We start from the raw sequence: 57,671 nt of genomic DNA on the forward strand, positions 1-57,671 counted from the left end.
TCTTTCGCACAAGTTCGCCCACTTCGGGACGCCGAGCCCCGAAAGGTGCACTCGCTAGCAGATGTCCCCACCTCCGGGCTCCCCCTCCCCACTTGCTCGATGCTAGTTGTATGATGCGCATCAAAAAAAGCTGTCTTCCCCAGCCAGTTTACCCTGGCGGGAAAGGCAGCTTTTTGCGCGTGACGTTTTTGCGTGACATTTGCGCATAACGACCAGAAGCGCCTTCCTATTCACCATTACCACGCAATAACCTTCTTATGCCTCACCTTGACGCCGTGGCGGCGGGCCCAATCGACGAGCCGATGCATATCGTCCAGCTCGCCCGGCCCGAAACGGGCGCAATAGGCCATCGGCGCCAGCTTGCGCCCGAGGGGGACGATGCCGAGCGCTGGCGCCTTGCCAGTGCGGACCAGCAGCATCGCCAGCTCCTGCGGATCGTAGCGCTGGCCATTCACCTCGAGCCAGCTCTCGCCGAGACAGATGCGCGGCGCGCCCTTGATCAGATAGTAGACATGGTAGAGGAAGCCAGCCATCAGCACGATCAGCCCGAGCGTGACGACGACCGACCAGCCAGATGGCAGATAAGGATTGACATAGATGAGCGCCAGCGAAGGCATGACCGCGAGTGGAGAGATCAGATGGACGATATGCACCGCCGGTCGGGTCCGCAATGGACGAGCCTCTCTGCTCTCGGCAGGCGCAGTGTTCTGCAACGGACGAGCCCCACTGCTCTTGGCTGAAGCAGAGGTCTGTATAGGGTCCATGTCCGACCTCCTTTCTGAGGTTATCGCTAACTAGGACGTGTCTACATACTCGTTCAGGGGGATATTACGCTGCCTTTCCGCCCCCTGCTCGATCCACTCCTACCCACCCAAGTCCGCTACTACGGCTCACGCCCCTCGCTCACCAGCACCTCCGAGGTGAGCCAGCGGCGCAGCAGCACGAGCAGCAGGAGCGGCGGCAGACTGAGCAGCGCAGCGGTGCACAGGACGGCCGGATCGTAGAACGTGAGCTCGCTGGCCGCACTGCCCTGCAGCAGCTGGTAGAACCGTAGTGTCGGCGCGAACCGATCAACCTCGGTCGTATACATGAGCGGCGCGGCATAGCTGTTCCACAAGCCGATCCAGTGGAGCGCGCCCAACGCCAGCAGCGGCTTCCACACCTTCGGGATGAACAAGGTGAAAAACGCATGCGCCTCGCCGCGGCCCTGCGCCTCCAGCTCGGCCTTGCGCGCGCCATGCTTGCTGTTGAAGATGCTCTTGAGCACGAAGACCGCCATCAGACCGAAGAACCCCTGGATCGCGATCGGAAACACCGTATTGAGCATCTGCTTCTGACGATACATGAGGAACTCCGGCATCGCCATCGTACCTGCCACGAGCAGCACGAGCAGGAAGATCTTGTAGACCCAGCGGCCCGGCAAGCGCCGAACCGTCAGCGGATAAGCCAGCGTCACCGTCATCAGCAGGAATACGACCGTCGACCCGAGATACAGCAAGCCGTAACTCAGCATGGACCCTGACGGCATCAGTTGGCCCACCGTCAGGCCAGAGTCCGAGGACAACGTGAACGGATAGACGAACAGGACATACAACAAAAACACAACCGGCAGCACTGCCAGCATGCCGAACAGCACGCCAAGCATCGCCCCCGGACTGCCGGGACGGTCCGGGCGTTCGGCAGGGACCTCGCTCGCGAACAACGTCGGTACGAAAAAGCGTCGCAGCAGCAGGTACGCGCCGATCGAGCAGACCAGTTGGACGATAAACTGGAGAAGCCATGCCGCGCCGGCCAGACCCAGCTCCAGATTTTGCATGCCTGTACGGAAGCTGTAGGTGCTGAGCGTATCCGCCGTCTCATATACCAGAGGATTGGCCATCACATGGAACAGCTCGAAATGAGTAGCCAGCACCGACGATAGCTGCAGCAGCGCAAACGCTCCCATCGCCTGCAATGCAGGGATGATGCTCAGCCCCGTATAACCAAGCCGCTCCTGCTCTGCCGCGCCCTCTCGCTCCGCCCGTGCCCTGCGGGCTGTAATCGCCGCCATCGCAAGGATGACCGGAATGCCGAGGCCGCGCATGATCTCCACGCCGGTCATCACTAGCCTATGCAAGCCAGGCTCGCCCAGCCATAGCCGTTCCTGCATCAGCCAAGGGGAGCTCGTGGAGAAGAGCAGGAAGATGATGTAGGCCAGGACGAGCGCTGGAAGCACATACGGCACCAGCAGCAGCGTCGTCAGTCCGTTCCGCCAGCGCCGGGACGGGATCGCATGCAACCCAAGCGCCAGCAGCAGCGCCGCAAGGCAAGTAAAGACGAGCGGAACGACCGAATAGTAGACACTGTTGCCCAGCACATCGCGAAAATTCGTCTGGGAGAGCAGCATCTGCACATTCGCGAGACCGACCCACGGACTATTCGCCAGTCCCTGGAACATATCGTAGTCCCTCAGCGCCAGCTCGACCCCACGCAGCAGCGGTGCTACTTTGTAGCGGATCAAGAGCAACAATGCCGGGATAACGAGAACATAGTGAAATTTGTACTTCCAGATTCGTTGTAGCACGGGGAACGCCTCCTACCTACACGTTACTCGGTTTTACTTTTTTCTGTTTTACTTCATGGATATTAGGCCATACCCCATCTCCACCTGATGGCGGGCCGCCCAAGCCTTGAGCGCCTGTAGCGCCATATCCTGATCCTCCGCGGCAAATCGGAACCACAGCCTGCGTCTCAGCCACTCGCGACGACCAGAGGACTTGATCCACAGGTACGGCTTCGCATAGCCGCGCAGGATGATGCGCCCGATATCCTGCGGCGCATACATCACGTGGTTCACGATGACATATTCGTCATGGACCACCAGCTCATGTCGGCGGGGCCGCAGCAGGTAGCGCACGCTATTGATCAGCAGTGCTACGAGCAGCACCGACAGCAGGAGCGGCAGGATCGACACCCAGCCAAGCTTCCCCCCGAGCGCCCATCTGCCAGTCATGATCGTCATCGCGAGCAGATACAGCGTCTCCGGCCATCCCGACATCAGCTTCGTCTCATACACGGCAACACCGTTATTCATCGCGCTTCCTCTCCTCTCAAGGCCTAGATCCAGGTGACAATTCGCTTGCCATCGGCGATCGGCACCTGATTGCGTTCGGCCCATGCTCGCAGCGCCTGCATGCCCTGCAGATCTTCTCTGGCGAAGCTGAAGCAGCGGTCATACGCGACCATCCGGCGTCCCTTGGAGAGCAAGGCAAACACCTGTAAGAAATAACCCCGCGTCCGGACTTCGGCTAACTCATCAGCTTCGATCCGTGACCCGTTCAGCAGAATAGCATCCTCCAGAAGCTCCAGACTCGGTCGCTTTTCGATTAGCCGCACCAGATAATAGACGCTCAGCCCCAGAGCGAGCACTGCGAATACCCACCAAGCGGTAATCATCAGCGGAGGCCAGTACGGCAGCTGCGTATTGACCAGCATCATGGCTGCAAGCACAAGATGGGCAGTAAAATTGAGGACCCGCTTGGGCCGCTTCACATGCAGGAGCACACCGCTTTCCATCCGTCTCCCCCCTTGTCTGTCTTGGTGAAGAGCAATGCATCGTCTCTTCGCTCTCCAAACTTCTATCTATATTACCATAATACAGCAGCATGGACGTAAGCGTTTCAAATTTAGCGCCCCAGCAACCCGCCCTACCATAATCAAGGTGATGCGGCTTCTTCGTCCTAAGCGCATGCTTGCGAAGCTAGTACTGTTCACCCAAACGCCAGCTCCGTTGCCAGTCCCGTTGATTCATCGCCGCAGCCAGCGCCCGTTGATCCCGTCGATCCATCACAGACGCTCGCCCTGGCGCTTATTTCCGTATTTTTATGCTATCGGAAATTTTTACGCTCGCCACGGCGCTTATTTTTGAGAAGTGGCCCCTTTGCGGCACCGTTTGCCCCCAATAAGCTCCCTGGCGAGCGTTAGCCTGCGAAAGGGCCGCTTTTTGACTCAATAAGGCCGAGGGCGAGCGTTGCAATCGCGAACGGACCTGCAAGCGGAGCCGAGCGCCCATATTCTTGGCTGAGAGCCTTTAGTCTTGGCTGAACACCTACATTCAGCTGCACACCCGTATTCTTGGCTAAGCACCCGCATTCTAGCTGCGTACCCGTATTCTTGGCTGCGCACAAGTATTCTTGACCCAGCGCCCCTAATATCGCCCTATAAATGTGTCTCTTGACCTGACAGATCGCCCTTATTCGAATGATATATTTTTGGTATACCAGTTATAGTCCAATAAAATCCCTGTTGTATATTCTCTGTTTATTTGCTACAATTCCTCCTGAAAGCGTTTTATCCACTGGGTGCCTCAAGAAGGCCCGGTCCCGATTAACGCTCCAACCATGACAAAGGGGGCGCTACAATGCGCAACAAATGGGTCCAACTCGGCATCACCGCCATGGCCGTCAGTATGCTGGCAGGCTGTATCTCCAACGAAACACCGCCGACCTCCGGCGGCAGCACCCAAGAAGGCGGTGGCGGCGAAGCCCAGGCCATCACCTATACGTTTGGCCGCAACATCGACTCCAATGCCGATCATTTCGTCAAGCTGCAAAGCCAGTTCAACGAGACGCTGGAGGATAACCGCTGGACGCGGCTGTTCCATGATGAACTGAACGTTAATATCACCTACAACATGATCTCCGACAGCACGGCCTATAATCAAAAGCTCAAGCTGGCGATGGCCTCGGGCGGCCTGCCCGACGTCTTCCAGGTCCAGAACAAATCGGATATGCGTCAGCTGATGGAGGCCGGCGCGCTGGAAGATCTGCGTCCCGTCTACGACGAATACGCCTCTCCTCTGCTCAAGCAGATGATCGAGATGGAGAGCGAGCGGGTATTCGAGCCTGTCAGCTACAAGGGCGGTCTGTATGCGATCCCGATGAAGATGCCGTCGACCAACTTCTTTAATCATCTGTGGATTCGGGAAGACTGGCTAACCAATCTGGGGCTTGAGCGTCCGCAATCCATCGAGGACGTCTACGCGATCGCCAAGGCCTTTACGTTTGACGACCCGGATCAGAATGGTCAGAATGACACGCTCGGCATGCAGCTGGACAACGGCTTCCTCAGCAATACCAAAGGGTTCTTCTGGGCCTTCGGCGCTTACCCGGATGGCTGGGTGGCCAAGGACGGCCGTGCGGTTAGCGGGGTGGTCCAACCGGAGATGAAAAAGCCGCTGCAATTGCTGCAGCAAATGTTCAAAGAGGGCTTGCTGGACAAGGAATTCGGCTCCAAGGACAACGGCAAGTCGATGGAATCGGTAGCTGCCGGCAAGACTGGCATGTTCTACGGCCCCCACTGGTCCGCCTTCACGGCCGAGAAAGCGATCCAGAACAATCCCGACGCCCGCTGGATCGTCGTGCCGCTGCCCGGCGAGGGCGGAAAAACCGTCGTCCCGAATCTGCAGATTGCTAACGATGGCTTCATCGCGGTCAAGAAGGGCACGCCGCAGCCCGAAAATATTATCCGGATGTTCAATCTGTACGTAGAGAAGCTGTTCGGCGAAAACGCCGAGTTCGACAAGTACTATTCGGATAGCGGCGTCGATTACATCTGGCAGATCGGCCCTGTCTACACGCTCGATTCGATGCTGGACCTGCGAGCGCATCAAGAGATCAAGCAAGCGATAGCGGACGGCACCACCGATCAGTTGACTGGCGTCTCCGCCGGCTTCTACGCCAATATGGAGGCTGGCAGCTGGCCGATGTCCATGATGTTCGGACCGAAAGACACGCCTTTTGCCTATGTCGATCAGGCCTACCCGGACGGCGTCGTGTGGGATGCCTATATGGGCGCCCCGACCCCTACATCCGTGGCGCGCGGCAGCTCGATGGACGAATTGATCCTCACGACGCTGACCGACATCGTCCTCGGACGCGCTGACGTAGACAGCGGCTTCGACAAGATGGTGCAGGAATGGAATACGCTGGGCGGCGAGCAGATGACCAAAGAGGTCAACGACGTCTTAGCTGAATAACCTCTTCCCCGCAAGCGTCGCTCCTGCGGCGCTTGCGGGGACAATTCATTGCCGATGCGAAAGAAGGTGAACCTGTGCGAAGAAAAATCAGCTATGCAAAAAAACGGGAGCTGCCGCTCCATCTTATGCTCCTGCCCGGCGTCGCTTTTGTGCTGCTCTTTGCCTATGTGCCGATGGGCGGCGTGTCGATCGCCTTCCAGAACTTCTTGCCTTTGCGCGGACTGTTCAACCAAGACTGGAACGGGCTGGAGAACTTCCGTTACATCTTCTCCATGCCGAACATCTGGCAGGTTGTGTGGAACACGCTTTTCATTGCCGTCATGAAAATAATTGCGGGCCTTGTCGTGCCGATTACGTTTGCCTTGCTGCTCAACGAAGTGAAAAATGTGGTCTTCAAGCGGACCACGCAGACGATCATTTACTTCCCTTATTTCCTGTCGTGGATCATCCTCGGCGGGATTCTGATCGATATCCTGTCGCCGTCCTCAGGCATTGTCAACCAGTTCCTGGGGCTGTTCGGCATCTCGCCGATCTATTTCCTTGGGGAGAACACGTGGTTTCCGTTTACGATGGTGGCGTCCGATGTATGGAAAACGTTTGGCTTCAGCACGATTATCTACCTGGCAGCGATCACCAGCATCGATCCATCCCTCTATGAGGCTGCAGCTGTAGACGGCGCGGGCCGCTGGAAGCAGACCTGGCATATTACGCTGCCGGGCATGCAGATGATCATCGTCCTGTTGATGGTGCTCAGTCTGGGCAACGTGCTCGATGCCGGCTTCGACCAGATCTTCAACCTGTACAGTCCGCAGGTATACGCTTCCGGGGATATCATCGATACGATGGTCTACCGGATGGGGCTGCAGCAGGCGCAGTTCGGGCCTTCTACGGCGGTCGGTCTGCTCAAGTCGCTCGTTTCCTTTATTCTGATTTCCACATCGTATCTTATTGCCTACCGGGTCTTTAATTACCGGCTATTCTAGGAGGGGATTTCATGTATACCACAGAGACCCGAGGTTCCCGGATATTCAAAGTCTTCAATATGATTTTTCTCGCTTGCGTCAGCGCCGCCTGCCTCATTCCGTTCATTCACATCCTCGCCCTGTCGCTGAGCGACAACGCAGCGGTAATGGCAGGGCAGGTCAAGCTGTGGCCTGTCCGCTGGACGGTCGAGCCTTATCTGTATGTGCTGGAAAAGCAGCCGTTCTGGCGCGCCTTCGGGATTACGATCCAGCGGGTCGTGCTGGGCACGCTGATCAATATGTTTTTGGTGATCCTGCTCGCCTACCCGCTCTCCAAGGGCAAGCACAAGTTCAGCAAGCGGATGCTGTACGTCTGGTTTTTCTTCATGACGATGCTGTTCAATGGCGGCCTGATCCCAAGCTATATCTTAATGAAGGAACTGGGCCTGATGGACACGATCTGGGTGCTGGTTTTGCCCGGAGCGGTCAATATTTTCAACCTGCTGCTCATGCTTAACTTCTTCCGTCAGATCCCTGACGAGATGGAGGATGCCGCCAATATCGACGGCGCTGGCCACTGGCGAACGCTGTGGCAGATCTATGTGCCGATGTCGACGCCGGCCATCGCCACCATCACCTTGTTCTTTATTGTCGGGCATTGGAATGCCTGGTTCGACGGCTTGATCTACATGAACCGCGCGAGCAACTATCCGTTGCAGAGCTATTTGCAGACCGTCGTCCTGCAGTTCAATTTCCAGACGATGTCGCCTACTGAGGCGGAGCGGCTGGCCCGACTCAACGACCGTTCGATCAAGGGCGCGCAGATGATTGTCGCAGCGATCCCGATCCTTGTTGTCTATCCGTTTTTGCAAAAGTACTTTGTTAACGGAATCCGGCTGGGTTCTGTGAAGGGGTAACGCCCAATCGCGAGAGGAGACGTATAATGACCACAACTACGATGCAACGACTTGCCGTCAGCGACAACCGGCGCCATCTGACTTATGCCGACGGCTCGCCTTTTTTTTGGCTGGCCGATACGGCCTGGGAGCTGTTCCACCGCCTGAACCGCGAGGAAGCGGCCCTCTACCTGCGCAACAGAGCCGAGAACGGCTTTAATGTCATCCAGGCCGTCGCTCTGGCTGAGCTGGAGGGACTGAGCGAGGGCAATGCCTATGGCCATGTGCCGCTGCTGAAGAACGAACAACAAGTCTATGATCCCGAGCTCCCCGACCTGGCGCCGGAAGGCGGATACGGGTACTGGGAGCATGTCGATTATATGGTGGATCTGGCTGCGGAGCTGGGGCTGTATATCGGACTGCTGCCTACGTGGGGCGACAAGTTTAATGTGGCCTGGGGAACGGGGCCGGACATCTTCAATCCGGACAATGCGCGGGCATATGGCAGATGGATCGGCGAACGCTACGGCGAGCGCCCGAACATCGTGTGGATTATGGGCGGCGACCGGCCGCTGACGGAGCATCGTCATTTCGAGATCGTGCGCGCGATGGCCGAGGGGGTACGCGAAGGATCGGGAGGCCGTCAGCTCATGACCTTCCATCCGCATGGCGGCGCCTCCTCGTCTCTGCATGTCCATCATGAGGCGTGGCTGGACTTCAATATGATGCAATCGAGTCATGGCTCGCGCTACAAAGCCAACTATGAGATGATAGCGGCCGATTATGCCCGAACGCCTATCAAGCCTACGCTCGACGGCGAGCCTTGCTATGAGGATATTGCGGTCGGCTTCAAGCCGGAGGATGGATTTTTCGATGCGGCGGATGTCCGCAAGGCCGCCTATTGGGCTGTCTTTGCCGGGGCCTGCGGCCATACGTACGGGCATCACTCGATCTGGTCGATGGTCGTCGAGCCGGAGGGCTGGTTCACGATGCCGTGGACGAGAGCGCTCAACCGTCCGGGGATGAGCCAGATGAAGCATCTGCGCCGACTCATCGAGTCGCGGCCGATGCTGGACCGCGTACCGGATCAGGAGCTGGTGCCGGAGGCCGGCAAGGGTGCGGCGCATCTGCAGGCGACACGCGGCGAGGATTATGCCTTCATCTACTCCCCGTGCGGGCTCGCCTTCGAGGTTAACCTGGGACGGATCAGCGGCGATACGCTGCAGGCCGCCTGGTACGATCCGCGCACCGGCGAGACACAGACGATCGGCACGATGGCTAATACAGGTCAGGCCCGCTTCACGCCTCCGTCTACCGGCCAGAACGAGGATTGGGTGCTGATCCTCGACGACGCGGCCGCAGGCTATGGGCTTCCCTGACCGCTAGCCCTCCTGCGGCTCCAGCTTGAACCGTGGCTAGGCTTTCGTGAAGTTCGGATGCTGCCCACGCAGCGAGCAAGCCGCTGCTACGCCGCTACTCCAACAGGATCCGCTTGCCGAACTCGAGATGCTGGGTGAGCGTAGCTGCGGCTTCCTCGCCCTGCCCCTGCTCGATCTGCTCGACCAGCGTAGCGTGATCCTCATAGGAGATCTTGATGCGATTGGCATCCTTGCGCAGGACATTCAGCGCGATCCGGTACAGCTTGTCCTGCAGCCGGTCCATTGTGACGATGATCTCCTTGTTGTCAAAGGCGTAGACCAGTTGCCGGTGAAACTCCGAGTCCTCGTGGGCGAACTGCATCGTATCGTCAGCCTCGACGCAGGCCCATTGGCGTGCCAGGCTCTCCTTGAACCATTGCCGCAGCTCGTCGGTGAGCTTGCGAGAGGCCAGCTTGCGGACGATGCTCGATTCGATAATCATGCGGAAGTCGTAGACGTCGATCGCTTTGTCGATCGTCACCTCCGACACAAAAATGCCGCGATTGGGCGTGTACGTCACATGCCCCTCGGCTTCGAGCCGCTCGAGGGCCGCTCGGATCGGCGTCCGGCTCATTTCCATCCGCTCCACCAGGGAGCGCTCGGAGAGGAATTCGCCGCTGCGGAGCTCTCCCTGCATAATCAGTGCGCGAAGCATAGTATAGGCTTTTTCTTTTAACGTTTTCTCGGACACGTCGCCAACCCCTTTATCACGAACATGACATAGCTGCCGATGCTGTAGTTTTATCTAATGTAGCAATAGAAGTTAACGCTGTCAATTATCTTTGTATCAAACTGGTTTTATATTAATATTCCGATTGTATACCATTTGTATCTATGTTATTCTTGGACTGAACCTTCACCCGATGATCTGCTGAAAGGAGCGTGCTGCACGCGATGGCAACGGACCGCATTACCGTAACCTACTACATTGAGAGCCCTTACGAGCTCCGCCATGCAGCTGAAGTGCTGGCGGGCGAGCAATCGACCGGCACCTTCCTGGCCATCCCCGGAGAGACGGACGAGATCAAGGCGAGGCACCGAGCCACCATCGACGCGATCCGCGAGCTGGGCACAGCGGCCGAGCCCGCCCTTCCCGGCTCCGCTCCGCCCGCGGGCTTCGACGGCGCTTATCGCCGCGGCGAGATCGACATCACGTTTCCCTATGACAATATCGGCCCCTCGCTCCCCAACCTGATGGCCGTCATCGCCGGCAATCTCTTCGAGCTGCAGGAGCTGTCCGCGATCCGGCTCACCGGCCTGCAGCTGCCTGCTGGATTTCATGACAAATACCAGGGTCCCCGCTTCGGCATCCGCGGTACCCGCGACTTGCTCGGCGTCTATGATCGGCCGGTGATCGGCACGATCGTCAAGCCCAATATCGGCCTGACGGCCGACGGACTGCGGCCGATCGTCCGCGATCTGGCGCTGGCTGGCATCGACTTCATCAAGGATGACGAGGTCAACGGCAATCCGCCCTACTTCCCGCTCGCACAGCGTATCGAGGCCGTCATGGACGAGATCAACCGGGCGGCGGAGCGGACCGGCAAGAAGACGATGTACGCCTTCAATATCACCGGCGATATCGATGAGATGAAGCGAGGACATGACCAGGTGCTGGAGGCAGGCGGCACCTGCGTGATGGTCAGCATCAACAGTATCGGCTGGAGCGGTCTGGCTCATCTCCGCAGCTACTGCGAGCTGCCGATCCACGGTCACCGCAACCAGTGGGGGATGTGGACGCGGCACCCCGGACTGGGCATGTCGTTCTCGGTGTATCAGCAGCTATGCCGACTGGCTGGCGTCGACCATCTGCATACCAACGGCCTCAATAACAAGTTCTCCGAGACCAACGAATCGGTGATCCAGTCCGTGACGGAATGCCTGACGCCGATCTTCGGCGAGGATACGGTGTTCCCTGTCCTCTCCTCCAAGCAATGGGCAGGGCAGGCCGTCGAGTCGTATCGCACCTTCGGCACCATCGATCTGATGAATATCGCTGGTGGCGGCATCCATGCCCATCCGGGCGGCTACGCTGCCGGCTTCCGCAGCATGGTGCAGGGCTGGGAGGCAGCGCTAGCAGGTATCGACCTCGATACGTATGCCGCCGATCACCCCGAGCTCCGGGACGCCATCGCCGCATTCGCCGGGAGGCCGTCATGAGCGGCGGCTCGCCGTGGCTGCTGTCGTATTACGGCGATGACTTCACCGGCTCTACAGATGTCATGGAGGCGCTGGAGACGCGCGGCGTGCCGACGGCCCTCTTCCTGCGGGTGCCCTCGGAGGCGCTGCTGGCCGAGCGGTTCCCGCATATCCGAGCCTTCGGCGTGGCCGGCGTCAGCCGCTCGATGAGCGAGGCGGAGCTGGAGGCGGAGCTCGCTCCGATCCTGGAGCAGCTTGCCCTATTGGGCGCGCCGATCGTCCACTACAAGCTCTGCTCGACCTTTGATTCGTCGCCGGACTCCGGCAGCATCGGCAAGGTGATGGAGATCGCCCGGCGGCTCTTCCCCGGAGCGCCTGCGTTCCCTCTGCTGGCCGCCTGTCCGCCGCTCAAGCGGTATACGTTGTTCGGCCATCATTTTGCCGGAGCGGACGGGGCCACATACCGGCTGGACCGCCACCCGACCATGTCCCGGCACCCGGTCACCCCGATGGATGAAGCGGACTTGCGGGAGCATCTGAAGCGTCAGACGTCGCTCTCCGTCGGCCTGATGGATGTGCTGGCGCTGGATCGCGAGCCCGAGCTGCGGGATTCCCGGTACCGCGAGCTGGCTGCAAGTCACGATGCCGTCCTCCTCGATGCGCTCACCGATCAGCATCTGGATGCTGCGGGAGCGCTCATCGACCATGCGGCGGCCGAGGGCCAGACCTTTGTCCTCGGCTCCTCCGGTGTCCAATACGGTCTGGCTGCCCAGTGGCAGCGCCAAGGCCGAGTGACAGGTCCGGGAGCCGCGAAGACGGCCGCGCCCGTCGACCAGCTCCTGGTCCTCTCGGGCAGCTGTTCGCCAGCGACGGCAGCCCAGCTGCGTTACGCCTTCGACCATGGCTATGCCAGCCTTCAATTGTCGGCAGATCAGCTGCTCTGGGACCCCGAAGCCGCGTTAGACACGCTGTTCGAGCAGGCGCTGGCCATCCTCCGGCAGGGCCGCAGCCTGGTCATCTACTCGGCGATAGGCCCCGAAGACCCTGCCATCGCCGCAACTCGAGAGCTGCTAATCCAGATGCAGGCCCCCTCGCTCGATACCGGTCGGCTGCTCGGCAGCCGTCTCGGCCAGCTAGGCCGTCGGCTGCTGGAGGCGACCGGCTTGCGGCGGCTCGCCGTCGCTGGCGGGGATACGTCCGGCTACGTGACCGGAGAGCTCGGCATCTATGCGCTGGAGATGCTCGCCCCGCTGGTGCCTGGCTGTCCGCTATGCCGCTGCTCCTCCGACCGGCCCGACTTCGACGGGTTGGAGATCGTCCTCAAGGGCGGCCAGATCGGGGAGCCCGACTTCCTGGAGCGCATCCGTAAAGGATCTTGCCCCTCAAGCTAGCCTCAAAAGGCTGAAGAGGCACGGAATCGAATCTGGAGAAGCGGAGATTATGCTTCCGAAGTCGCTTTCTTGCAGAAAGCGTGTAGCTCGCCTTTGTCCACCGATTTCAACCGCCAAAGCGGTTAGACAATCAAGAAATCGGGGGACAACAGCGATCGGAAGAACGATTCGTGACCGTAGGCTTCCTTTTGAGGGTAGCCAACCTACAAACAAGGAGCGTAATGTAATGAGACAAGTAATCGCACTGATCGGAGCTGGAGGCAAGATGGGCTGCCGCTTGACCGACCGGTTCATGGACGCAGCCGCTTACGAGATGCGCTACGTCGAGATTAGCGAAGCCGGATTGACGCGTCTTGGCGAGCGGGGACTGACAGTCACGCCGCAGCATGAAGCCGTAAGCGAAGCTGACGTCGTCATCCTGGCCGTGCCCGATGTGCTGATCGGCAAGATCGCATCGGGCATCGTCCCCGATATGAAGCCGGGCTCGCTGCTAATGCTGCTCGACCCTGCGGCCGCTTATCTGGGCATGGTGCCGGAGCGAGACGAGATTGCCGTCTTCCTCGCGCACCCGTGCCACCCGCCGATCTTTAACGATGAGACCGATCCGCTGGCCCGTCAGGATTATTTTGGCGGCATCCATGCCAAGCAGTCGATCGTGTGCGCGCTCATGCGCGGCTCGGAGCAGCACTATGCGCTGGGCGAAGCGATCGCCCAGACGATGTATGCCCCGATCCTGCGGACGCACCGGATCACGATGGAGCAGATGGCGATGCTGGAGCCGAGCATGGCCGAAACGGTAGGCGCAACCTGTGCTACTATATTGAGAGAAGCGATGGACGAGGCCGTGCGTCGCGGCGTGCCTTACGAGGCAGCCCGGGACTTCATGCTCGGCCATATCCACATCGAGCTCGCCATCGTCTTCGGCGAAGCCGGCAATCCGTTCTCCGATGCCGCGCTGGTCGCCATCGAATACGGCAAGCAGCAGATGCTGCGGCCGGATTGGAAGCAAGTATTCGAGCCGGAGTCTCTGCGTCACAACATCGACCTGATGCTGAATCCAGGCAAGCTGGAACAGGCGGTCGAAAAATAAGCCAACAAGGAGCGTTAGCGATGATCATTGATGTGCATGCCCATCTGGGCGAGGACCGCGTATTCGATGAGCACTTCACGGAGCAGGAGCAATGGGACAAAATGCGCGATCACGGCGTAGATCTGACCATCCTTCAGCCTGCAAGCGTGCATACGCTGGAGGAGGCGCGGCAGCAGCATGACGCCATTGCGGAGCTGTGCCGTCAGCATCCGCGCCATTTTGTGGGGATGGCCAACCCCAACCCCCATCTGCCCGATGCGCAATATGAAGGCGAAATCCGGCGATGCATCGAGGAGCTGGGCTTCGTCGGCATCAAGATCCACACCTCCGCCCATGGCGTCAATCCCGCCAGCCGGGACGGACGACGGGTTTTCCGCCTGGCCGAGACGCTGGGCGTGCCGGTCATGGTTCATACCGGGGCGGGCATCCCTTTTGCCAATCCCTGCAATCTAATGCCTATCGCCGCGGAGCAACCTGGCCTTCCGATCGTCATCGCCCATTGCGGGATGATGGTGCTGGCGGGCGAGACGTACATGGCCATGAAGCAGCATGACAACCTATACGCCGACATTACCTGGACCGGCGGCTTCCTGATCCGCAATTGGGTACGCGAGCTGGGTGCCCACCGCTTCATGTTCGGCACCGATCATGCGGACAATTGCGGCACCGAGCTGGCCAAGGTGCGCACCTGCGGATTGACCGAGGAAGAGCAAGCGTGGGTGCTGGGCCGGGCCGCGCAGCAGATCTATAAGCTGCCGGGCGGTGCAGAGGCATGAAGACATGGAAGGTCGGGCTGATCGGGGCAGGGTACTGGTCCGAGCAACATCTGACCGCCTGGCAGCGGCTGCCGGAGGTCGAGATCGCGACATTATGCGATGTCGATCCCGCCGCTCTGCAGCGGCGGGCCAGCCAGTTCGGCGTACCCGCTTCCCGCTGCTACGGGACGCTAGCAGAGATGCTGGCTGACGCGGACATCGATATCGTCGATATCGTCACAGGGCCGGATACGCATCTGGAGCTTGTCTCGCAGGCTGCGGCGGCAGGCAAGCACATCATGTGTCAGAAGCCGTTTGCCCGGGCAACCGAGGAGGCTCGCGGCATGGTGGAGCAAGCGCAGGCTGCGGGCGTGCGCCTGATGGTGACCGAGAACTGGCGGTGGCTGCAGCCATTCCAGCTCATCAAGGCCGTGCTGGCCGAAGGGCGGATCGGCACGCCAAGGGTCGCCCGCTATATCCACACGGACTTCTACACGCCGAGAATGGCCGAGGGGGTCGAGCTGCCGCAGCCGGTCTTCCGCACGATGCCGCAGCTGCTGTTCTACGAGATGGGCGTGCACTGGTACGATACGTGGCGTTACCTCTTCGGGACCCCGCAGCGCGTCTACGCCGAGATGCTGCGCATCAGTCCGCATATTCAGGGCGAGGATACCGGCACGGTGATGATGGGGTACGAAGACGGCTTTTACGGGCTGCTCGATGCCAGTTGGGCCACACGCCAGCATCTAAGCGAGCCTCCTGGCCCGGAAGTACGGGCGAACCACGTCGAACGGCTGACGATCGACGGCGACGACGGCACCTTGAAGCTCTATGACAGCGGGCGAATCACGGTGGTGTCCCGCGACGGACGCTCAGAAGCGACCATGGCGGAGACCACCGAGCTGGACCATGGCGAGAGCCACTTCCGGCTACAGCGTCATTTTGTGGACTGCCTGATCACAGGCGCCCCCTTTCAGACGAGCGGCGAGGACAATCTGATCACGCTTCAGATGGTGGAGGCCGCTTATTCGAGCGCGCGGGAACACCGGCCGGTGTGGATCAAGTAGCCAGAATGGCCGGGCATAGGAGTAGCGAGGGCTTGGGAAGTGTCGTGTAGACGGGGCAGGACGCTACGCGGCCTCCCTGAGCGGTTCGTATGCGCGATAGAGGAAGGCCGCAGCTGGCCTCCCTTATCCCCGTTCAGGAGGAGACCAGCTCCCTCACCATTTGACCTCTTTCCAGCTTCAATGTCTTGTCCGCCAAGGGGAAGAAGCGGTCGTCATGCGTTACCACAATAATACACTTTCCTGCAGACTTTAACTGCATCAGCAATTGTTGATAGAAGAACTCGCGGAACTCAGGGTCCTGCTCGGCAGCCCACTCGTCGAACAGCGAGACCGGTTTGTCCTCCAACAAGCTCACCAGCATGGCCAAACGTTTTTTTTGTCCGGTTGACAGCTTGGTCGTCGAGAAGCGCCCCTCTGCTACCATCACCTTGTCATCGATCTGCAGCAGCTTCATATTTCGCGTGATCTTTTCTTCTGCAGCGGCGGTTTCCACGCCATACAGTGTATCGAATAAATAATAGTCGCTGAAAATGACCGAAAACGCCTCCCCTAATTTGTCTTTGGATAAGCGCTTTCCGTTGACAAGCACCTCGCCCTCCGCAGGAACATACAGACCCGTCAAAATTTTCACCAAGGTGGACTTCCCGCTCCCGTTGCCGCCAGTAATAAAGATCAGCTCGCCGGCACGAAACGTAAAATTAATCGGCCCCAACTCGAAGGTCTCTCCCCGTTCGTCCTGATACCTGTAAGTGACATGCTTTAACTCGATGCATATCGGTCCGGGAACCGCCGATTCGTCAGGGGCGACGGCCTTTTCTTCAGCAGCGATAGTCGTCCTCTCCTCATCATGCATCGAATCAAGCTTCCCCTCGAACAGATTCAACCTTTTCCATATGACCTGCAACTGCATAACGTTAGGGATAAAATTCAATATGCCATGCACCGGCCCGATCATATACAAAATCACCAGCACATAGTTCTGCAACAATTCATTCGTTACATCGGCCAGGAGCAGCGGTGCGCCAAACACAATAGCTCCAAGCACAAAAGTAAAAAGCAGTTCTCCGACAACAAAAACATTGACCATTTTCAACGAGCCTTGCACGTTCGTTTCCCGATTTTGCTCGCAGCTTTTCATCATATCCTGCCTGAACGCTTCACGTTTGGAGCGATGCAGATTCAGCTCCTTCAAGCCCTGGACCAGGTCATTGATGAATCCAAAGAATGCTTCCTGCGTATCGCGATTTTTATTCCAGAACACATGGGCTTGTTGTCCAATCGATCGGTACAGTGCGGCAGCAAGCACGATGACGCCGATCGCAAGAAGCAGCCCAAAGACATTTTTGGCTCCTAAATAGACAAAACAAAACACGACCGTAACCAGACTCGTGACGCCTTGCAGCAGCATTCGCGGCAGTTCGCTAATGGCCGTTGTGTCATTATTCAGCGCGGTATGAATTTGGCCCCGGTCCAATTGCTCCAGCCTTTCATAAGACGCATGAAGCACTTTGTCAATCAGTCGCCGCCTCTTGTCGAAGACGATGTTGCTTGTCAGCGCGATGAGGTGGGTCTGTACCAGCTTCGAGCCGATCACATACACCACTACCGCTGTAACAAAATACAAAAACCAATCCCATGAGGTGTTCTCATTGGACTGATTCAGCTTCTCGTTAATGATGAAAATAATCGAAGCGTTGCCGAGTCCCGTAACAATCCCGACTACCGTCAGCTGAAAGTATAACTTCTCCCCCTCGTCCGGGAAAAGACGCGTCAGCAAAATGTAAGCGCAAAACACCAGGCCGCCGCCAAATATAGAAAGAATGCCGGGAATAATCGTCGCCGGACCCCAAACCTTCACCGCGGACCAAGGCATTTGTTCAAAGAATACATGAGGCATCCGGTACAACACAGCCGCAAAACCAACCAGAAAAAGCAGCACATAAACGGCCAACCGAATACTTTTCCAGCCGTTATGCCGGAACTTTCTTTTCCCCTGATACAGCTGGTATATAACCTGACCTATGGCCCCTGCGCTGGTCGCCATCATGAGCATCAAAAAAAGGATCACTATACTAAGCAGTTGATCGAGATCCGCCATCCGGTCTGAACTGATTTTGGCAATCGGTTTATCATCCAGTATACTTTCGATGCCCAAGGCAATGCCTTTAGTAAAGGAGGAATTGATGTTCGCCATGACGCCTATCCCTAGCCCTGATTCCGGACGAAGGAGAATGTAGGAGGAATAGTTCGGGTTGCTGCCGCCATGATGCAGCTCGCCCCCTCCACTCTGAACAACCTCCCACCCTCCCGCGTAAGAAGCCCCTTCAGCATCGGGCGGTACTTGACGATTCGGCAAATGGCTCTGACGGATAGCCTCCACAAGCACACCGTCTGTGGAAGCCTGATCCCCGCCCAGCTGGATTTGCATCCATTTGCCCAGGTCATTCGCGCTCATAATGATATACCCTGCTGCGGTATTTCCACGGTACATAGGCGCATCGTAGGCTGTCGGTCGAAAAAAGCTCATTTTATAGCCTGTAGCCATGGTATTCAATTGAGGCTTTTCTACTCCAAAGTGAGTATCTTTCAGGCCTAACGGCGCCAATACCGTCTCCCTCATAAACTGCTCGTATGACTGTCCGGTAACGCGCTCCATAATAAGCGCCAACACATCATAATTGATGGTCGCATAATTGAATTGCTCTCCTGGATTAAATTCCAGCTCATGCTCCAGCAGCATCCTGACGGTTTGCTCCAACGCATCGTCTCGCACCGAAGCGGGGATATAACCTATCGTTCTTGGAGAGATGCCGCTGGTATGATGCAGCAATTGCTCAATGGTAATGTCTGCGTAGTTATCAGAGAACCACGGTATATATTGGCTAACGGGATCTGCGGTATTGAGCAGCCCTTGCTTCTCCAACCAATAGATGCCTGCGGCGGTGAAGGCTTTACTATTGGAGCCGATTTCGAATAACGTATCTGAGGTCACCTTGGCAGAGTGCTCCTGATCCGCCTCTCCGAAGCCCCGGTTAATTAAAACTTGATTATCCCTTACGACGATAAGCCCGAGCCCTGGTAGGTTCCCCTTGTTCATTTGTTTTGTAACATATTGCGTAATCGTCTCCACCTGGTTCTCGTAGCTGACAGGCGACGCTGTCGCGTTCCTCCCTCCAAATGAGAAGACAATAGGCATGATTAGTAACAAGACCATGATGACGACTATACGTTTCGCCTCTTTGGATCGAGTCGACGAACGATCCTTGTCGATGCTAATCGTCATGGAGCTGCACCCCGATGGCAAGGGATCGAGCTTTCGAAATCGGCCTCTTGCGAGTGCAGCCAGTCCACCCACTCGGGATTATAGATCGTATCCAGGTACGGCGTGCCGCCATCTGTACCCAAAAAAACGACCGTAGGCCTGATGCTCCGGTCGCTGACTGCAAAATATTGCTGGATCGCATAGTAAACGCTCCCGGTAGACCCTCCTACAAACAAGCCATGCCGTTCGAATATTTCGCGACATGTGATCGCCGCATCCGGCTCCGATACATGAATGACTTCGTCGATGCTGGCCTCGGCCAGCAGGCCCGGCTTGATGCTTGAGCCTATCCCCGGGATGTAGCGCTTCCGTGGCGGCTGATCGAAGATAACCGATCCCACCGTATCGATGCCGATGATTTTAATGGCGGGGTACCGTTCGCGCAACAGCTTGGAGAGTCCCGTTACGGTGCCGCCAGAGCCAACCCCTACAAATGCATAGTCCAGACTATCGAACCTATCGGCCAGCTCCGGTCCCAATCCAACATAATAGGCGCGGAAGCAATCAAAGTTCCCGTACTGATTAGTCCAGTAGCAGTCGCTTATCCTGCTTTGCAATTGTCTCACCCTCTCAAGCCGGTTTAACAGGTAGCCGCCCGTTTCATCACGTTGCGACACCTTCACCACCTCGTAAGCCATATGCTTCAGCAGTTTTTCTGTCATAGAGGAAATGTTGGGATCGATCACGGCAATAAATCGAATGGCGACCATTTTGCAAATGGTCGCCAGCGCAATGGCAAAATTGCCTGAAGAGGATTCCACCACAATCGTATGCTCTGTAATATCTCCTCGCTTGATGGCCTCGCTAAGCACGTATAAGGCCGGTCTGACTTTGATACTGCCAGTCAAATTCAAAAACTCCAGTTTGCAAAACAGGTTGATATGCGTATGATGGAGCTGAATCAATGGCGTCTGACCCACGCTGTCTGACAAAGCCTCCAGCTTATTTAAAGTCCATTCTTGCCATCGTAGGGATTGTCCAGTCAACATCCTCGTCGACCTCCATTGCTCATTCGTGTCCAGCCTTGCGTCTCATCTCAAGAGAAATTTCACGGATGAATTTCGCAAGGACCGGCTTCAGCGATTCCCGCGCTGCAGCTACATCACTAGGCTTCATCGGGCGTTTGCGATAAATACTAGCGACAAACTCATTGACAAGGCGGCTGGACCTAGCCAGGACCGCATCCCCTAATTGATGCAGCTCTGTCGCGTTCACAGACGCATAGCAATCAAGCACCGTCTGTATCCATAGCTCCATCCCTCCAAGATGGACATAAATTTCGTTCAGCGCTTGGTCCAATGACTCGGCTTCCAGATGGCTCTGTTCCGCCAAGGCGAGAATCGCATCGCATGCTCTCCCTGTCTGTTGTCTCTGCTCGAGCATCGACATCAGTTGAGCGAACTGCTGCTCATAGCTGTAACGGAAGGGCGATTCCTCATCCGGCAAGCGTTCCAATATTAAAAAACATCGCGCTTCCTCCATCAAAGAATGATAGATTTCTTCGATAGTCTGGTATGTCGTGGTGAACGGAGCATAGGATATTTTGTGTTGCGTATGACGAGTCAGATGATTATGATTCATAATCGTGTATAACTGTTTGTCGTCATCATATCCGGTCAAAATCGTCAAGTGATCCGTATGTTCCTTCCGATAGAACGGCGTATAGAACGTAAAATACTCATCAAAGGCAACCATCACCGGTAGATGTTGGTCCAAATAACCGGCCAGCTTGACATGCAGAAGGTTTGGATCCTCGACCTGCTCAAGGCGTACCCGGTAGCCGAATTGTTGGAGCAATTCGTTGTCCGACGGATATCCGATCACCTTTTGTTGATCATGGTAGCGAAATAAAAATCGGTCGTCCTGCAGCTCAAAGCCGCGTTTCATGCCAAGCATCAGCTTGAAATGCTGAATAAGCCCCACCTCTGCGTCTGACATCATCAATGCCAGACCCCGGTCATAACAATTGAATTGGCGCCAGGACAAGTTGTTGGCATAGTCATACCTGTCCTGCTTGGCCGGCCCCTGTCCTGCTGCGTGCGTCCGCTCTGCAAACTCTGACGGGGACGCAGCATGTATTTGAACCTCCGGCTCGACGGCACGGCGCTCACTCTGTTCTGTCGGCGCCTCCGCCGTTGTGTCCAGAAATCGAGCAAGCTCGGCGATCGTCAGGTAGTTAAAAATATCTGTGACATCGACCTCTCGTTGAAGATGATTGGCGATGTGGCTCGATAATCGGACCGCAATGATCGAGTCCCCGCCCAGTTCATAAAAGTTGTCATGGATATTCAATTCCTCGTGACCTAAAATATCCCCCCAAATATCGGCCAGCTGTTGTTCCATACCCGTATAGGCTTCATTTGATCGACCGAGCAGTCTTACGCGTCTCAGCTTCGCAGCCTGTGCAGGAGTCGAATGATCGGCCGTTTGGGCTTGCTTATCCACTTCGATGCGAATGGCAGAAGAGAGCCTTATCGGCAGTTGTCCATCGATCGCCTGCAGTCGTCCATAATTCAGCTCGCCGACGAGCAGTTGGCCTTGCGGAGCCATCAGTTGTTGTCTGAGTACATCCAGCGCCAGCGCGGTCGGCAGCGGCTTGAAGATCGCGTCCTCGGAGACAGCTCCAAAATCGACGGCCATCCCGGTCTCCCTCCAGGCGCTCCAAGCGATGGCCACCGTCGGCTTGCCTTGCGAAGCCCTCGCTTGCGCGAAGGCATCCAGGTACGCATTGGCCGCCGCATAATCGCCCTGGCCAACCCCGCCGAGCCAGCCGGTAATCGAAGAGAACACGACAAAAAAATCAAGCTTGTCCTCCTCGGTGCAACGATCCAGTATCGCTGCTCCGCGCACCTTGGGCGACAGCACATCCTTGAATACAGACTCGGGCTTCTGAAATAAAAACCCGCCTCCTGCCACACCGGCTGCATGAATCACGCCGTTAATGCTCCCGAAGCGTTGGCGCAGTCCGATGCATAACGATGCGACAGCATCGTCATCTGCGATGTCTGCCTTGCAGTAGACGATCCGCGCTCCTGCGGCCTCCAGATCACGGAGCCTCTCCATCCGGGTGGCCCGCGCAGCATCTGGCGAAGCTACCCGCCTGTCGCTCCAGTCCTCCCCGGGCGGCAGTGCCGTCCTGCCCACCAGGGCGATCGTCACCTTCGGATTCATCTCTGCCAGCATGGAGGCGACTTCAACTCCGATGCCTCCCAGCCCACCTGTAATCATATATACGCCTTGCTCCTTAATGGCTGCATGTCCGGCAGGAGGAGGCGCGGTCGCGTGATGCAACGTCAGACTATAGCGGAGACCCCCGCGATAGACAATCGGAGACCGCCCATCTTTACCCGTATCCCGCACAATCTGCTCCACCACATCGACGCTGCCATCGCTATCGATTCCTATACAACGAATCGTCTGATGTTCTTGATTGATGACGTTGGCCAATGCCAGCAAGGCACGATTCCGGGGAACTACGGCGGCATCGTCAGCAGCGACCTGATATGCGCGTTGCGTCACAATCGCCAATGTAAGCCGTTCATGCAGCTTCGCGCGCAACAAGGCCCGGAGCAGTCGATACAGGTCGGTGATCAGCTCTTCATCGGAATGATGCCAGAGCGCCGGAGCCATGAAGATGACCGTTTGGAAGCGCTCGTCCCGCAATCTGTCCATCATGTCGTCAAAGGAGGCCTGGGTCTGATGACTGCTCATGACAAGCTCAACGGCAGGACGGGCAATCTGACTCTCGCTAGAGAGGCACGGGTAATCCTTGTCGTAGCTCAATATCGCTATAGCTCCTGACGACGGCTCGGACGCGTGCACCGTCTGCTCCTCTTGCTCCCAGTTCATCTCCCATAAGAGATGGGCTGCGACAGTCGGTCGCTCCAGCAGTCGCTGCGCAGATTGATCGCTTACTCGTTTGACGGCATACTCATCGATAGACGCGAGGAGCTTGCCGTCGAGATCTGTGATGTTCAACTGGAATTTCACAATTTCTCCTTGCGCGTGGTTGCCCTCGAGGAACCGGCATACGCAATACAGCTCGCTCGGCAGTGGATGATGCAGGATCACATTTTTGTACGAAAACGGGAGATACAGCTCATTCCCCAGCAGCCCGCAGTACACCATGCTCCCTACCGCGCTATCCAATAGTCCCGGATGAAGGGCGTAATGATGCAACGCTTCCGTCTCGGCTAGCTCCAGCTGACTCAATACAACGTCGCCATGAAGCCAGGCCCGCTTTACATTTTTGAAGCGCGGCCCATAGCTCTGGTCAAGATTTCCATTGTAGATGTCCGTCGATGTCAAGATGCTGTGGGCATCCTGCTGCAAGCCAGCCACATGGACAGGAGCGGCGGCTGGCAGGTCATGCACAAACCCCAGCTTCCCTTGCGCATGGTCACGCCACTGGCGATCCCCCGCCCTCTTGCTCATGACCTTGAAGTGAATCGTCTCGCCTTCTCTGCGGATGACACTCTGCAGTTGACACGCCTCGCGCTCTGCCAGGATGACAGGCTCCAGGAAGACGAAGTCATACAATCGGGTAACCGGGAGACTCCGGTAGGCTCGCCCAGCCTGGATCGCCATCTCAAGGTAGGCGGTGCCTGGCAGGACATACTGTCCAAACAGCTTGTGCTCGGCTACGATCCAGTTGTCCGTATCGATCGTAGAGACGAATAAGGACAGATCGACGGAATCCCACACCTTGGCGTGCAGGAGCGGATGCGCCAAGGGCTCGGCATAGCCGTGAGTACGAGCATCCAAGGCGCGATGCCGGCCCTTGTCAAGCCCGCTCGTATCGGGCCAGCATCGCTTCCGTTCGAAGGGGTATACCGGCAGATGCACGCGTTTTTTCGCGGTGAATCGGTAGAGGTTTTTCCATGACACCTCCACGCCTTGCACATAAACACCCGCCAGCTCGCGAAGGCCCTCTACAGCCAGCTCCCTCACCATCTCTTGCACCAGTCGCTCCGCCTGTCGATCCGCTGCGACGCTTTCCGCTGTAGCCATCGAGGCTCGCTTATGCCAGCCGTAGCGAATATCGGGATGAGCCAGCGATTCGAGGTCGCTTGCACAGGCCGTATTTAATTTGACCCTCAGATCCTCCAGCCCTTCGCAGACGATCGCCAAACGATAGCTGTGATGCGCTCTCCCCACATTCGCCGTATAACAGATAGCATGAATCGAATGCTGCATCTCTTCGTTAGCGAGCCAGGACTGATAACGCTTGAGCAAGCTTCGCAGGCTAGCGGGCGTCATCGCCGACAAGGTCAGGACTCCGATTGCCGCTGCAGGCTGCCGGTCCTCCCTTGGAGCAGGCGCCTCCTCCAACACGAGATGCACGTTTGTCCCGCTCAAGCCAAATGAGCTGATGCCTGCCCGGCGGGCTGAAGTTCCTGTATCCCAGCGCGCCAAGGTATCGTTGACGTATACCGGCGAGGTTTCGAAGCGGATGTTCTGGTTGGGCCGGATGAAGTGAAGGTGCGGCGGCAGTTGTTTTTGCTTCATCGACAACAGCACCTTCATCATCCCGGCAATGCCTGCGACATGGTCGGTATGCCCGATATTGGATTTTACCGAGCCGATGGCGCAGAACTGCGGACGCTCCGTAAACTGGCGGAAGGCTCGCTCCAGTCCGTCTATCTCCACCGGATCGCCCAGCTTCGTGCCCGTCCCATGAGCCTCCATATAGCTAATCGTTGCAGGATCGATTTGCGCGGCTTTCCAGGCTTGCGTGATGCACTCCTGCTGCGCGATTGAGTTCGGAGCCGTCAGACCCGCCGAGGCGCCATCCTGATTAACTGCGCCTCCCTTGATCACGCCATGGATCGAGTCGCCGTCCGCCAATGCCCGCTCGAGCGGTTTTAAGAGGACGGCGCCTACGCCTTCGCCCATGCCGGTTCCATCGGAGCGGTTGTCGAACGCTTTCGTCCTGCCATCGGAGGAGAAGATCCCCAGCTCATTGCTGCCATCGTCGAGCGTCATCAGGATGAGCTTCACCCCGCCGGCAAGCGCCATGTCGCACTCCTGCCTGCGGATCGCCTGACATGCCAGATGGACGGCCATCAGGGAGGAGGAGCACGCAGTGTCGACTAACAGACTGGGGCCTCTCAAGTTCAACAAATAAGCGATCCGCGAGGCGATGACCGATTTGATATTGCCGACTGTAGCCGAGGACATCAGCTCTGGATCGATTTCCTTGATCATCCGCTTGTACTCTTCGCCAAAATCGCTGCTAAAGCCAACGAAGACACCCGTTCGACTGCCCAAGATGCTGTCCCCGCCATAGCCCGCATCCTCTATAGCCTCCCAGCTGCATTCCAGGAACAAGCGCTGATTTGGATCCATCAGCCCGGCCTCTTTGGGCGACAGCCGAAAAAAAGCAGGATCGAATTTGTCGATCTCATCCAGGTACGCTGCTTTCCGAAACCGCATCTTTGCTTCGCTCAGACCGTTTTTATGCAACAGCGGCAGCAGATCCCGCTTCCTGTCGGCAGGCAAGTCGCGGATGCTGTCCTCGCCGTTTTGCAGTCGATGCCAAAACTCCGTCGGATTGCTCGCTCCGCCAAACCGACAAGCCATCCCGATGACAGCGATGCTGCCGCTTGTCGAGATGTCCCGGTCTCCTGCATGAGAAGCTGCCTCGCCGCCCTCCAGCCTAAAACGATCCAGCCTCAGATTCTTGCTCACATCTTGTCCTCCTCATGTTCGATCGATTAGGCATGCTGCGTCTCGCGCATCGACACCGGATTCCGGTGTCCCGTCTCCAGGAACAGCTGCTCATACCGCATCTCCTGCTCCTCGCTCGGAACATGCTTGGCCTGCATCATGCGGATCAGCAAGGAATAGGCGTGGCGCACTTGGAGGGCCGTGACCGGTATGCCCCCCTCTTCCAGACTGCTGCGCAATGCGGTCAGCTCGGCATAAGGCTCCAATACGCCTCGCTTGTATTCCTCCGCCGACGGATTGCGATTTTTGGTGCAGATCATAATGGCAAGCGCTCGATCCACCAGATGGATCACCGAGCCCAGATACCGCTCCCGCTCCGCTGCGATGCCTGTAGCCAAAGGCTCCAGATCCTCAGGCTTGTCCAGACCGTAGACGGCAAACGACATGTCGCGGGCCATATTCTTCAACACATTGCGCGGCCCCATCTCGATCGCCGTCGTGCGACATGCGGCCATGTAAGCCATGACCGTATGCCAGAGGACCGGCAAGACAAGCTGCTCGGCCAATGCATCCGCAATGGCTTCTGCCCCTGTATACAGCCGCCCCGTCACGCTCGACAATACTGGCCACTTGGGCTCATGGAAGCGATATTGCGATAGCACTTGACGCATGCCATTAACAGCTGGCTCCATGAGCGGGGAGTGGAAGGGCGCGCTGACGCGAAGCGGAACGACCGACTCTGCGCCGAGCTGCAGACTCGCTTCGCCGACCTTCCGCACCTGCTCCGCATGACCCGAGATGACGAGCTGATGCGCCGTATTATAATTGGCGATGACGACGACCCGTCCATCAACCGAGCATTCGGAGCACAACGATTCGATGACGCCGGCCTCCAGGCCGATAATCGCAGACATCGCGCCTGCTCCGGCGGCAACAGCCTGCTGCATGAGCTGCCCCCTGCTGCGGACGATCTGCAGCGCATCCGCATAACGGATCGCTCCGGAGCTGGCAAGCGCCGTAATCTCTCCCAAGCTATGACCTGCAGCGAGGGCTGGCTCAAGCTCAAACTGTTGTTGGAATACTCGGAATGCGGCCATGCCGACCGCCAAAATTGCCGGCTGGGCATACTCCGTCCTCGCGAGCTCGGCCGCTTTGCCGTTGAAGATCAGCTCTTTGAAAGCATAGCCCAGCGTATCCTCCGCTTCATCCAGGGTGTGCCGGGCCACCGCGAAGCGATCGTAAAGAGCGCGTCCCATCCCGATATATTGGGAGCCCTGTCCGGGAAACCATAGGGTCAGGTTAGCCATCGATGTCAACCTCCTTCTGCGATATCGCGTACTCCTCCAGCAACATCGTCAAGAGTCGCTGATAGTCGTCCAGCCATTCCTGTATGCTAAGGTCAGTCAAAAGCGTGCTGTTGTATAGGGTTCGAAACACCATGCCCTCGTCCGTCGCTTCCATGAGATGAACCAGATCATGCCTTGACGCCTCACCAGCTCCGTCTTTGGAAAGCCAGTCGAACAGCGGGATCACTTCATCGGCTTGGAGACGCTCCCAGCGCTGCTGCTGCCAAAAACGATCCTGCCATCGGCTCGCCCTGGCATAATGCCGCTTGCGATGAACGAGCTGGAACAGCTCCGAAAAATCAGCACAAGTAAAAATGTCCAGGCGAAGCGGCAAAATCTTCGATCCCTGCGTCCCGTCCGTCGCTTGCTCCAGATAAATATCCTGGCTTCCCGTCAGCTGCGACCACAAATGGACATAGAGGGCAAGTAAAATATCGGCCTCGTCCACCGCCTCCTGCTCAGCGGCGCGCTGCAGACGGGCGTATGGCTCGCCTTCGATCCGTATGTGCCGCTCGCTCCACACCGGAGACGCTCCGCTATCCTGCCTCATATAGGACGGCGGCAGTCGCAGCAGCTCTCCCTCCATCTCCCGCAGCCAATACTCTTCTTCATCCGACGGATCGGCTGTCGTCGAAGTGGGGAGACGCTCTTCGATCAGCCGAGCCAGCGTCGCAATCGTCGGGTGAGCAAACAGATCGGCGATGCGAGTCGCGCCGGGATACGTGACTTCCAGCCTCTCATGCAGCTGTACGATCGTCAGCGAATTGCCGCCGATCTCAAAGAAGTTATAGTCCACGCCGTGCTCCTCGAACTGCAGCAACTCTTGCCAGATCGTCCACAGCTGCTGTTCGATCGGAGAATCCGGGCTTGAACGTTGCGTTGCGGACACTGTCAATCGTATCCTCGCTTCCGGCAACCCTAGGCGGTCCAGCTTGCCGTTTGGGGTCAAGGGCCAGCGCTCCAGATAGGTGTACGAGAGCGGCACCATATACGCAGGCAGCGTCTGACGCATCAGTCCTTGCAGCTGTGCCGCATCCAGCTCGGCAGCGCCGATGTAATAGGCGGCCAGGCATGGCGTGTCGCCCGCCGTCTCCGCCAAGGTTACGACGGCCTCCTCGATGCCGGGATGCTTGCAGAGCGTTTGTTCGATCTCGCCCAGCTCGATGCGATGCCCGTGCAGCTTCACTTGGTAGTCGCTGCGTCCGACATACTCCATACTGCCGTCCGGCAGCCACCTCGCCCTGTCGCCAGTTCGGTACATACGATAACCGGGGCCATACGGGCAGGGGACGAACCGCTCGACTGTGAGGTCGTCTCGGCCATGATACCCCCGCGCTACAGGCTCCCCGGCAATATAAAGATCGCCTACCATATGGATGCCGACAGGCAACAGATGGCGATCAAGGATGTAAGCCTGCGTGTTCGGGATCGGCCGACCAATCGTGACCTGATCTGCGCGGGTCAGCTCCTGCACGGTAGACCAGATCGTCGTCTCTGTTGGTCCATACATGTTGTAGATCCGCGCATCGGTCTGCGCTTGCAATCGCTGCAGTAGCTTGAGCGGCAGCGACTCCCCGCCGACGCAGATCATTCCCAATCGCCTGAGAGCCTCCGGCTGACTGCTGTCCTCGAGCAGTAGCTGTAGACGGGACGGCGTCAGCTGGATCATGTCCACTTGGTAATCGAGGATCAAGCGCTTGATGGCTTGCGGATTCGCCTGCACTTCCTCTGAGGCGATCACTACCGACGAGCCGCTCGCCAGCGGGATCAAGGTCTCGAGGATAAAGATATCAAAGCTGATGGTCGTCAGCGCGAGCCAGGTTCCGCCCTGGATGAAGCCGACTGCAGCTGTTACCCCTGCCTTGAATGCAGCAAGATTGCGATGCTCGACCATGACTCCCTTGGGTCTGCCCGTGGAGCCTGAAGTGTAGATCATATACGCAAGATGCTCCGGATCCGCCGCCGGGAACGGGGCAGAAGATCTGTCCGTATCCCCCTCAGCATCGTCCACATGAACAATGGCTGTCCTCCCGTTCATCTTATGGCTCAAGGCACGGTCCGTCACTGTCCACTGGGCCTGACTATCCTCCAGGACGTAACTCACCCGCTCCTCAGGATAATCGGGATCGATCGGTACAAAGGCGGCCCCTGACTTCAAAATTCCGAGCATGCCGATGACGATATCGACAGATCTGCTGACGAACAACGCGACACAACGATCCGGACCCGCGCCGTGCTTGACCAGCGTATCCGCCAGGCGGTCAGCCCTGCGATTCAGCTCTTCGAAGGTGAGGGTACGCCGCCCGTCCTGTACGGCCAGATGACGAGGCTGGAGTCTGACCTGCTCCTCCACCCATTGGACTACTGTCTTATCGCGGGCATAGGATAGACTGTTATCGCTCCATTCGCCCATCACTTGCGTATATTCCACAGCAGATAGCGTGGTCACCTCGCTGATCGACGCCTGTGGACGGTCGACGAGCGCCCGCAATACAGTCTGGAACTGGCCGGCCATCACCTCGATCGTCGATCTCCGGAACAGTTCATCGGAGTATTCCACGTCCACAATAAGCCGATTGTTGCGCTCGATAATGTCAAAGGTCAGGTCAAACTGCGAAGAGCGCTGCTGGAAGGGATACGGAGTTATGCGAAGATCGCCGCCCTGCTTGTTCAGCCCTTCCTTGGCGTCGCCGGTATTTTGCAGGATGAACATGACATCGAACAAGGGATTGCGAGACGTATCCCGCTCGAGCTTCAGCCGTTCCACCAGTAGCTCGAAAGGGTATTCGGCATGCGATAACGCCGCCAGCGTCGTCTGCTTGAGCTCCTCCACGAAATCATCGACGCTTCTGTCGCTTCTCGGGAAGTTCCGCATCGCCAGCGTATTGAGGAAAAGGCCGGCTACCATTTCCAGCTCGACAACGTGCCTTCCTGCGACCGGCGAACCGATGACGATGTCCTCGTCGCCGCTATACTTGGACAGCAAAATGTTGAGGGCTGCGAGCAAGGTCATGTACAAGGTCGCCCCTCGCTGACGGCCAAAGCGGATCAGACGTTCCGTCAACTCGGCGTCAATCTCAAAGGTTAATGCCTCCCCCGTATAGCGCTTCCGGGCTGGACGAGGGAAGTCGATCGGCAAGCCTGACGTCGGCAATGCGCCGGCCATGGCCGCGAGCCAATAATCCTCTTGCGCCTTGAAGCGACCTTGCTCCAGTCGCTCCGTCTGCCATACGCTGTAATCCTTGTACTGCAGCGGCAATTCCGGCAGCGTCTCTCCGCGATAGAGCTGAAGAAACTCCGCGATGAGCAAGTTGATCGTCACGCCGTCAGCGACAATATGGTGCATATCCAGCACCAGGACATGCTTGCTCGGCCCCAGACGCAGCAGTTTGCCCTGCAGCAGCGGCGCTTGCGCGAGATCAAACGGCCGAATGCACCGGTTAATCTCCTCCGGCACAAGCTCCTCCGACAGCTCGCTATATTCAAGGTCAAATGCAACGCTCTCTGCAATGCGCTGGATAAGCTGGCCTTCCTCGATAACGAATGCCGTACGGAACGAAGCATGCCGGTCGATCAGCGAACGAAACGCTGCTTCAAACTGTCCGCGATTGACTTCGCCCTCCAGTTGCAACACGGTCGGCATGTTATAAGCGACCGCGCCATCCTGCATCTGCTCTAGCACATAGATCCTTTGCTGCGAGGAGGAAGCGGGATAGGACGCTGCCGGCGGCGCAATGGGGATCGTCCTCGACCGTTCCTCTTGCGCGGTCGGCGCCATCGCGGCTGCGAGCTGACGGATCGTCGGATTGGCGAACAGCTCTTGGATCGTAACTGGTCTGCCGGCCTGCTGCGTCAGCCGGTTCACGATCCCGATCGCCAGCAGCGAGTCTCCGCCCAGGTTGAAGTAATTATCATCCAGGCTCAGCCTCTCGTAGCCGAGCACCTCGGCCCAGATCTGTCCGACCAGATATTGATCGGTTGTCGGCGTGTCGTCGTCCCGACCGCCCAACACGAAGGAAGGGGCTGGCGCTCCTGTCGATCCGGACGGAGCGGCCGCGCCTGGCTTCCCTTCGTCCGTGAAGATCGACTCCGCGAGTCTGATCCTCATAGATGGCCTCCACGCCTGCAACGTCTCCAGATCAAACTGTCCGATGATCATCTGTCCGACATCCTTGGACAACAGCGCGTCGAAGGCCTGCATCGCGCCAGCGATCGGCATATAGCCCATAAAGCCCGGCCCCGTCACCTCCTCAAACGCATACCAGTTCAAGGCCAACGCAGGGCGCCCGCGATAACGGCGGTATGCGCTGTATGCGTCCAGGTAGCTGTTCGCTGCGACATAATCGCTGCCCGTCGCCCCGCCCCATATCGAGGCCAGCGACGAGAACAGGACAAAAAAGTCCAACTGGTCCAATCCAGCCAATGCATCCAGGACGACAGTCCCCTCCAGCTTCGCCCGCAGCCCCTCGCAGAAGCTGTCAAACGATTGGGTGCGGATCGGCTCATACGAGGGTTGCATGACAGCCTGGACAACGCCATGGACAGGGCCGTAACGGTCGGTCACTTCTTGCGCAATCTCGTCCATCTGCACGGCATCGGCTATATTGGCTGCGTAATAGAGCACGGTCGAGCCCATTCGTTCGATGTCCAGCATCGCTCCCAGCTTTTGCGCTTCGTCAGGGTCGCAATCCGGACGGGCCAGCCAGTCGCTCCACTCGGACTTGGGCGGCAGCAGCGTACGGTTGACGAGGGCAATCGTCACCTTTGCTTTGCTTGCCAGATGCTGTGCGAGCCGAAGTCCGAGCTTGCCTGCGCCGCCTGCGATGAGGTAGACGCCGCCCTCGCGAATGCCGATAGGCGTCGAATGATCGGCCAGCGCATCAATCTTGCTTTTGCCCATCTCCGGTACGAATCTACCCTTGCGATAAGCAACCAAAGCTTCCGTCTGATTGCCCAGCGCTTCGTCAATCACATGCTGCGCCTGCTCCTCGGCGCTCGATTGTCCGAGCGTCAGATCCATGACGAAGCATTGAAGCCTTGGATGCTCTTGCGTCACCACTTTGGCGAGTCCGACGATCGGCGCCTGCTCCGGATGGATCGGCTCATCGTCGTACACGGCTTGCGAGCGGTGCGTGGCGACGCGAAGCTCTATCGAGGACTCCCCATCCAGAGCGATAATCGCCTTGGTCAGATGAAACAAGCTATACGCCCCAATCTGCTGCGCCTGCCGCAGATGGTCTATCGCTGACAGCGCCGCTTGTCGAGGCTCGATGTCGAGCGACCATAGATGGACGATCCTGCCGAGCTGGAAGCCCTCTTCTTGCAGCGTCTGCAACAATCGCAAGTAATGCTCGGCTTCACTGACGTCTATGGTGAAGTGACGGCTCTGCTGCCGCGCGAACGCCTCCCCCGGACTGACCGTGCAGACGCTATGCCCCTGAGAGAGCAACGTCCGAGCCAATGCTGCTCCGACGCCTGTATCGTCCACAAAAACCAGCCATGACCCGGCTGAAGAGATCACAGTGTGACTCGGATTAAGCGGCGCCTCTCTCCACGCGAGGTCGTAGAGCCAATCTTGATAGGGCTGAGGACGGTAAGCGGTTTTCCCTGTCACAAACCTTGCCTTTATGTCTGCTTGCTGTTGCTTTGCGGCCGGATAGACGTCAATTCCCTTGTAATTGGTATCCTTGAGCGCCTTCTCCCAATACCGGCTATCCATCGACGCCTCCTCATCGGCTGTCTCCAGCAAGCATAGGACCCCGTCCTGCGCAAGCAGCAGTTGGAGACGATGCAATACTACCCGAACATCCGACGCTGCATGCCAAGCATCGGTCGCAACAAGGATATCAAAGCTATGAAGCGCAAAGCCTTGCTCGCTCCACCGCTTCCCCAGATCCAGCTGCAGGTAGCGCACGCCCGGAAATTCAGGCTCGAGCTGCTGCTGGAGAAGGCCGAGACTGGAGCTCTCCCAAGACGCTACGGTGTAGGCGAGCCGAGCGTCTGTCACTTTCGTCAGGAGCGACCGGGCCAAGCTGCCCTCGCCGCCGGCGATCTCAAGTATGCGGACGGTACCAGGAAGCGTACGAATATATCGGGCGATCGACTCGGTCGCCATTGATCCGCAGAGCTCGCCGAACCTCTCCGACGAGGACGCGAACCCGGCCTGAGACAGCAAGTCTTCGCCAAAAGCAAAAGTGGCTCTAGCGATCTCGCGGAGGTCCGCCTGTTCACGAACAGCAACGCCGGCCGACACAACAGTCGTCTCAGGCTCAGCAGGCTCGGCAGCCCTCCCGGCGTCGGATACCCAATGTCGGGTCCCCGCAAAAGGATACGTCGGCAGCGGGACGCGTCGCCAGCCCGCTTCTTCATAAAAAGCCGTCCAATCCACCTCGGCGCCTCCGGCAAAAGCTCTAGCGGCGTTTTCCCCCGCTGTCCGCTTGCGCGCAGCCTCTGATGCGTCTTGACCTCCGCTGTGGCCGAGAAAAACGCCCTGCCCCGCAGCCGTTGGCCATTCGTCTGCCAAAGACCACTGCTCGGCCAGCTGAGCCAGCCTGTCTCTTAGCTCATCTATATTCGCTGCGACAATCGCCGCACGGTACGGATAAGCATCTCTCCCACAGCCCGAGGTTGCGCAGATGTCCACCAGCCGATGGTCAGTACCTGCCATATAGTCCGCGAATCGGCGCACATACGCAGACAGGGAGGGGAGCGTTTTGGCAGACAGCGCGAGCACTCCCTCTACCGACCCATGCGGCAACGGCTGCTCCCCGGGCTGCGCCTCCTCCACGACGATATGCACATTTGTGCCGCTGAGACCAAAAGAGCTTATCCCTGCGCGCCGAACCGGCTGGGCAGAGCTGGTCTCCCAGGGCAGCAAGCTTTCATTGATGTACACGGGCGATTCGATAAACGGAATTAGCGTATTCGGCTTGCTCACATGGAGCGTCGGCGGGAGCTTGCGATGCTGCAGCATCAAGGCCACCTTGATCACTCCCGCTATGCCCGACGCCGCAATTGTGTGGCCGATGTTGCTCTTCACCGAACCGATCGCGCAAAACTGCTTTTTGTCCGTATACGACCGAAACGCGTGCTGCAGCCCTTCGATCTCGATCGGATCGCCCAGACGCGTGCCTGTCCCATGCGCCTCGATGTAGGATACCGTCTCCGGGTCGATCCGCGCACGCTGCCACGCGCGTCGGATGACCTCGCTTTGCGCGATCGCGTTGGGCGCCGTGATGCCGCCGGATCTTCCGTCGGCGTTGATGGCCGATCCCTTGATGACCGCATGGATGTAGTCCCCATCCCGAACCGCCTGATCATACGACTTGATAAAAATGACGCCCAGCCCTTCGCCCGTCACCGTACCGTCCGCAGCGTCATCGAACGCCCGGGTCCGACGGTCCGGCGATAAAATGCCAAAATCGGTATGCCGCTCAATCGGAAACAACGACAGATTGACGCCCCCGACCAGCGCCTGATCGCAGTCGCGAGCGAGGATGGCATGGCAGGCCTGATGCAACGCGGTGAGAGATGAAGAACAGGACGTATTGATCAGTTGACTCGAGCCGCGCAAGTCCAGCTGATAAGCGATGCGCGAGGCTATAATCGCCGCCACATTACCCGCCATGGACGAGGCGTCGACCTCTCCGAGATAACGCTGGTATTGCGACTCGTTATCGCAGTACCCGACGAAGACCGAGGTATCGCTGCCCCGCATCCGGGCCGAGCTGTAGCCTGCGTGCTCGATCGCTTCCCAGACGAGCTCCAGGAACAGCCGCTGATACGGGTCCATCGTTCGGGCCTCGGCCGGGGCGAGCTGAAAGAAGGCATGGTCGAAAAGATCGACTTGGCGAAGGAAGCCCATTTGTGCGAAGCTGTATGCCTCCGGTCCGAGCACTCGGTCGGCCAGCCTCGCGATGTCCGGGATGCGTCCTTCCGGCGGCAAGCCGATCGACTCCTTGCCGGCGCACAGATTGTCCCAAAATTGCTGCAAGCTGTCGGCATCCGGGAGCCGGCACGCCATTCCGATAATCGCGATATCGGCGCTGCGTGCCCCCGCGAGCTCCACGCGCTTAGTCCCCTCATCGGACGCCGCAGGCCGGGCTGCTCCCGTTTGCTGCTCCAGATATTGAGCGAACGCCGCAATGGTATGCAAGCTGAAGAGCTGTGCGACCGTGACCGCGCTGTTTATTCGTTCGACGATTAGCGCATGCAGCTTCAACATGAGCAGCGAGGTCCCGCCAATCTGCAAGAAGCTATCATGTATGCCCACCCGCTTCACGCCAAGCACCTCTTCCCAGATGTGCGCGAGCTGCCGCTCCAGCTCTGTGCGAGGAGCCGAGTCGTCTGTTGCCGGAGGCGCTTTGTCCGCCAGGACGTTAAGCCCCTTGCGATCGATTTTTCCGCTCTTCATAAGAGGCATGCGGTCGATCCGCACCAGCAACGAAGGGATCATGTGACGCGGCAGACGCTCCTGCAGATAGGCATTAAGCTCCCATGCGGTCAGCTCGATACGCGGTACATAACAACCGATCAGAATATGCCTTCGCGGTTCGAACACAACCGCCGCTTCCTTTATTTGCGGATGAGCGAGCAGCACGGCTTCGATTTCGCCTGTTTCGACACGGTGGCCGCTAATTTTGATCTGATGGTCGACCCGCCCCTCGAACATGATCTGCCCCTGCGCATCGTAGCGCCCCAGGTCGCCTGTTCGGTACAGCTTGGCATACCCCACTTCGGGGTAGGGATTATCCACGAAATGGGCGGCTGTTTTGTCCGGATCATGCAAATAACCTAAACCCAGGCAATGGCCGGTCACGTAAATTTCGCCTTGTTGTCCGAAAGGCACCAGGTTGCGATACTCATCGAGCAATAAAATCTTGACGTTGTGGATGGGCCGGCCAATAGGAAAAGCGCCATCATGATGTGGCCTGACCTCATGATGAATGACGCCAATCGACGTCTCCGTCGGCCCGTACAAATTCGTCAATCGTATGGCGGGAAAGCGCTCTTGAAAGATATTGACGGTGCGAGACGTCATCTCCTCGCCGCCGATGATAAGATGCCGCAAACTGCTCATCCGCTCATCCAGATTTTCCTTGGCAGCCATTTGATCGACGAGCAAATTAAAGATGGATGGCACAAAATCCGTGATCGTAATCCGCTTGCTGGCGACAATATGGAGCACGTCGGCAAGCGTCATCTCAAACTCTGGCGTCGGCAGGATGCTGCGCGCGCCGTGCATCAGCGGCCAAAACAGCTGCCAGACCGCGCTGTCGTAAATATGCGGCGTCGTCTGCAATATCGCATCCTGAGGGCTGCAGCCAAAGTAGTCGTCCATCCAACGAAAGCGGTTGGCAATCCCGATATGCGGAATAATCGCGCCCTTCGGTCGCCCTGTCGAGCCCGATGTATAGATGACATAGATCGGATCGTGAGGCGAGGCCGTATGTGCGATAGACTCCTGGATGGGCGCGAGCCGCTCATAATCCACGACAATCGCCTCAAGGGGAAGCACCGCGCTCATGGTCTGCTCGGCGCTTGTCAGCGCGATCCCCGTCCCCAGCTCCTCGCAGATCGCCCGGAGACGCTCAGCCGGAGCCGTCGCATCGAGCGGGACGAAGGCGGCTCCGCACAGCATGACCGCCAGCATCGCGAGCGGCTGATTGAAGCCATGATTAATCATCACCGGTACGTAAGAGCCGCGGCCGATCCCCCGCTTATGCAGCAGCCATGCCAGCGCATTGGCCTTCTCGAGCAACGCCGCATAGGACAGGACCTGATCGCCATATTCGAAGGCCGTATGACGCGGCGTTAATCGCACTTGCCGTTCTATCTGTCGATAGATCGGTTCGGATAGCTCATAGTGACGATCCGTTGCGTTAAGGGTGAGCAGCAATTGTTCCCGCTCCCGTATCGTCAGCAGCTCCATCTCCCGGATGGGCTGGCTCACATCTGTCGCGCTTTGCTCCAGCAAGCGCAAGTAATGGCCGATCGCCCGATCGATGAATGCCGGAGTATACGCTCCCGAGTCGAATCGCACGCGACCGGTAATTGCGCTTTCGGATGCCTTCAATATAAATGACAATGAGGACAGCAGCAGCGGCAACACGGCTTCATCCTGCATGCCCTCCATCATAAAAGCGGTATCCAGCACGGAGGCGAGCTGGTCCCGCTCCACCTCCAAAAACTCGCCTATCCGGGCGAGCGGATAATTGTGATGGTCTGTCGCTTCCTTTACCAGCCCCCCTATCTGCCGCATCAGAGCCTTCAGGTCGATTTCTTCGTCGAGCTGTACAGCCAGCGGCAAGGCGCAATTCCGGGCATTGGGCGGCATAGGGACCTGAAAAACCGGCGTGAGCACCACCAGATGCTCCACTCGTTTATACCGTCGGATCAGCACGACAAAGTTGGACAGCAAAAACAAAAAAAGCTTGGTAGGGTCAGGAAAGCGATCCGCGATGGCTTGCGCTGTCTGCTCCGGAACTTGAAACGTCACATCCTCAAACGAGAAGCGCCCCTTCTGCACGAAAGGAGCGCGATCATCCCGAATCGGAGATAAGGTCCAGTCGATCCCGCTCAGCTTATCCCGCCAAAAACGTTCCTCGGCCTGAAACGCTATCCGCAGGTCGCGTAGCGGCAGGTGCGGATCTGCTAACAATCGCGTCATGCAAAATGCATAATCCTCGACAAGCTGCATGGCTGTCTCCGAGCGATAACGCTCGCTGTTATAATCCATTCGCAGCGTCAACTGCTCGGGAGACAGATATGCCTCCACATGCCAGTCTACCTTGGTCGTGCGAGCTTGCAGGGGATAGCTGGTCAACTGCAGCCCTCCCAGCTCGATGACGGATGCATGGGCAACCCCTTGATGGAGCACGAACATCGCGTTAAATAAAGCGGCCGCTGCTTGAGGCGGACCGTAAGGCAACAGCTCCAGCGGATAATCCGACCTCTCCAGGGCCGCACCGATGCGGACCCCCACCTCAGTCACTAAGGTTTCGAACGATAATTCGTCGGTCACATGGGCGCGTATCGGCAACGTATTAATAAATAGTCCCATCGTCTGCTGGAGCTCGCGGAATCGGCGTACCGATACAGGGGTGCCTACAACGATGTCGGTTTGCCCGCTGTATTTGTGCAGCAGCACATAGTATATAGATAATAATACGGCAAACGGCGTCGTCTGACACTCCGCTGCAAATCGCTCCAGCCGCATGGATTGCTCGGGGGAGAATGCGTAATCGATCGTCGCCGCATCGTACGCTGCTTTTTCCAGGCATGCCTCATCGCCAGGGATGACGAGCGCCGGCGCGGGCGTACGCAGCTGCTCCTCCCAGTAGATTCGATGCTGGTCCAAGGCATGCGCATCCAGTTGTCCCGCTTGCCAGACGGCATAGTCTTTGGCTTGCGCCTGCACAGGGGGCAACGCGTCGCCCATGTACAGTCGGTCCAGCTCCTCGATCAATATCTCGATTGAGGTCCCGTCTGCAATAATATGGTGCATGTCGATCAGCAAGCCATGTCGCCCCTGTGACAGCTCGATCAGTCCTACGCGTATCAGAGGACTCTGCGTCAGGTCGAATGGACGGATAAACGCTTGAATCGCAGCGTCCAACTGCTCCTGCGATGCCTCCAGCCGTTCGATTGTGAATCCAGTGGTCGAGGCTAGCCTCTGCACGACTTGGCCCTCCTGGAAGGCAAAGCAGGTATGAAAAGCCTCATGTCGCGCAGCCAACTGCTGAAAAGCCCGCTCGAGCCTGCTGCCATCCAATGCGCCATCGATCATGCGCGCGCCGCTGATATGGAAGCTGGTATCGTCGGGGTAGAGCTGCTGGCGTATGAACATCTTCTCCTGTACCGGCAGCACGGGATAGTATGGCTGGCTCGGCGCTTTGTCCAATACCGCCGCGCGGGCTCGCTCGGCTCTCTCGATTAACCCGACCGTCGCTTCGATCGTCGGATGACGGAACAGCTCGCCCACTGTGAGCTCTACGCCGAATCGCCGGGCGATCAGCATCTGCAGTTGGTTCAGCTTCAAGGAATGCCCGCCGAGACCAAAAAAATGATCGGTCGCCTGCATAGTCGCCGCATTCATCCCCAATACCGAACCCCATAACTCGGCTACCGCCTGTTCGTTCGCCGCCAAGGGTCTGGACTGCCCCTCATGCCTATCCGTCGCCAGGTCGGCATGCTGCGGGCGGGGGAGCGCCTGTCGATTCAGCTTGCCATTGCTGTTAAGCGGCAAGGCATCCAGCTGAACCAGATGGCCAGGCACCATATATTCCGGCAACAGGGCCAACATATACTGACGGATCGCGCTGCGGTCCAGCTCCCGGTCCGAGACGAGGTAGCCGCAAAGGTACGATGCTCCCTCCTCGTCTTGGTGAGTGGTCAGCGCAGCTTCGCGCACCTCGGGGTAGCCCGCCAATACATGCTCGATCTCGGCCAGCTCGATCCGATAGCCGCGAATTTTGACCTGATCATCCATCCGTCCATAGAACTCGAGATAGCCCTCCTCATTGACCATGCCCAGATCCCCGGTGCGATACAGCATGGCATAGTGCGGGTCTGGATGCAGGTGTGCGTATGGATTCGGGACGAATACCCGGCTTGTTCGCTCCTCATCGCCATAATAACCATAGCCCACGCCGGGACCCGCTACGCAGATCTCCCCTTTGACGCCTGACGGACATAGTCGCAGAGCCGCATCCATGATGTAGATGGCTGTATTCTGAACCGGCCTGCCGATCGGCATGCTCGTCTCTGCATCTACCGGCCCGTATAGGAAGTGGTGCGCAATATCGTCTGAAGCTTCGGTTGGTCCATACGCATTGACGATCGGGATCGTCGGATAATGCTCGAACCAACGGTTCGCCAGTCTGGCTGGCAGCGCTTCGCCCGTCACCATCATCCAGCGCAAGGCCGGGAGCTCCCGCCCCTCCGGACGTCTCGTCTCTATATTGCGCAACAGCTCTCGCAGCAACGACGGCACGCTCTCCGCTATGGACGCCGCGCTATCCCGCAGCCTGTCGAACAAGGCATCCGCATCCATGACGATATCGGTATCGATGACATGCACAGCCCCGCCGACCAGCAATACCGCCAGGTATTGCCAGACCGAGATATCAAAGCTTAACGAAGCCGTCTGCGCGACAATATCCCGCTCTTGCAGCTTCAGCGCGTCAATCTTGGCATAAATGTGATTGACCATCCCTCGGTGATGCACCATCGCCCCCTTCGGCTCGCCTGTTGTGCCGGAGGTGAAGATGATATAGGCCAGATCGGCTCCCGTGCCTTGCCGCTCTGGGTTGTCAGCAGGATACGCGAGCAGCCTCGCCTCGTCCTCTCCAAAGCAAAACGTATAGCGGCCCGCCAAACGCTCCTGCCCGTCGCCGTCCCGGTTAATAATCAGGCCCGACAGCTCGCTTTTGCCAATCATATGATGGATTCGCTGGATCGGATCGTTCGGATCGATTGGCACATAGGCGCAGCCCGCTTTGAAGACCGCAAGCATGGCAACCAGCGTCTCGGCGCTGCGTTTCATACACAGGCCGACTCGATCCCCCGGCTTCATTTGCCGATCCTGCAAATAGCGAGCCAGCCGATTGGCCTGTTCGTTCAAGTCCCGATAGGTGAGCGACTGCCTGCCATCGACGATAGCGATCCTCTCCGGCGTACGCTTCGCCTGCTCCTCGAATAGCAGGTTGTAAGGCAGCTGCTCGGGAAACGCTGCCTTGGTGTCATTGAAGGAAAGAACGGCGCGCAGCTCGTCCCCGGATACCAGCTCGATCTCTGACAGCGCTTGATCGGGAGCAGCGATCATCTGCGCAAGGCTCGTACAGAGGTGCGAGCCGAACCGCTCGATCAGCTTGGGAGCATATTTGTCGCTGTCAAAGCGGAGCTCTCCGACAACCTCCTCCCCGTCTCGGGAAAAGACAACCCGCAGCTCGCTCGTTACGGATTGCAAGTAGGACTCGTCTTGCACGCTGCGATACAAGCATGTTGCTTCGAAAAAACGAAGGGGAGCCGCATCCTTGTCCCCATACAAATCGCCAATCAGGGCGCGCACATCGCAATTTTGATGCTTGATCGCCGCAGCGATTTGTTTCTGGGTATGCGCCAGCAAGGTGCGCAGCGTGTCGCTGCCTTGAATGTTCATCCGGATCGGCAACATTGTATTCAGGTACGCCTTCGTCTGCTCCTGTCTCAGGATCGGCATGCCGATATAGATATCGTCATGACGAGTATACTTGTGCAGCACCAAGCCTAGCGCGGCCATCAGCACGGTGAGGATGCGCTGCTCAGACCCGTTGCTGATCTGCAGGATGCGTCGACTAACCTCGATAGGGAACTTCAACATTCGTACGCCATCCCCTGGACCCGTGCGTCCGATGAGCCGTTGCACCGGGAGGTCGAGAGGGTGATGCGCTTCAGCCAGTTGATCCTTCCAAAATTGCTCGGCCTCCTCCAGTTGACTGCTAGCCAGCAAAATATTGCGCGACAGGGAATCCTTCATTACGAGTCCTCTCCTCTTCAGACGGCCAGGGCTTCTAAAGGGCGAAGCCTCCGGCCTCCCATTCGGTTGTAGCCAGAGCCAGGCCATGCCGCAGCTCCAGTTGGCTGATCTGTGCATCCGGACGGTCCATCATTTGGACGATCACCGCAGCCAAGTCATCATTCATCCTGCCTATCGTCGGCGCCTCGAATAGCCGGGCATGGTACAACCAGTTAAGCAGCAGGCCCTGCTCCGTATCCAGCGCTTCCAGCGCCAGTCCCACCATGGCAGATTGCCGCTCCAACGGATAACTTGATAGGTGCAGACTGGCGCTGCTGCTCTCTATCGGCTCCGGTTGATGGAGTGTCAGCATCGTCTCCACGATGGGCATCGAAAGGTTGTGTCGTTCATAGAGGCGCTGAAGCAAGCGTTCGAACGGATAGTCCCCGTGCTCCAATGCCAGACTTACATGCGACTTGATGCGGGTCAGATACTCGATCACTGTCATCTGCTTGCTCGGCTTCATCCGCAGAGCGACGAGATTCGTAAATGCGCCGATACTGCCATAGAACTCTGGACGGACACGCCGGTCGAGATCGCAGCCGATGACCAGATCGTCCTGGTTGGCGTATTTGCTCAGCAGAATGGAGTAGGCCGCTAGTAGCGACATATATAGCGTCAGCTTATGCTCCCGATTGAACTGGCGCAATCGCGAGACGAGATCTTCAGCCATCCAGGCTTGCAGCTCGCGCCCCGTATCCGCCCGGGTACTCCCGCGCTCATGATCGGTCGGCAGACCAAGGGGCTGCGGCAGTTGCTTGTACACATCCAGCCAATAGCTCTCTTCCCGCTTCCAGGATGTCGATTGCTCATACTCTCGTATCCATGCCGCGTACTCCTTGGGCTGCATCGTCACGGCCGGCAGTCGCGCGCCATCGTACAATTGGGCGAACTCCCGGAGCAGCGTCGCCTTCGATAGCGCATCCGATATGATATGATGCATGTCGATGAGCAACAGATGGTCATCTGCATCCAGCCTGAGTATGCCCGCACGGAACAGGGGCGCCTGATCGAGAGCGAATGGACGGATGAACGCATGAATGGCTTGATCGGGCTGGCGCCCCTCCAGCTCGATCGTCTCGATGTGCAACAGCGCCTCCTGGTGTAGGACTTGTCGCACCTCGCCATGTATCTTGTGGAAGGAAGAGCGCAGACTCTCATGACGACTCACCAGCTCTTGGAGCACTCGGTCCAGCTTGTCAGTGTCGAGCGGCCCCTCCAATCGCAGTGCGCCTGGCGAGTTGGAGCTCGTCTCCTCCCCCTCCAGCTCTCGCAGCATGTAGATTTGCTCTTGGAAGGGCGATACCGCGTAATCTGATGCCCATGCAAGCAGCTTCGGATCAGGCAACCTCGGCTGCTCGGTGCCTGAGGCCATAGATTCGGATAGTGCGCGTATCGTCTGATGCTCCAGTAGCGATTGCACCCCCAGCTTGATGCCCAACTGGCGCTCGACAGCCGCTGCGAACCGAACGGCCTGCAGCGAATGACCTCCATATTCGATGAAATTGTCGTCTATGCCAGGCGATGAGACCTGCAGCACTTCAGACCAGATCTGGGCAAGCCGCCGCTCCCGTTCGTCGCGCGGGGCGGTATAGCTGCTGCTCGCGTGGCGGACAGCGCCTGGCTCGGGCAGCGCTCTGCGATCGATCTTGCCATGCGGGGTCAGAGGCATCTCCGACAGCTCGACAAAAAAGCCCGGCACCATATAGGCAGGCAACACGGCCTCGAGGTGCGCACGCAGCTCCACCGGCGCGACCGGCAGGTTGTCGCAGATATAATAGGAGACAAGCTCCGTCATCTCGCCTACAGAGATCGTCAGAACAGCCGTTTGACGAACCTCGGGATGCTGCAGGATCGCTCGCTCCACTTCCTTGAGCTCAACGCGATAGCCGCGAATCTGCACCTGATCATCCTTGCGCCCCCAATATTCCAGTCTGTACTGCTCGTCGAGACAGCCGATATCGCCAGTGCGATACAAACGTTCCCCCGTCGCCGGATGCACGGTGAAGGCCCTCTCTGTCAAATCGGGCTTGCCCAAGTAACCCTCTGTAATGCCCGTGCCTCCGATACAGAGCTCGCCCTTGACGCCGGGAGGACAGACCTCCCCGGACTGGCCAAGCACATAGATGCGCGTATTGGATATCGGTACGCCGACGGGGATATTGTCCCCCCGGTCCAGTGGCGCGTCCCGACACAGATAAACCGAAGCGTAGATCGCCGATTCGGTCATCCCGTAGATATTGGCTATGCGAGCCCGCCCGAACAGTCGGTTCCAATCCTGCACCAGATCCGCGGATATCGCCTCGCCGCCATTAAATACCCACTGAAGCGCCGGCAACGGGTCAACCTCATCGTTCGACTCGACATAGGACAGGAACTGCCTCATCATCGCAGGCACAAATTGCGTAAACGTAATCCGCTCACGTCCCAGCCATTCGAACAATAAGGCAGGGCTTTTACCAACCCGCTCCTCCATAACCGACAGGCTGGCTCCGGAGATGAGAGGCCAAAACAGCTCCCACACCGAGTCGGTAAAGGAAATGGACGTCTTCTGCGCGATAATGTCCGTCTCAGTCAAAGGAAACTGGTCCCCAAGCCAAAACAGCGTGTTCAACAGCTGCTTGTGTGTAATCGTAACCCCCTTCGGTTGTCCGGTAGAGCCGGAAGTATAAATAACATAGGCGATATCGTCCTCCTGGCCCAGCGATACGAATGCCGCTGTCGGCAGTCGTCCCGCCTCTTCCCGTATCTCTGCCTGATCCAGGCAGATCATCGATGCCGCGCCGATGGGCGGCGCCCCTGTCCACGATGCGAGATGCGTCTCTTCCGTGATCAACACAGGACATGCGCTGTCCTGCAGCAGGTACTCGATGCGTGACCGGGGATAATGCGGATCGATCGGCACGTATCCCATGCCGTTCTTGAAGATGGCCAGGAGCGCAGCTACAAAATCGACGCTGCGATCCATCATGACGGCAGCCAGTCTCCCTCGGGCTTCGCCAATCCGACGCTGCAAGAGCCAGGCGATCTGATCGGACCTGGCATCCAGCTCCCTGTATGTGATCCTCTGTTCCCCGTCGATGACGGCGACTCGCTCGGGATGGAGCGATACGCGCTCAGCAAACAAGTCTGCGACCGTCACGTTGGCGCGGTAGGACTTGTCTGTATCGTTAAACTGGCGCAGTCGGTCCGATTCGTCAGCAGACAGCAAGTCAAAATGCTCCAGTCCAATATCAAACTCCAGCCTATCATCCATACGGATCACCTACCATTCTGATCTGAAAAATCGAACCAAGCGATCAATGCCTTCCTCATAGTCTGCTGTGGAGTACGACAGTCGCAACATCGTGGGAAGGCCAAAATCCGATCCGGGCACAGTAGCGACATGCGTGGCTTCAAAAAGCCTGGAGGCCAAGTCGAGCGAAGTACTCACCCGATGCTGCCGCATGAACCGATCGCAATCGATCGTCAGATAAAATCCCCCTCGGGAGGGCAGCGCTCGTACCCCGTCGACGGTCCGCAACGCTCTCAGTGTATAATCTCTCCGACCCTTGTAGGTGTCGATCAGATGCTCTACTTCCTGCTGGTGATCGAGCGCAGCCATCGCGCCGAACTGCACGACCGGGTCTGCGGTCAGCAAGGTATGATGCTGAATTACGGTCAACGGCTGCACCAGCTCGTCAGGTACGATCGCATAGCCGACGCGTCTGCTATACATGCGATAGCCCTTGGAAAAAGCATCGGTCGTTACAAATCTTGATCGGGTATCCTGCAGTTGCATCACCGACTCGCACTCGTCATCGAAATACGTATTGGCATAAATTTCATCGTTGATCACGGTAGCTCGTCCATCGACGATGCGATCGATGGCGTACAGCTCGTCGCGGGTCAGGATGTTGCCGAGCGGGTTGCCTGGCGTATTAATGACGACGACTCTTGTCTTGTCGGTAAAGTTCTGCTCAAATGACCGGACATCAAGCGCGAGCGTATCCAGATTGATATTGTAGTAGCTCACCTTGGCTCCGACCAGCAGCGCACAGAAATGATAGAGCGAATAATAGGGGGACGGCAGCAACACCTCGTCGCCTTCTTTTAACAACAAATAAAATAAATTCCGAAACAATGAGCTCGTCCCGACGCTGATGACAAAATTAGAGGGCTGGATGGCCACTTTGTATTTCTGCATGTAATGGTCCGCCAGCTTCGCTTTTAATTCCGGCAGGCCTCCCGGGTAGACCAGCGTATATTTCTCGAAGGAATCCAACGCTCCTTGCATCGAGCCGATAATGTCCGGATGCAGCGGGAGCTCCGATTTTCCCAGCGTCATTCGAATCGCCTTCCCGCCCTTTTGCTCCAGTTCGTTAGCCATCTGATCCAGTACAAACATCAGAAATCTTTCATTATGAAAGTCGATAGGCGCTCTAATAATTGTGGACATCCCGTTATTTCCCTTCATCGATTAGTTTTTGGGAGACGCGGCAAGCTTGTCGACGATGGCCCCGTAACGGCCGACCAGCATCTCGGCCTTCGCCTCAGCGATCCGCGCAGGATCGTAATGCAATCCAACCTGAAGCGAGCTGCTGTACACCGTACAGTGAACGACAAGCGGACAGCCAGCCATCACCGGTTGGCGATAATGCAGGATCGTCCCGCTCCACGCCTCCGTCTGGCGAATCGGCGTCAAGCTCTCGATCCTGATTAGACTAGGCCAGGACAGGCCGTCTTGTGCCTCCAGAAGCATGGACGGGTAGGCGGCCAACGCTGCAGCTGCGGTCCATGCTTCTGAAGTGCGATCCAGCAATTGGACGAAGGAGGCAGCACCGCCAGTATCCACGCAAAGGGGGGCAATCTGGCTGAAGTTGCCGATCGTTTCGCCGTGCTCCGCATCTCTCCCATCCACGATGACGCCAGCCGTCACGACGACGTCTTGCGTCATTTGCCGGAGCAGCAAAACATAGGATGTTAACAGAATCGCGTCGACGGTCTGCTTGGCAGCCGACGCCACCTGCTGCAACGCATGGAAGCCGGCGCCGCTCAAGATCCATTGCGCCGTTGCTCCCGCCTTGCCACCCATGCCAAACGGGTAGCTCCACGCCCGGGAGCGCTCCAGCACGCGCTGGCGCTCGCGCTCTAGCAACCCGTACTTGACCTGCTGTCTCTGCTTGTGCGCAAAAGCCGAATACCCGATGCTGCGCGCCGACGCAGACTCGGAAGAGGCGGACCCAGAGGAGGCGGACCCGCCAGCATAAGCCGCTACCGTCTCCTGCAGCAGCTGCCTTACGCTAGTTGCATCGCACACGGAAGCATGCAAGCATCCGATCAGTCGGGAGCTTCCCCCTCCTCTAACCAGGCTAAAGCGGGCGCTACGCCCTGCTGCGACAGGCAGCGGCCGGCTTCCCTCCTCTTCCATCAGTACAGCCAGCCGCTCGCGGCGCCGGCCTTCATCGAGCTCCCGCAGATCCCATCGCGCAAGACCAAACTCCGCCAACGCTTCAGATGGCCATAACAGGGGGTGTCGTCCAAGCACGCTCCGCAACGCCGACTCTAGCCTGCCAGGATCGAGCGTCTGGCTGCAGTCGACTCCAAAAACAACGTTGGCTGCCGCGGCTTCCTGTTGCTCCTGCAGCAGCCAGTGCTCTTGCTGGCAGGATCGCTCCGGCTCGAGTGTGCCGCTCTCATCCCAGCTTGTCAGCGGGCGACGATGCGCCGCCTCCGCCCCATCCACGAGCAGCAGATAGTCGGCGCCGACCGGTCGTATCCCGCTGCCCTGTCGGTCTGCAAAGCGATAGCCGATCTTCGCTGCCGCAAGTTGATCGATGCTAAGCATCAGGTCCGGCACCGGATAGATCACTTCTGCAACACCGTTGCCCTGCGTCTTCAACAATTGCTTGGCTGCTTCGCCCCGAGACATGAACAGTTCGATCAACATCCCTCGCCGATGACGCAGCACCGCCCGCGTCTCGTGGCTGCGCATGCATACGTAATATTCGGCGACGGTATAGCCCAACGACTGCAAGCCTCGCACGGCCGCCTCCGGCGCCTCCGTTCGTACACGAACGCTCGGGGCGACATCTGTATCCTCACTCGGCCCAGCGATGGCGGCTGAGCCGGTCTCCACCAACTCGATCAGTCCTAGTCCTTGCATGTACAAAAAGGCGACCGCCGCGCCGTCAAACAACACGGCCGGCTGCTTGTCGCTTATCGCCTCGTAAGCAATCCCATCACGTTGCAGCCATTGACAAGCAGCGTCGTTGTCCGCGACTGCGAAGCATAAATGATACGGTCCCGGCCCGCGCTCGGTCAGTAGGCTATACACCGGGGATGTCGAATCTACAGGCGCGACCAGCTCGATCGGAATCCCTCTCTCCATGCCCCCGATCGCCAGTCGAACATGCTGCAACGGGTCTATGAGCGGGGCGCCCATATCGATGCCGAGGGCCCGGTAGGGATCGCTCCCGGCCTCAATATCCGGTACGGCAACCCCGATATGATGCAGACTCGTCAGCTCTTCCGCACGCTTCAGCCGCCACGTCTCTGCCCGAGGAAGCTCGACCTCCTGCAGCCGCTGCTCCGGATGCGTCAGGACCTCGTCCAATACATACAGGAAATGCTCTGCGAATGCCTCCATGGTCTTCCGTGCGAACAGTTGAGTGTTATACTCCAGCGCGCACCGGTAAGCCCCTTGGGCAGGCGTAATATCGATCTTGAAATCGAGCTTTGACGTAGCAGATTCGTATGGCATCTGCATCAGCTGCACCTCGCCTGACATCGGCTCGTCCACTTGCTCCCGCTGATTATGGTAGATCAGCATCGTGTCGAACAACGGATTTCTCCCGGGCGGGATCGCCTTGCCATACGGCTCGACGATGTTCTCGAACGGATATGAAGCATGATCATAGGCCTGCCATACGCACTGCTCGACAGCGTCGAGGAAGTCGTGGATCGTGGTCGAGCCTTCGGGATAACAGCGAATCGGCAAAAAGTTGACGAATACGCCGACGATCGTATCCAAATCCGGATGATCTCTACCCGTTACCAGCGAGCCTACAACAAGATCCTCTTGCGTTGTATAGCTGCGCAACAGCACGTAATACGCAGCTAACAAGATGATATGGACGGTACTGCCTCGCTGGCTTGCGAAGCGTGTCAGCCGTTCCGCCAGATCGCCCCCAATCCGGAAGACATGATGGTCGCCCTCGAAGGTCTTGACAGACGGCCGGGCATAATCTGTCGGGAAGGAAAGAAGCGGCAGCCGATCTTCGAACTGCTTGCGCCAATAGCTTTGCTGCGCCAGCCACCTCTCGTCGCCCTCCCGCTGCCAAAACCAGGAGGTGTAGTCCTTGTATTGCAGGTGTGCAGGCGGCAACTCCCTTCCTTCATACATCTGCCTAAATTGCTCCATCAGCAAGTTCAGCGAGATCCCGTCCAATACGATATGATGCGAGTCGAACAGCAAATAATGCTCTTCAGGGCCTGCCTCGACGATCGCCACCCGAATCAGCGGCGCCTGCGACAGATCAAAGGGACGAATGTACGCTTGCATCGCCTGCTCGACTGTCCTCCCCTTCATAGCGATCGGATCGGACTCGAATACGACCGTATCATGCACCTGTTGATACACCTCTTCGCCCTCGAGGAAAAACGAGGTCCTCAGCGCCTCGTGACGGTCGATGAGCCGCCGGATGGCAGTTGTCGCCTTCTCTGGATCAAACGCGCCCGCAACGGCTAAAATCCCCGACATGTTGTAGCTCGTGTTTTCACCTTCAAGCTGCCGCAGAATATACATTTTTGTCTGTGCCGGCGAGGCCCGGTAATAGGTCTGAGCCTCTGCCTGGGGGATCGGCTCAAGCGCAGGCTGCCGATGCTCGCTTCGCTGCGCAACAAGGGCAGCCTGCTCGCGGAGCGTCGGGTATCGCCCAATATCCTGCAGCGTCAGTTTCACCGACAGCTCGATTTGGATTCGCGTAATCAACTGCGCCGCCTTCAGCGAATGCCCTCCGATCGTATAGAAGTGAGCCTCTCGATCCACCGAGTCTACACCTAGCAGCTTGCGCCAGATCATCGACAGCGCCGCCTCAATCGGGTCATCGGCAAGCTCCGATTGTCGCGGCTCCTTTGACGTGTACGCGAGCTGCCGCAGCTGGGTTTTGTCGACCTTGCCGCTGGTCGTATACGGCAAGCTGTCCAGTCGCTTATACAACGAGGGGATCATATAATCGGGCAACTGCGCGGCCATATGCTCCCGTAACTGCTGGACATGGAGAGATGCGCTGGCCACATAACAGAGCGCGAGCATCTGCTCCTCCCCCGCTCCCGCGACCGCTAGCGCTGCCGCTTCCCTGACCGCAGGAAAACCTCGTACGACAGCTTCGATCTCCTCGAGCTCGACACGGTTGCCACGGATTTTCACTTGATAGTCTTTCCGACCATAGTATTGCAGGTTGCCGTCCTCCAGCCAGCGCGCCAGATCTCCTGTACGGTACAAGCGGCCATAAGGCGTCTGCAAGTAAGCAGCCGCGGTCCTGGCCTCATCCCCGATGTAGCCTTCCGTTACCCCCATCCCGCCGACGTACAGCTCTCCTGTACTGCCTCTGGGCAGCAATCGCATGTCCTCGTCGAGTAGATACACGCTCACATTATAGCTCGGTTTGCCTATAGGGACCGGTCCGGCAAGGTCAGCCTTCCTTGGGACGCGATAGCCGGAAGCCGAGATGCTGTTCTCTGTGGGACCGTACAGGTTGTAGAGCGTGGCCTGCGGCAGAGAGGCGTCATGCTGCCGGACCAGGCTAGCCGTCATCATCTCGCCGGTGCAGATCACTCTCGTAACGGAGGCCAACGCCCCTCTCGCCTCCTGCTCCACATGCTCGAGCAGCGCCCGATACATCGTCGGTACGACAAGGATGAGATTCAGATGATGGCGCCGGATCAGGTCGACCAGCCTCTCCGGTGATTTGTTGTCGTCATCTTGCGGGAGGACCAACGTCCCGCCGCCGAGCAGCGTACAAAAAATTTCCACAACCGACGCATCAAAGGTTAATGTGGCGCATTGCAGCGTTCGCGTAGCGGCATCGATGCCCACGAACTCATTGTGCCACCACAAGGAATTGACTAGCTGATCATGATGGACGACGACGCCTTTGGGCACGCCGGTGGAGCCTGAGGTGAACATCGCGTAGGCAGGCGCAGCGGACGAGGAGGACACCGTCTTTATCGCGTGGCCCGCCTCTTGCTCCGACAAGCTTGATTGCTGCACATTCAGTCGCGGAATCCCGAGCTCACCGGCCCGCTCGTAGTTCATATCATCCGTTATGAGCAAGGCAGGCTGCATCTGTGCGATAATCTGCTGCATCCGCGCGATTGGCATGACAGGGTCCAACGGGATATAAAAGGAACCGCTCTTCATAATCCCGAGCAGCACGACGATCATCTCCGTCGACCGCCCGCATAACACGGCGATCGGCTGATGCCTGCCGCTAACGCGGCCTGTGATGACGTGCGCCAATCGGTCCGCCCGCTGCTTCAGCTCCGCATAGGACAACTGATGGGAGCTGTCGATGAGCGCGACAGCATCCGGCAACCGGTCCGCCGTCTCATCAAACAACTGATGCACGCAACGATCCGCCGGTACACGGACGATGTCCCGATAACCTGCGAACAATCGCGGCTCCTCCTCCATCGTAAATAAGGGCAGATCGATCATCCGTCGATCCGGCTGATCTATCATACCCGTCAATACATGCTTGTACTGCTGCAGCATGCGATTCATCGTCGTCTCCTGCAGCAACGAAGCGTCATAATTATAATGGATATCCAGGCCTTCCTCATCCTGCTTGATCTCTACGATGAGCGGATAGTTGGCCGACTCATAGGAATCTATCTTCTCCACTGCAAGGTCGAGGTTCAAACCGCCAAGCGCTTTGTCGAGCGGATAATTTTGAAATAAAAACAAGCTGTGAGCAAGCACGCTCCGAGCGTCGACACCCGAATACTGCTTGAACTCGGCGCCCGATGCGACAAGGAATGGACTTCGCTCGTACTGCTCCCGGCTCATGCTGCGAAGCAGTTGGGCTATCGTAGTCGTCGCATCGAATCTGGTCCGCTGCGGGTAAGTCGAGACAAATAAGCCGATCATGTCCTCTATTCCGTCCACCGCCACAGCTCTACCCGTATGCGCCACCTCGAACAAGACATCCTTCAACCCGCTATAATTACTGATCAGCGCCGACCAACCGAGCTGCAATACGATGCCCAGCGTCACCTCGCATGTGCGGGCAAGGCGCTCGAGTGCTTCCGTAGTCTCTGTAGAGAGACGTGTTCGCAAAGAGCGATAAAAGCTTGCCTTAGCTTGCTCCGTATGGAAGGGAAGCGCGGTCGGTGCAGTAAAATCATGCAAGTATTTTTTCCAATACGATGCAATCCCTGGGTTTTCTCTCGCTGCCTTGAGGTACATCAAATAGCTTTTATACTTCGCTTTTGGCCAAAGACGCGTCTCCTGACCCTTGACCGCCTCACCATAGTTGGCGAAAAGCTCATGCAGCATCACACCAGAGCTCCAGCCGTCCATGATGATGTGGTGAAACGACCAGACCACCTTATACTTGTCCTGCGCGGTCTTCACCGTACAAATCCGCATCGTATCGCCGGAATCGAGCTGAAACGGCCTCTTCTTGTCCTCGCCTAGCAGTTGCTCCAGTCTTGCAGCTTGCAACTCCTCGCCAAGCGTAGACCAATCCTCGTAAGCCGTTTCCATTCGCTTTTGCCTGGCGATAATCTGGACCGGCGATTGGATATCCTCCCAGCGGAAGACAGCGCGCAGCATCTCGTTGGCCTCCACTGTCCTGTCGATCGCCTGGCGGAAGGCATCGAGATCAAGCGGGCCAACAAGGTACAGCACATGCTGGCCATGATACATGGTCGCAGTGCGGTCCAGACGATAGTGATACAGCATGCTCTCTTGACTCGGGCTGAGCGGGAGTATATCGGCAACGTTACTTGTTTTCATCATTCACTCCTCGTCATCCGTACTCTACAGCGACATGATATGATGCTCGCTGACGGGATCGGCCGCCTCGCCGCGTTCATCAATATAGGGCAACCCATTATGCTTGAATACATGGTCCAGACAATACATCTCGCCCGGCTTGTAGTCGAGCAACAAAATATCTTCCGGCAAGGTAGGCACCAGCTCTTTCAACCGATCGGGCAAATATTGCGGCGCTACGGCCTGATGCCACTTCAAGACGATCTTCTCGGGCTGTCGGCTGTTAGGGTAAAATCCGCAAATCTCAAACTTGCCAAAATCATGCGAGGTGAGCAGCACGCCCTTTTTCTCCAGTCCGCCAAGGTTGCGCTTGGACTCCGCGACATTGCGGAACGCTTCATCCAGGGTCAAGGCGTATTGCTCCACGCCGCGGACAGGCATAAACACCGTCATATAGTAGGAGATGATTTGATGATCCAAAAACTTCCGTTGCAGCTCGACCAGCGTATCGACCGTTTCATTGACACCCCGAATGATAGCCGGTTGGCCTCTGACCTGCACCCCTGCCTCTTGCAAAGCCCGGGTAGCCTTGACGGCGATCTCGCTGAATTCGCCCGGATGATTAAACTGCGAAATGACGCTCACCTGCTTGCCTTCTCTATCCTTCACCTGACGGAAAAAAGCCAGCAATTCCTCGTCCAAAAACCGCTCCGGGTAGTAGGCCAGGCCCTTCGTAGCAAACCTCACCAATCGCACCGTCGGCACATCGAGCAAGGCGCCAAGCAATTCATTCAGCTCGGCGGTTTTGCGGAACGATGCGGGATCTCCGCCGGTAAGGAGGATGTTGTCGACATGCGGATGCTTCTCCAAATACTGGAGCGCCATTTGGAGCTTGTCGTTTATTTTTTTGTGCTCATGTTCTTCATGCCGGATCTCGTTCACTTTGTAACAAAATTGGCAGTTGGCGATGCAGTAGTCGTCGATATGGAGCAAGAGCGTTTTCTTATATTTGTGCTGCAGGAACGAAGTATCGTCTTGCCTGTAGGATCGGTTGCCATACGGGTCGAACCTTCCCTGGAATGGCTTAGCGCCTGGCGGAGGAAGCACGACATTGATCATCTGTGTGCGATAGGGCTCCGTCTGCTCTGCGATCAGGCGAGCATAATACTCCGTCACCTTAAACGGCATGTACGATTGCTCCAGCAGCGCGCGCCGCTCCTCCATCTCCTCCTCGCTAAACCCGACGATCCGGGCAAACGCCTCAAAACCCTTTTTCCCTGCTAGCAGCTCAATTTTCATCATTCTCATCCTCTCCTCATGGAATATCGACGTTATTAGCTCCTTTTTCTTCGATCGATCGCCTGGAACAGCTTTTTCCGCTTTTCCTTCTGTACAAGCTGCTCCCGTTTGTTGTCCTTCAGCTCCAGATGCTGCAATTCCTTCGTAAGCTTGACATAGCTGCTGAACCGTTCGCTGCTCAGTTCGCCGGTCTGAATCGCCTTTTGCACCGCGCACCCAGGCTCTCCCTGATGAAGGCAGTCGCGATACTTGCACTCGACCGCAAAGTCCTGGATATCCTGGAAGCTATAGTCCATCTGCGTGCTCTTCCACATCTGTAATTCCCGCAGCCCTGGCGTATCGATGATCATGCCGCCCCGAGGCAGCATGATCAATTGGCGATGGGTTGTCGTATGCTGGCCCAAGCCGTCATGCGCTCGCACAGCGCCCACGGACATCCTCTCTTGCTCGCTCAGCGTATTGGCCAGTGTTGATTTACCGACACCCGATGACCCGAGCATGGCGATGGTTTGCCCCGGTCTGCAATAAGCAGCCAGTGCATCAATGCCTGTTTGCTGCGCCGCGCTAATGGCATGGACGGGGACATTGGCGGCTATTTGCTGCACCTGGCTTATTTTTTGCTCCGTGTCCTCGCATTGATCGGCCTTGTTCAGGATGATGACGGGAGCTGCGCCGCTCTCTTGCGCCATGACCAGGTACCGTTCCAATCGGCGGAGATTAAAATCGTGCGTGCAGGAGTTCACCAGAAATAACGTATCGATATTCGCGACCAGCACCTGCTCCTCCGTTACGTTGCCTGCCGCTTTCCGCGAAACCTGGCTGAACCTAGGGATGACGGCATGAATTGTCCCTTGCGCCATATCCTCGGCCTGGCGAAAGACGACCCAGTCTCCGACGACCGGGTAATCCCGTTTGTGCTCAGACGCATAACGGAATTTGCCGGACACCGCAGCCTGCAACGCACGCTTAGCCCCGGTCATGATCGTATAGACATAACGATGCTCTTCTACTACTCGCCCGACTTGCAGCCCTTGCAGTCGATACGGCAGATAATACGGTTCAAAACCTGGTCTCCAGCCCAACAAGTCCAGCCCCATGTCATCACTCCGATCCTGAGTTACTTAAACAGATGATTCAGCTCTGCGGTCGACAAGCCTGCCAGCTCAAAATCCGAGGACGTGAATTCGGGCTCGTCTTTGGCAACGCAATGCTCGACGAGCAGCACGATGTTGTATTCGAGTGCTTCAAGCAAGGCTTCCATATGCGCCGCGCTGATTCTTGTGCCATCGTACAATGCCTGAAGGACCAAGCGATCCGACACGATCATGGCGTTCACCTCGAACAGACTGCTAAGCCGATTCGCTGCACTGGACTCCGGTCCTGTCTCCGCAAGGCGCAATTGAAAAAATTCATTGTCAACCGCATTTGAAAACTCCCCCAAATAATTGAAGCGAATAATATCTCGCTCCTGCTCATGAATGGCGCCGCACATGTACTTATAACGGCTGTAGTTGCGCCCATCCTGGGGAATGCCCTTGACGAGCTCCTTTACTTGCTTCAACTGCTCGCCTGGCATCTCGCTGCTCAGCTCGACATAGAGCGGGAAGAAGCTGGTAAACCACCCCACCGTCTCGCTTACATCGAGTCGCCCGCCTGCCTCCCTGCCGTGGCCCTCCAGCTCGAGAGCAATGCCTCCCACACTCGTGTTCTGTCTGATCGCGCGGACCAAAGCGAGCAGCAGGATATGTCTTGTCTCCGTGTTATAGGCCCGATTGGCATCGGATAAGAGGCTGACGGTCACTGGCTCCGTCAACTCCCGGTATGCGCTCATCGGCGCGTGAGCCAAGTCTGTCGCCGGCAACGCTTGCGGATATCGGAACGGTCGACGGCTTATCTCTTGCCAATAGTCCAGCTCCGCTTCCGGCAACGAATAGCTCTGCGCGCGCACCTCCTCCGCCCAGGCCTTATAGGAATCGGTCTTCGACGGCAATGCCAACGGTCGCCCTTGCCGGGCCTGCTTGAGCAAGAGATACAGATGATCCAGGAGGATGCGCCAGGACACTCCGTCCACTACGAGGTGATGCGCTGTCAGCAGGAGACGTTGACCTCGCTCGCCAAGTGCAAATAGTACGGCCTGGATCAACAGATCGCTCCCTAGCCGTGTGTTGCTTTTCCTTGTAATGGCGGTGTCCGCGATCCGCTCGTCCTGCTCGCTCGGGGCTATAGCGGCCAGGTCGAGATAATCGACCCGGTGCTCCCGGCGCAGATGAAGCGGGTTAAAATAAAGCTCGCCCTGGTCATCCAGGTTTAGTCGCAATGCGTCATGGTGGAGTATCATCGCGTTATAACATCTGTTAAGTTCTTGCAATGAAATTGTCGGCGAGATGTCGACAACAATCGTCTGATGGTAGTACTCCGGCTTGCTTAGCGTCAGCGACAGGAACCATAAAATAGCCGGCGTCTTCGTCAGCTGCCCGGCGACCTCCTCCCGGGCTTCTATGGCTTGGGTCGATTCATGCACAGCCGCGCTCATCTCTTCGATAACGGGATGCTTAAGAATATCGCTTGCGGCTATGGAGCGTCCCAGCGCCTTCATTCTTGTCGAGACTTGAATCGCGCTGATCGAGTCCCCGCCCAGATGAAAGAAATGACTATGCACGCCGACATCCGTAACGCCTAACGTTTCTTCGATCACGCGAATGAGCAGTTTCTCTTTTTCATTGCGCCCGCCGACAGGACTCGAAGGCGCCGACGGCATTTCAGGCTTGGGCAATTGCCCGATATCGACCTTGCCATTGCGCGTCAGCGGAATCTCGTCCATCTGCACATAATCGTCCGGTATCATATATGCGGGGAGCTTTGTCGACAGATCATGCTTGCACTCGCTGGCCGACCACGGGCCTGCGGCGACGATATAGGCGCACAAGCGAGAGGCGTCACGGATGCCCTGGATCGGCACTACGACCGCCTCTCGAACATAAGGGTTGCTTAGTAGATGGTATTCGATCTCCTCCAGGTCGACGCGATACCCTCTTATTTTGACCATCCGATCAACCCGGCCCTCATAGACGACGACTCCATCCGGCCTCACATAAGCCAGATCGCCCGTCTTGTACAACCGCTCGTCAAGCTCGGGATGCTCTATAAAAGCCCCCGCTGTCAAATCCGGCCGATTCAAATAGCGCTTGGCCAATCCTCGGCCCGCAATATAGATCTCGCCGGTTACGCCGCGCGGCACTGGCGACAGATGAGGGTCCAGAATGTAGATCCGAGTCTCGGCGATCGGCAGGCCGATCGGAACGGCGACTCCGTCATCGCGCTCGGGATCAAACTTATGAATCATACAGCCTACGGTAGCTTCTGTAGGACCGTACTCGTTGTAAATTTCCGTCTCCGACCCGAAAGATTGCATAATGTTGCGCGCAACACTCACCTTTAATTGCTCGCCGCCGACAATGAATCGTCGTACCTTGGCATTCGGATCGTGATGTGTCGCAATCATAGCTAGATGAGACGGGGTAAGCTTGATGGTTGTACAATAATTATCCCGCAGCACTGTCACTAAGGGGTGCTCCTGCGGCGATCCAGGGTATACGGCAATCTGGCCCCCGCTCACCAGGGGAGTAAAAATAGACGTCACGGTAAGATCAAACGCCAAGGATGAAAACAAGGGGTACACTTCGATATCCTGCTTGACGTACATTCGTCTCGCCCATTGGATATAATTGAACAGGCCTTGGTGATTGATTACGACACCTTTAGG

The 57,671-nt window shown here is 57.6% G+C and carries 25 protein-coding genes (1 of these 25 running past the window's edge); 9 read left to right on the plus strand and 16 right to left on the minus strand.

The genetic code is table 11. The annotated features are described in order from the left end of the window. Positions 1-236 precede the first annotated feature (236 nt). The 4 genes from PA598K_RS14405 to PA598K_RS14420 form a co-directional block, all read right to left on the minus strand. On the minus strand, positions 237-764 hold the full coding sequence (locus PA598K_RS14405; protein WP_128657644.1) for a hypothetical protein: 528 nt from the start codon (positions 762-764) through the stop codon (positions 237-239). 119 nt (positions 765-883) lie between these two features. Then, complete coding sequence (locus PA598K_RS14410) at positions 884-2,563, minus strand: hypothetical protein (RefSeq protein WP_128657645.1); 1,680 nt, start codon at positions 2,561-2,563, stop codon at positions 884-886. 48 nt (positions 2,564-2,611) lie between these two features. Next, the gene (locus PA598K_RS14415) at positions 2,612-3,073 is read right to left on the minus strand and encodes a hypothetical protein (protein ID WP_128657646.1); all 462 of its coding nucleotides are present in this window, start codon (positions 3,071-3,073) and stop codon (positions 2,612-2,614) included. Positions 3,074-3,096: 23 nt separating this feature from the next. Next, positions 3,097-3,555, minus strand: a complete 459-nt coding sequence (locus PA598K_RS14420; protein ID WP_128657647.1) for a hypothetical protein — start codon at positions 3,553-3,555, stop codon at positions 3,097-3,099. An 844-nt stretch (positions 3,556-4,399) separates the two neighbouring features. Here PA598K_RS14420 and PA598K_RS14425 point away from each other — a divergent pair. The 4 genes from PA598K_RS14425 to PA598K_RS14440 all read left to right on the plus strand — a co-directional run bounded on the left by PA598K_RS14425 (position 4,400) and on the right by PA598K_RS14440 (position 9,253). Next, positions 4,400-6,016 (plus strand): extracellular solute-binding protein, encoded by a 1,617-nt coding sequence (locus tag PA598K_RS14425; protein WP_128657648.1) that lies wholly within the window; start codon positions 4,400-4,402, stop codon positions 6,014-6,016. Between the two features lie 125 nt (positions 6,017-6,141). Then, positions 6,142-6,999 carry an ABC transporter permease gene (locus PA598K_RS14430; protein WP_185601979.1) on the plus strand — a complete coding sequence of 286 codons (858 nt, stop codon included), beginning with the start codon at positions 6,142-6,144 and terminating at the stop codon, positions 6,997-6,999. Between the two features lie 11 nt (positions 7,000-7,010). Then, positions 7,011-7,895 (plus strand): carbohydrate ABC transporter permease, encoded by an 885-nt coding sequence (locus PA598K_RS14435; protein WP_128657650.1) that lies wholly within the window; start codon positions 7,011-7,013, stop codon positions 7,893-7,895. Between the two features lie 26 nt (positions 7,896-7,921). Beyond that, positions 7,922-9,253, plus strand: a complete 1,332-nt coding sequence (locus PA598K_RS14440) for a glycoside hydrolase family 140 protein (protein ID WP_185601969.1) — start codon at positions 7,922-7,924, stop codon at positions 9,251-9,253. A gap of 94 nt (positions 9,254-9,347) precedes the next feature. Here the strand turns inward: PA598K_RS14440 and PA598K_RS14445 are convergent, their stop codons facing one another. After that, on the minus strand, positions 9,348-9,983 hold the full coding sequence (locus PA598K_RS14445; RefSeq protein ID WP_128657651.1) for a GntR family transcriptional regulator: 636 nt from the start codon (positions 9,981-9,983) through the stop codon (positions 9,348-9,350). A 203-nt stretch (positions 9,984-10,186) separates the two neighbouring features. Between PA598K_RS14445 and PA598K_RS14450 the strand changes: the two genes are divergently transcribed. The 5 genes from PA598K_RS14450 (at position 10,187) to PA598K_RS14470 (ending at position 15,734) form a co-directional block, all read left to right on the plus strand. Then, on the plus strand, positions 10,187-11,452 hold the full coding sequence (locus PA598K_RS14450; protein WP_128657652.1) for a ribulose-bisphosphate carboxylase large subunit family protein: 1,266 nt from the start codon (positions 10,187-10,189) through the stop codon (positions 11,450-11,452). Beyond that, entirely contained in the window at positions 11,449-12,822 is a 1,374-nt protein-coding gene (locus PA598K_RS14455; RefSeq protein ID WP_128657653.1) for a four-carbon acid sugar kinase family protein, read from the plus strand. The genes PA598K_RS14450 and PA598K_RS14455 overlap by 4 nt, the downstream gene beginning before the upstream one ends. Positions 12,823-13,048: 226 nt before the next feature. Beyond that, positions 13,049-13,912, plus strand: a complete 864-nt coding sequence (locus tag PA598K_RS14460) for a phosphogluconate dehydrogenase C-terminal domain-containing protein (protein WP_128657654.1) — start codon at positions 13,049-13,051, stop codon at positions 13,910-13,912. Positions 13,913-13,932: 20 nt separating this feature from the next. Further along, on the plus strand, positions 13,933-14,688 hold the full coding sequence (locus tag PA598K_RS14465) for an amidohydrolase family protein (RefSeq protein ID WP_128657655.1): 756 nt from the start codon (positions 13,933-13,935) through the stop codon (positions 14,686-14,688). Then, entirely contained in the window at positions 14,685-15,734 is a 1,050-nt protein-coding gene (locus tag PA598K_RS14470; RefSeq protein ID WP_128657656.1) for a Gfo/Idh/MocA family protein, read from the plus strand. Before PA598K_RS14465 ends, PA598K_RS14470 begins: the two co-directional genes overlap by 4 nt. Positions 15,735-15,867: 133 nt before the next feature. Here PA598K_RS14470 and PA598K_RS14475 read toward each other — a convergent pair whose 3' ends face one another. The 11 genes in view from PA598K_RS14475 to PA598K_RS14525 are tightly spaced (at most 34 nt apart) and all read right to left on the minus strand, a layout consistent with a single transcriptional unit that may run on beyond the window. Then, a complete protein-coding gene (locus tag PA598K_RS14475; RefSeq protein ID WP_128657657.1) occupies positions 15,868-19,017 on the minus strand; it encodes a cyclic peptide export ABC transporter in 3,150 nt (1,049 codons plus the stop codon). Next, positions 19,014-20,045 (minus strand): 2,3-diaminopropionate biosynthesis protein SbnA, encoded by a 1,032-nt coding sequence (gene sbnA, locus PA598K_RS14480; RefSeq protein ID WP_128657658.1) that lies wholly within the window; start codon positions 20,043-20,045, stop codon positions 19,014-19,016. Before sbnA ends, PA598K_RS14475 begins: the two co-directional genes overlap by 4 nt. Before the next feature lie 19 nt (positions 20,046-20,064). Continuing rightward, positions 20,065-25,746 carry a beta-ketoacyl synthase N-terminal-like domain-containing protein gene (locus PA598K_RS14485; protein WP_128657659.1) on the minus strand — a complete coding sequence of 1,894 codons (5,682 nt, stop codon included), beginning with the start codon at positions 25,744-25,746 and terminating at the stop codon, positions 20,065-20,067. A gap of 26 nt (positions 25,747-25,772) precedes the next feature. Continuing rightward, positions 25,773-27,032, minus strand: coding sequence for an ACP S-malonyltransferase (gene fabD, locus PA598K_RS14490; RefSeq protein ID WP_128657660.1), 1,260 nt, complete (start codon positions 27,030-27,032; stop codon positions 25,773-25,775). Further along, positions 27,025-41,589, minus strand: a complete 14,565-nt coding sequence (locus tag PA598K_RS14495) for a non-ribosomal peptide synthetase (RefSeq protein ID WP_185601970.1) — start codon at positions 41,587-41,589, stop codon at positions 27,025-27,027. Before PA598K_RS14495 ends, fabD begins: the two co-directional genes overlap by 8 nt. A gap of 34 nt (positions 41,590-41,623) precedes the next feature. After that, entirely contained in the window at positions 41,624-44,884 is a 3,261-nt protein-coding gene (locus tag PA598K_RS14500; RefSeq protein WP_128657662.1) for a non-ribosomal peptide synthetase, read from the minus strand. A gap of 9 nt (positions 44,885-44,893) precedes the next feature. Further along, positions 44,894-46,066, minus strand: coding sequence for a pyridoxal phosphate-dependent aminotransferase (locus PA598K_RS14505; RefSeq protein ID WP_128657663.1), 1,173 nt, complete (start codon positions 46,064-46,066; stop codon positions 44,894-44,896). A 21-nt stretch (positions 46,067-46,087) separates the two neighbouring features. Continuing rightward, a complete protein-coding gene (locus PA598K_RS14510; RefSeq protein ID WP_221414141.1) occupies positions 46,088-52,630 on the minus strand; it encodes a non-ribosomal peptide synthetase in 6,543 nt (2,180 codons plus the stop codon). Between the two features lie 24 nt (positions 52,631-52,654). After that, the gene (locus PA598K_RS14515; RefSeq protein ID WP_260405411.1) at positions 52,655-53,911 is read right to left on the minus strand and encodes a lysine 2,3-aminomutase; all 1,257 of its coding nucleotides are present in this window, start codon (positions 53,909-53,911) and stop codon (positions 52,655-52,657) included. Positions 53,912-53,943: 32 nt separating this feature from the next. Next, positions 53,944-55,005: a ribosome small subunit-dependent GTPase A gene (gene rsgA, locus PA598K_RS14520; protein ID WP_128657665.1), complete on the minus strand. Its 1,062-nt coding sequence runs from the start codon at positions 55,003-55,005 to the stop codon at positions 53,944-53,946. 20 nt (positions 55,006-55,025) lie between these two features. Further along, positions 55,026-57,671: the 3' portion of a non-ribosomal peptide synthetase gene (locus PA598K_RS14525; protein WP_128657666.1), read on the minus strand. It continues 1,839 nt past the right edge of the window; only the last 2,646 of its 4,485 coding nucleotides appear in the window; its start codon lies beyond the right edge, outside the window; the stop codon is at positions 55,026-55,028.

Origin of the sequence: Paenibacillus sp. 598K (genome assembly GCF_003851045.1) — a bacterium.
Taxonomy (GTDB): domain Bacteria; phylum Bacillota; class Bacilli; order Paenibacillales; family Paenibacillaceae; genus Paenibacillus_D.

Excerpts from the sequence above, each read along its gene's own strand:
- PA598K_RS14405 (WP_128657644.1), bottom strand. The coding sequence starts at position 764 with ATGGACCCTATACAGACCTCTGCTTCAGCCAAGAGCAGTGGGGCTCGT.
- PA598K_RS14415 (WP_128657646.1), bottom strand. The coding sequence starts at position 3,073 with ATGAATAACGGTGTTGCCGTGTATGAGACGAAGCTGATGTCGGGATGG.
- PA598K_RS14420 (WP_128657647.1), bottom strand. The coding sequence starts at position 3,555 with ATGGAAAGCGGTGTGCTCCTGCATGTGAAGCGGCCCAAGCGGGTCCTC.
- PA598K_RS14425 (WP_128657648.1), top strand. The coding sequence starts at position 4,400 with ATGCGCAACAAATGGGTCCAACTCGGCATCACCGCCATGGCCGTCAGT.
- PA598K_RS14430 (WP_185601979.1), top strand. The coding sequence starts at position 6,142 with ATGCTCCTGCCCGGCGTCGCTTTTGTGCTGCTCTTTGCCTATGTGCCG.
- PA598K_RS14435 (WP_128657650.1), top strand. The coding sequence starts at position 7,011 with ATGTATACCACAGAGACCCGAGGTTCCCGGATATTCAAAGTCTTCAAT.
- PA598K_RS14440 (WP_185601969.1), top strand. The coding sequence starts at position 7,922 with ATGACCACAACTACGATGCAACGACTTGCCGTCAGCGACAACCGGCGC.
- PA598K_RS14450 (WP_128657652.1), top strand. The coding sequence starts at position 10,187 with ATGGCAACGGACCGCATTACCGTAACCTACTACATTGAGAGCCCTTAC.
- PA598K_RS14455 (WP_128657653.1), top strand. The coding sequence starts at position 11,449 with ATGAGCGGCGGCTCGCCGTGGCTGCTGTCGTATTACGGCGATGACTTC.
- PA598K_RS14460 (WP_128657654.1), top strand. The coding sequence starts at position 13,049 with ATGAGACAAGTAATCGCACTGATCGGAGCTGGAGGCAAGATGGGCTGC.
- PA598K_RS14465 (WP_128657655.1), top strand. The coding sequence starts at position 13,933 with ATGATCATTGATGTGCATGCCCATCTGGGCGAGGACCGCGTATTCGAT.
- PA598K_RS14470 (WP_128657656.1), top strand. The coding sequence starts at position 14,685 with ATGAAGACATGGAAGGTCGGGCTGATCGGGGCAGGGTACTGGTCCGAG.
- PA598K_RS14475 (WP_128657657.1), bottom strand. The coding sequence starts at position 19,017 with ATGACGATTAGCATCGACAAGGATCGTTCGTCGACTCGATCCAAAGAG.
- sbnA (WP_128657658.1), bottom strand. The coding sequence starts at position 20,045 with ATGTTGACTGGACAATCCCTACGATGGCAAGAATGGACTTTAAATAAG.
- fabD (WP_128657660.1), bottom strand. The coding sequence starts at position 27,032 with ATGGCTAACCTGACCCTATGGTTTCCCGGACAGGGCTCCCAATATATC.
- PA598K_RS14495 (WP_185601970.1), bottom strand. The coding sequence starts at position 41,589 with ATGAAGGATTCCCTGTCGCGCAATATTTTGCTGGCTAGCAGTCAACTG.
- PA598K_RS14500 (WP_128657662.1), bottom strand. The coding sequence starts at position 44,884 with ATGGATGATAGGCTGGAGTTTGATATTGGACTGGAGCATTTTGACTTG.
- PA598K_RS14505 (WP_128657663.1), bottom strand. The coding sequence starts at position 46,066 with ATGTCCACAATTATTAGAGCGCCTATCGACTTTCATAATGAAAGATTT.
- PA598K_RS14510 (WP_221414141.1), bottom strand. The coding sequence starts at position 52,630 with ATGAAAACAAGTAACGTTGCCGATATACTCCCGCTCAGCCCGAGTCAA.
- PA598K_RS14515 (WP_260405411.1), bottom strand. The coding sequence starts at position 53,911 with ATGATGAAAATTGAGCTGCTAGCAGGGAAAAAGGGTTTTGAGGCGTTT.
- rsgA (WP_128657665.1), bottom strand. The coding sequence starts at position 55,005 with ATGGGGCTGGACTTGTTGGGCTGGAGACCAGGTTTTGAACCGTATTAT.